At 67.7% G+C, this 55727-nt stretch carries 56 protein-coding genes and 1 tRNA gene (2 of these 57 running past the window's edge); 23 read left to right on the forward strand and 34 right to left on the reverse strand.

Annotated features, from left to right (window positions below; translation table 11 throughout):
* The 4 genes in view from dnaE to ACLHG5_RS03445 are tightly spaced (at most 47 nt apart) and all read left to right on the forward strand, a layout consistent with a single transcriptional unit that may run on beyond the window.
* On the forward strand, positions 1-448 hold the final stretch of the coding sequence (dnaE, locus tag ACLHG5_RS03430) for a DNA polymerase III subunit alpha (RefSeq protein WP_411316317.1). The gene continues 3014 nt to the left of window position 1, outside the view; only the last 448 of its 3462 coding nucleotides appear in the window; its start codon lies off the left edge, out of view; it ends in the stop codon at positions 446-448.
* Positions 449-492: 44 nt separating this feature from the next.
* Complete coding sequence (hisD, locus tag ACLHG5_RS03435; RefSeq protein WP_411315594.1) at positions 493-1803, forward strand: histidinol dehydrogenase; 1311 nt, start codon at positions 493-495, stop codon at positions 1801-1803.
* Between the two features lie 47 nt (positions 1804-1850).
* Complete coding sequence (nrdR, locus tag ACLHG5_RS03440) at positions 1851-2318, forward strand: transcriptional regulator NrdR (RefSeq protein ID WP_411317866.1); 468 nt, start codon at positions 1851-1853, stop codon at positions 2316-2318.
* A gap of 7 nt (positions 2319-2325) precedes the next feature.
* Positions 2326-3369: a quinone-dependent dihydroorotate dehydrogenase gene (locus ACLHG5_RS03445; protein WP_411317867.1), complete on the forward strand. Its 1044-nt coding sequence runs from the start codon at positions 2326-2328 to the stop codon at positions 3367-3369.
* Here the strand turns inward: ACLHG5_RS03445 and ACLHG5_RS03450 are convergent.
* A complete protein-coding gene (locus tag ACLHG5_RS03450; RefSeq protein ID WP_411317868.1) occupies positions 3344-3922 on the reverse strand; it encodes a DUF3043 domain-containing protein in 579 nt (192 codons plus the stop codon). The two genes, ACLHG5_RS03445 and ACLHG5_RS03450, sit on opposite strands and share 26 nt — an antisense overlap.
* A 40-nt stretch (positions 3923-3962) precedes the next feature.
* Here ACLHG5_RS03450 and ACLHG5_RS03455 point away from each other — a divergent pair, with 40 nt between their 5' ends.
* The 5 genes from ACLHG5_RS03455 to ACLHG5_RS03475 all read left to right on the forward strand — a co-directional run bounded on the left by ACLHG5_RS03455 (position 3963) and on the right by ACLHG5_RS03475 (position 9152).
* Positions 3963-5366 carry a dipeptidase gene (locus ACLHG5_RS03455; protein ID WP_411317869.1) on the forward strand — a complete coding sequence of 468 codons (1404 nt, stop codon included), beginning with the start codon at positions 3963-3965 and terminating at the stop codon, positions 5364-5366.
* 92 nt (positions 5367-5458) lie between these two features.
* Complete coding sequence (gene erpA / locus ACLHG5_RS03460; RefSeq protein ID WP_411315589.1) at positions 5459-5854, forward strand: iron-sulfur cluster insertion protein ErpA; 396 nt, start codon at positions 5459-5461, stop codon at positions 5852-5854.
* A 217-nt stretch (positions 5855-6071) separates the two neighbouring features.
* A complete protein-coding gene (gene coxB, locus ACLHG5_RS03465; protein ID WP_411315588.1) occupies positions 6072-6944 on the forward strand; it encodes a cytochrome c oxidase subunit II in 873 nt (290 codons plus the stop codon).
* An 11-nt stretch (positions 6945-6955) separates the two neighbouring features.
* Complete coding sequence (ctaD, locus tag ACLHG5_RS03470) at positions 6956-8701, forward strand: cytochrome c oxidase subunit I (RefSeq protein WP_411315587.1); 1746 nt, start codon at positions 6956-6958, stop codon at positions 8699-8701.
* A gap of 4 nt (positions 8702-8705) precedes the next feature.
* Entirely contained in the window at positions 8706-9152 is a 447-nt protein-coding gene (locus ACLHG5_RS03475) for a cytochrome c oxidase subunit 4 (RefSeq protein ID WP_411315586.1), read from the forward strand.
* Positions 9153-9700: 548 nt separating this feature from the next.
* Here ACLHG5_RS03475 and ACLHG5_RS03480 read toward each other — a convergent pair.
* Genes ACLHG5_RS03480 through ACLHG5_RS03495 form a run of 4 tightly spaced genes read right to left on the reverse strand, consistent with a single transcriptional unit; the run spans position 9701 to position 14021 of the window.
* On the reverse strand, positions 9701-11389 hold the full coding sequence (locus ACLHG5_RS03480) for a cytochrome b (RefSeq protein WP_411317870.1): 1689 nt from the start codon (positions 11387-11389) through the stop codon (positions 9701-9703).
* Positions 11386-12453 carry a ubiquinol-cytochrome c reductase iron-sulfur subunit gene (locus tag ACLHG5_RS03485; protein ID WP_411317871.1) on the reverse strand — a complete coding sequence of 356 codons (1068 nt, stop codon included), beginning with the start codon at positions 12451-12453 and terminating at the stop codon, positions 11386-11388. The genes ACLHG5_RS03480 and ACLHG5_RS03485 overlap by 4 nt, the downstream gene beginning before the upstream one ends.
* Positions 12454-12511: 58 nt before the next feature.
* The gene (locus ACLHG5_RS03490) at positions 12512-13318 is read right to left on the reverse strand and encodes a c-type cytochrome (protein WP_411315583.1); all 807 of its coding nucleotides are present in this window, start codon (positions 13316-13318) and stop codon (positions 12512-12514) included.
* Between the two features lie 34 nt (positions 13319-13352).
* Positions 13353-14021, reverse strand: coding sequence for a heme-copper oxidase subunit III (locus ACLHG5_RS03495; RefSeq protein ID WP_411315582.1), 669 nt, complete (start codon positions 14019-14021; stop codon positions 13353-13355).
* A gap of 39 nt (positions 14022-14060) precedes the next feature.
* Between ACLHG5_RS03495 and trpD the strand changes: the two genes are divergently transcribed.
* A complete protein-coding gene (gene trpD, locus ACLHG5_RS03500) occupies positions 14061-15119 on the forward strand; it encodes an anthranilate phosphoribosyltransferase (protein WP_411317872.1) in 1059 nt (352 codons plus the stop codon).
* 102 nt (positions 15120-15221) lie between these two features.
* On the opposite strand, the gene glpK is transcribed toward trpD, so the two are convergent.
* Both glpK and ACLHG5_RS03510 read right to left on the reverse strand, forming a co-directional pair.
* Positions 15222-16736, reverse strand: coding sequence for a glycerol kinase GlpK (gene glpK, locus ACLHG5_RS03505; protein WP_411317873.1), 1515 nt, complete (start codon positions 16734-16736; stop codon positions 15222-15224).
* 85 nt (positions 16737-16821) lie between these two features.
* Positions 16822-17580, reverse strand: a complete 759-nt coding sequence (locus tag ACLHG5_RS03510; RefSeq protein ID WP_411315579.1) for an MIP/aquaporin family protein — start codon at positions 17578-17580, stop codon at positions 16822-16824.
* Between the two features lie 229 nt (positions 17581-17809).
* Here ACLHG5_RS03510 and dhaK point away from each other — a divergent pair, with 229 nt between their 5' ends.
* Genes dhaK through dhaM form a run of 3 tightly spaced genes read left to right on the forward strand, consistent with a single transcriptional unit; the run spans position 17810 to position 20189 of the window.
* Positions 17810-18811, forward strand: a complete 1002-nt coding sequence (gene dhaK / locus ACLHG5_RS03515; RefSeq protein ID WP_411315578.1) for a dihydroxyacetone kinase subunit DhaK — start codon at positions 17810-17812, stop codon at positions 18809-18811.
* Between the two features lie 5 nt (positions 18812-18816).
* A complete protein-coding gene (gene dhaL, locus ACLHG5_RS03520; RefSeq protein ID WP_411315577.1) occupies positions 18817-19488 on the forward strand; it encodes a dihydroxyacetone kinase subunit DhaL in 672 nt (223 codons plus the stop codon).
* The gene (gene dhaM / locus ACLHG5_RS03525; protein ID WP_411317874.1) at positions 19485-20189 is read left to right on the forward strand and encodes a dihydroxyacetone kinase phosphoryl donor subunit DhaM; all 705 of its coding nucleotides are present in this window, start codon (positions 19485-19487) and stop codon (positions 20187-20189) included. The genes dhaL and dhaM overlap by 4 nt, the downstream gene beginning before the upstream one ends.
* Before the next feature lie 87 nt (positions 20190-20276).
* Here dhaM and ACLHG5_RS03530 read toward each other — a convergent pair whose 3' ends face one another.
* The 3 genes from ACLHG5_RS03530 to hxlB all read right to left on the reverse strand — a co-directional run bounded on the left by ACLHG5_RS03530 (position 20277) and on the right by hxlB (position 22000).
* Positions 20277-20585: a hypothetical protein gene (locus ACLHG5_RS03530; RefSeq protein WP_411317875.1), complete on the reverse strand. Its 309-nt coding sequence runs from the start codon at positions 20583-20585 to the stop codon at positions 20277-20279.
* Positions 20586-20685: 100 nt separating this feature from the next.
* Positions 20686-21309 carry a 3-hexulose-6-phosphate synthase gene (gene hxlA / locus ACLHG5_RS03535; RefSeq protein ID WP_411317876.1) on the reverse strand — a complete coding sequence of 208 codons (624 nt, stop codon included), beginning with the start codon at positions 21307-21309 and terminating at the stop codon, positions 20686-20688.
* Between the two features lie 88 nt (positions 21310-21397).
* The gene (gene hxlB, locus ACLHG5_RS03540) at positions 21398-22000 is read right to left on the reverse strand and encodes a 6-phospho-3-hexuloisomerase (protein WP_411317877.1); all 603 of its coding nucleotides are present in this window, start codon (positions 21998-22000) and stop codon (positions 21398-21400) included.
* A 102-nt stretch (positions 22001-22102) separates the two neighbouring features.
* Here hxlB and ACLHG5_RS03545 point away from each other — a divergent pair, with 102 nt between their 5' ends.
* The 3 genes from ACLHG5_RS03545 to ACLHG5_RS03555 all read left to right on the forward strand — a co-directional run bounded on the left by ACLHG5_RS03545 (position 22103) and on the right by ACLHG5_RS03555 (position 26172).
* The gene (locus tag ACLHG5_RS03545; RefSeq protein WP_411317878.1) at positions 22103-23395 is read left to right on the forward strand and encodes a LuxR C-terminal-related transcriptional regulator; all 1293 of its coding nucleotides are present in this window, start codon (positions 22103-22105) and stop codon (positions 23393-23395) included.
* 210 nt (positions 23396-23605) lie between these two features.
* On the forward strand, positions 23606-25129 hold the full coding sequence (locus ACLHG5_RS03550; protein ID WP_411317879.1) for a hemolysin family protein: 1524 nt from the start codon (positions 23606-23608) through the stop codon (positions 25127-25129).
* Positions 25126-26172 (forward strand): hemolysin family protein, encoded by a 1047-nt coding sequence (locus tag ACLHG5_RS03555; RefSeq protein WP_411315570.1) that lies wholly within the window; start codon positions 25126-25128, stop codon positions 26170-26172. The genes ACLHG5_RS03550 and ACLHG5_RS03555 overlap by 4 nt, the downstream gene beginning before the upstream one ends.
* 167 nt (positions 26173-26339) lie before the next feature.
* Here the strand turns inward: ACLHG5_RS03555 and ACLHG5_RS03560 are convergent, their stop codons facing one another.
* From ACLHG5_RS03560 to ACLHG5_RS03570, 3 genes are all read right to left on the reverse strand, one after another.
* A complete protein-coding gene (locus ACLHG5_RS03560; protein ID WP_411317880.1) occupies positions 26340-27971 on the reverse strand; it encodes a catalase in 1632 nt (543 codons plus the stop codon).
* 72 nt (positions 27972-28043) lie between these two features.
* The gene (locus tag ACLHG5_RS03565) at positions 28044-28463 is read right to left on the reverse strand and encodes a Fur family transcriptional regulator (protein ID WP_411317881.1); all 420 of its coding nucleotides are present in this window, start codon (positions 28461-28463) and stop codon (positions 28044-28046) included.
* Between the two features lie 107 nt (positions 28464-28570).
* Positions 28571-29122 (reverse strand): YbhB/YbcL family Raf kinase inhibitor-like protein, encoded by a 552-nt coding sequence (locus tag ACLHG5_RS03570; RefSeq protein WP_411317882.1) that lies wholly within the window; start codon positions 29120-29122, stop codon positions 28571-28573.
* 173 nt (positions 29123-29295) lie between these two features.
* Here ACLHG5_RS03570 and ACLHG5_RS03575 point away from each other — a divergent pair, with 173 nt between their 5' ends.
* On the forward strand, positions 29296-29928 hold the full coding sequence (locus tag ACLHG5_RS03575; protein WP_411317883.1) for a dihydrofolate reductase family protein: 633 nt from the start codon (positions 29296-29298) through the stop codon (positions 29926-29928).
* A 9-nt stretch (positions 29929-29937) separates the two neighbouring features.
* Entirely contained in the window at positions 29938-30642 is a 705-nt protein-coding gene (locus tag ACLHG5_RS03580) for a DUF899 family protein (protein ID WP_411317884.1), read from the forward strand.
* A gap of 76 nt (positions 30643-30718) precedes the next feature.
* Here the strand turns inward: ACLHG5_RS03580 and ACLHG5_RS03585 are convergent, their stop codons facing one another.
* The 5 genes from ACLHG5_RS03585 to ACLHG5_RS03605 all read right to left on the reverse strand — a co-directional run bounded on the left by ACLHG5_RS03585 (position 30719) and on the right by ACLHG5_RS03605 (position 35011).
* Positions 30719-31099 carry a DUF3253 domain-containing protein gene (locus ACLHG5_RS03585; RefSeq protein ID WP_411315564.1) on the reverse strand — a complete coding sequence of 127 codons (381 nt, stop codon included), beginning with the start codon at positions 31097-31099 and terminating at the stop codon, positions 30719-30721.
* Between the two features lie 78 nt (positions 31100-31177).
* Positions 31178-31651 (reverse strand): heme-degrading domain-containing protein, encoded by a 474-nt coding sequence (locus tag ACLHG5_RS03590; RefSeq protein WP_411315563.1) that lies wholly within the window; start codon positions 31649-31651, stop codon positions 31178-31180.
* Positions 31644-32171, reverse strand: coding sequence for an NUDIX hydrolase (locus ACLHG5_RS03595; RefSeq protein WP_411317885.1), 528 nt, complete (start codon positions 32169-32171; stop codon positions 31644-31646). Before ACLHG5_RS03595 ends, ACLHG5_RS03590 begins: the two co-directional genes overlap by 8 nt.
* A complete protein-coding gene (locus ACLHG5_RS03600; protein ID WP_411317886.1) occupies positions 32141-34198 on the reverse strand; it encodes a prolyl oligopeptidase family serine peptidase in 2058 nt (685 codons plus the stop codon). The genes ACLHG5_RS03595 and ACLHG5_RS03600 overlap by 31 nt, the downstream gene beginning before the upstream one ends.
* A 39-nt stretch (positions 34199-34237) precedes the next feature.
* On the reverse strand, positions 34238-35011 hold the full coding sequence (locus ACLHG5_RS03605; RefSeq protein ID WP_411315560.1) for an SDR family oxidoreductase: 774 nt from the start codon (positions 35009-35011) through the stop codon (positions 34238-34240).
* A gap of 46 nt (positions 35012-35057) precedes the next feature.
* Between ACLHG5_RS03605 and ACLHG5_RS03610 the strand changes: the two genes are divergently transcribed.
* Complete coding sequence (locus ACLHG5_RS03610; protein WP_411317887.1) at positions 35058-35840, forward strand: glycerophosphodiester phosphodiesterase family protein; 783 nt, start codon at positions 35058-35060, stop codon at positions 35838-35840.
* Positions 35841-36005: 165 nt separating this feature from the next.
* The gene (locus tag ACLHG5_RS03615) at positions 36006-36371 is read left to right on the forward strand and encodes an RNA polymerase-binding protein RbpA (protein ID WP_411315558.1); all 366 of its coding nucleotides are present in this window, start codon (positions 36006-36008) and stop codon (positions 36369-36371) included.
* 26 nt (positions 36372-36397) lie between these two features.
* On the opposite strand, the gene ACLHG5_RS03620 is transcribed toward ACLHG5_RS03615, so the two are convergent.
* From ACLHG5_RS03620 to ACLHG5_RS03665, 10 genes are all read right to left on the reverse strand, one after another.
* Positions 36398-37174 carry a polyprenol monophosphomannose synthase gene (locus ACLHG5_RS03620; protein ID WP_411315557.1) on the reverse strand — a complete coding sequence of 259 codons (777 nt, stop codon included), beginning with the start codon at positions 37172-37174 and terminating at the stop codon, positions 36398-36400.
* Positions 37167-38744 (reverse strand): apolipoprotein N-acyltransferase, encoded by a 1578-nt coding sequence (gene lnt, locus ACLHG5_RS03625; RefSeq protein WP_411317888.1) that lies wholly within the window; start codon positions 38742-38744, stop codon positions 37167-37169. The genes ACLHG5_RS03620 and lnt overlap by 8 nt, the downstream gene beginning before the upstream one ends.
* A 55-nt stretch (positions 38745-38799) precedes the next feature.
* Positions 38800-41283 (reverse strand): DEAD/DEAH box helicase, encoded by a 2484-nt coding sequence (locus tag ACLHG5_RS03630; RefSeq protein WP_411317889.1) that lies wholly within the window; start codon positions 41281-41283, stop codon positions 38800-38802.
* The gene (tatC, locus tag ACLHG5_RS03635; protein WP_411315554.1) at positions 41280-42023 is read right to left on the reverse strand and encodes a twin-arginine translocase subunit TatC; all 744 of its coding nucleotides are present in this window, start codon (positions 42021-42023) and stop codon (positions 41280-41282) included. The genes ACLHG5_RS03630 and tatC overlap by 4 nt, the downstream gene beginning before the upstream one ends.
* Before the next feature lie 47 nt (positions 42024-42070).
* Positions 42071-42319 (reverse strand): twin-arginine translocase TatA/TatE family subunit, encoded by a 249-nt coding sequence (tatA, locus tag ACLHG5_RS03640; protein WP_411315553.1) that lies wholly within the window; start codon positions 42317-42319, stop codon positions 42071-42073.
* A gap of 86 nt (positions 42320-42405) precedes the next feature.
* Positions 42406-43383: a helix-turn-helix transcriptional regulator gene (locus tag ACLHG5_RS03645; RefSeq protein ID WP_411317890.1), complete on the reverse strand. Its 978-nt coding sequence runs from the start codon at positions 43381-43383 to the stop codon at positions 42406-42408.
* On the reverse strand, positions 43376-44404 hold the full coding sequence (locus tag ACLHG5_RS03650; protein ID WP_411317891.1) for a helix-turn-helix transcriptional regulator: 1029 nt from the start codon (positions 44402-44404) through the stop codon (positions 43376-43378). Before ACLHG5_RS03650 ends, ACLHG5_RS03645 begins: the two co-directional genes overlap by 8 nt.
* A gap of 18 nt (positions 44405-44422) precedes the next feature.
* The gene (locus tag ACLHG5_RS03655) at positions 44423-45325 is read right to left on the reverse strand and encodes an FKBP-type peptidyl-prolyl cis-trans isomerase (protein ID WP_411317892.1); all 903 of its coding nucleotides are present in this window, start codon (positions 45323-45325) and stop codon (positions 44423-44425) included.
* 59 nt (positions 45326-45384) lie between these two features.
* Entirely contained in the window at positions 45385-46428 is a 1044-nt protein-coding gene (locus ACLHG5_RS03660; protein WP_411316316.1) for a tRNA (adenine-N1)-methyltransferase, read from the reverse strand.
* A gap of 38 nt (positions 46429-46466) precedes the next feature.
* Positions 46467-47177, reverse strand: coding sequence for an HAD family hydrolase (locus tag ACLHG5_RS03665; RefSeq protein ID WP_411317893.1), 711 nt, complete (start codon positions 47175-47177; stop codon positions 46467-46469).
* A 123-nt stretch (positions 47178-47300) separates the two neighbouring features.
* On the opposite strand from ACLHG5_RS03665, the gene ACLHG5_RS03670 reads away from it, so the two are divergent.
* Complete coding sequence (locus ACLHG5_RS03670) at positions 47301-48365, forward strand: proteasome assembly chaperone family protein (protein WP_411315548.1); 1065 nt, start codon at positions 47301-47303, stop codon at positions 48363-48365.
* A 48-nt stretch (positions 48366-48413) separates the two neighbouring features.
* Here ACLHG5_RS03670 and mshC read toward each other — a convergent pair whose 3' ends face one another.
* The 5 genes from mshC to ACLHG5_RS03695 form a co-directional block, all read right to left on the reverse strand.
* Positions 48414-49685, reverse strand: coding sequence for a cysteine--1-D-myo-inosityl 2-amino-2-deoxy-alpha-D-glucopyranoside ligase (mshC, locus tag ACLHG5_RS03675; protein ID WP_411317894.1), 1272 nt, complete (start codon positions 49683-49685; stop codon positions 48414-48416).
* An 86-nt stretch (positions 49686-49771) separates the two neighbouring features.
* Complete coding sequence (locus ACLHG5_RS03680) at positions 49772-50494, reverse strand: ANTAR domain-containing protein (RefSeq protein ID WP_411316315.1); 723 nt, start codon at positions 50492-50494, stop codon at positions 49772-49774.
* Between the two features lie 76 nt (positions 50495-50570).
* Positions 50571-51290 carry a GAF and ANTAR domain-containing protein gene (locus ACLHG5_RS03685; protein WP_411315546.1) on the reverse strand — a complete coding sequence of 240 codons (720 nt, stop codon included), beginning with the start codon at positions 51288-51290 and terminating at the stop codon, positions 50571-50573.
* A 190-nt stretch (positions 51291-51480) separates the two neighbouring features.
* Positions 51481-52344, reverse strand: a complete 864-nt coding sequence (locus ACLHG5_RS03690) for an undecaprenyl-diphosphate phosphatase (RefSeq protein ID WP_411315545.1) — start codon at positions 52342-52344, stop codon at positions 51481-51483.
* Positions 52345-52400: 56 nt separating this feature from the next.
* A complete protein-coding gene (locus tag ACLHG5_RS03695) occupies positions 52401-53744 on the reverse strand; it encodes a M20/M25/M40 family metallo-hydrolase (RefSeq protein ID WP_411315544.1) in 1344 nt (447 codons plus the stop codon).
* A 201-nt stretch (positions 53745-53945) separates the two neighbouring features.
* Here ACLHG5_RS03695 and ACLHG5_RS03700 point away from each other — a divergent pair.
* Positions 53946-54031, forward strand: a tRNA-Leu gene (locus ACLHG5_RS03700).
* Between the two features lie 310 nt (positions 54032-54341).
* A complete protein-coding gene (locus tag ACLHG5_RS03705; RefSeq protein ID WP_411317895.1) occupies positions 54342-55568 on the forward strand; it encodes an FUSC family protein in 1227 nt (408 codons plus the stop codon).
* A gap of 21 nt (positions 55569-55589) precedes the next feature.
* On the opposite strand, the gene ACLHG5_RS03710 is transcribed toward ACLHG5_RS03705, so the two are convergent.
* A protein-coding gene (locus tag ACLHG5_RS03710) for a DUF222 domain-containing protein (RefSeq protein WP_411317896.1) crosses the window boundary here: on the reverse strand, positions 55590-55727 show its 3' portion. Its footprint extends 1272 nt past the window's final position; the window shows 138 of its 1410 coding nt (coding positions 1273-1410); the start codon falls outside the window, past its right edge; its stop codon occupies positions 55590-55592.

Below are 55727 nucleotides of genomic sequence, written 5' to 3' on the forward strand. Positions count from 1 at the left end.
GCACCGCACCGCGCGCAACTCGGGCAACCAGTACGGCCTCGTGCAGATCGAAGACTTTGGGGGCGAGATCACGGTCATGTTCCTCGGCAAGACCTACCAGGAGTTCTCGCCCGCCCTCGCGAACGACCAGGTGGTCGTGATCCGCGGCCGCGTGAGCATGCGCGACGACGGCATGAACCTCCACGCCCAGAACATGTTCTCTCCCGACCTGGGTCAGAGCCTCGGATCGGGGCCGCTCGTCATCTCCATGCCCGAGCATCGCGCGACGACACAGGTCGTGAGCGACCTCGGCGACGCGCTCATCAGGCACGTGGGCGACACCGAGGTGCGCCTCAAGCTCATCAAGGGCGACTCGGCGAGACTCTTCGAAATCCCGTATCCGGTCACCGTCTCGCCCGACCTCTTCGGCGAATTGAAGTCGCTTCTCGGACCCAACTGCCTGCAGTGATCGCGCGGTTCGCGCGCATCCTCACGCCCTACTGTTAAGACGCCATGATCCAGACCATCGACCTCCGCGGCCGCAGGCCCACTCGAGCCGAACTCCTCGCGGCCGTTCCCCGATCCCTCACCGACGTCTCCGAGGCATCGGATGCCGCCGCGGCGCTCATCGCCGACGTGCGGGCTCGAGGCACGGTCGCGCTCACCGAGCAGGCCGTGCGATTCGACGGCGCCGCCCCCGCGCACACGAGGGTGCCTGGCGAGTCGATCGCCCGGGCCGTCGACTCGCTCGACGCCGCCGTGCGCGACGCCCTCGAACTCGCGATCGACCGTGTCGCGACGGTCTCCCGCTCGCAGGTCCCCGCCCCCGTCACGACGACGCTCCTCGACGGGGGCACCGTGACCCAGAGGTGGAGTCCCATCGATCGCGTCGGGCTCTACGTCCCGGGAGGAAAAGCGGTCTACCCCTCGAGCGTCGTGATGAACGTCGTTCCGGCGCAAGCCGCGGGCGTGCCGTCGATCGCGCTCGCGTCGCCGCCCCAGAAGGCGTTCGGTGGCGAGGTGCACCCGACGATCCTCGCCGCCGCGGGCCTCCTCGGCATCGACGAGGTCTACGCGATGGGCGGTGCCGGCGCGATCGGCGCCTTCGCCTACGGCGTCGACGACCTCGGCCTCGACCCCGTCGACCTCGTGACCGGTCCGGGCAACATCTACGTCGCCGCGGCGAAACGCCTCGTGCGCGGAGTCATCGGCATCGACTCCGAGGCCGGTCCGACCGAGATCGTCGTCATCGCGGATGCGGGCGCCGACGCGCGACTCGTCGCCGCGGACCTCGTGAGCCAAGCCGAGCACGATGAGATCGCCGCCGCGGTGCTCGTGACCGACTCCGTCGACCTCGCCGAGCGGGTGCGACACGAACTCGACGACCTCGTGCCGAACGCTCACCACGCGGCTCGCGTGCGCACGGCACTCGGGGGAGTGCAGTCGGCGATCGTGCTCGTCGACGACATGGGCGAGGCCGCGCGGTTCAGCAACGTCTACGGTCCCGAGCACCTCGAGCTGCAGACATCCGACACCCCGGGGTTGCTCGCGCTCATCACGAACGCGGGCGCGGTCTTCGAGGGCGAGCACTCGCCCGTGAGCCTCGGGGACTACCTCGCGGGGTCGAACCACGTGTTGCCCACGGGCGGCCAATCGCGGTTCTCCTCAGGGCTCGGTGCCTACACGTTCTTGAGGCCGCAGCAAGTGATCCGATACAGCGCGACGGCTCTCGAGACGGTCGGTCGTCACGTCGTGGCCCTCTCCGAGGCCGAAGACCTGCCGGCCCACGGAGCCGCAGTGAGCGCGAGGCTCGAGCGCCCGTAGCGAGCCTGCGTCGGGGGAGCGGCTGCCGGGCCTATCCTGGGAGCACGATGTTCTGCCCCTTCTGCCGCCACCCCGACTCGCGTGTCGTCGACTCGAGGACGAGTGACGACGGCCTCTCGATCCGTCGTCGCCGGCAGTGCCCGGAGTGCGGCCGGCGCTTCACGACGACCGAGACCGCGAGCCTCAACGTCGTCAAGCGCAGCGGGGTCATCGAACCGTTCAGCCGGGACAAGATCGTCACGGGAGTGCGCAAAGCCTGCCAGGGTCGACCGGTCACCGACACCGATCTCGCGATCCTCGCGCAGAAGGTCGAAGAGGCCGTGCGCGCGACCGGTGCCTCGCAGATCGACGCCAATAACGTGGGACTCGCGATCCTCCCTCCGCTGCGAGAACTCGACGAGGTCGCCTACCTGCGCTTCGCGAGCGTCTACCAGGGCTTCGACTCGCTCGAGGACTTCGAGGCGGCCATCACGCAATTGCGCGTCGAGCACGGCACGCCGGCATCCGCCGACTGACGCCACCGTGTACCCCCTCCTCTTCCGCGTCGTCTTGCGCAGGCTCGACCCCGAGCGCGCCCACCACCTCGCCTTCGCCGTCATCCGCGCGATTCCGCGCACACCGTTCGCGCCTCTCGTCCGCCGGATGACCAGGCCCCACCCCGACCTCGCGATGGAGACCCTCGGGTTGCGATTCGACTCGCCGTTCGGTGTCGCCGCGGGTTTCGACAAGAACGCCGAGGGTGTCGTCGGGCTCGGAGTGCTCGGATTCGGTCACGTCGAGGTCGGAACGATCACCGCGATCGCGCAAGACGGCAATCCCCGCCCCCGACTCTTCAGGCTCGTCGACGATCGCGCCGTCATCAACCGGATGGGCTTCAACAATCGCGGGGCGCGCGACGCCGTCGACCGGCTGCGCCTCGTGCGATCACGGCGAGCACGGCCCGTCGTCGGCGTCAACATCGGCAAGTCCCGCATTGTCGACGTCGACGCGGCCGTCGACGACTACCTCGAGAGCGCGCGGCTCCTCGCGCCCCTCGCCGACTACCTCGCGGTCAACGTCAGTTCGCCGAACACCCCCGGGCTGCGCGGGCTCCAAGAGCTCGACAGACTCGCCCCCCTCCTCGGCGAGGTCAAGAGCGCGGCTCAGGCGACCCCGGTTCTCGTGAAGATCGCGCCCGACCTCGACGACGCGGAGGTGCGCCGCATCTCCGAGCTCGTCGTCGAACTCGGGCTCGACGGCATCATCGCGACCAACACGACCCTCTCGCGGAACCCACTGCGCGCGACCGACAGCGAGGTCGCCTCGATCGGCGCCGGCGGGCTCTCGGGAGCACCGCTCGCGGCCCGCTCGCTGCAGGTACTGCGGATCATCCGTTCCGTCGTTCCGGCCGACCTGTGTGTGATCTCCGTCGGGGGAGTCGAGACGGCCGAGGATGTCGCCGGGCGACTCGCCGAAGGCGCGACGCTCGTCCAGGGCTACACGGGGTTCCTCTACCGAGGACCCCTGTGGGCGAGACAGATCAACCGCGGTCTCGCTCGCCTCAGGCGGGAAACTTCCAGCGCTTGACCTGGGGCTTCGGAAGCCTCATCGGGCGCAACTGGATGGCGCGCATCGCGGCGTACCAGCGGGTGCCGCGCTGCACGCTGTCAGGCCCGAACTTCTTCTTGATCTTTCGCGTCACGATCGACCCGAGCAAGAAACTGTCGATGATCGTGAAGACGAAGAACGCCCACAGCGCGATGAACGAGTAGACCGCGGACTCCGGCAGGAACGTCGTGAGGATCACGAGGAACATGAGCGGGATGAGTGCCTCGCCCACGCTGAACCGCGCATCGACGTAGTCGCGCACGAAGCGACGCTGCTCACCCTTGTCGCGAGCCGGGAGATAACGCTCCTCGCCATTCGCCATGCCGATGCGCGCCTTGTCGCGCGCGGCAGCCATCTTGGTGCGAGCCTCCTTGTTGGCCGCGCGGCGGTCGGTGGGAACGAGCGGGCGCATGTTGGCAGCCTCGCGCTCACGTCTCGTGGGTGTCGCCCGACCCTTGCCTCGGGTCACACCGTCGGTGGTGAGCTCGTCGGCGACGACGTCGTCGCTCTTGCCTGCGGGGGTCTTGGCCATGGGAATCCTTGCCGATAGAAGTCCTCTTAAGATTACCCGCATGACCTCCGTGCCAGCCACACACCCCGATCTGCTCGCCTCCCTCACCCGATCCGTGACCGAGGGGATGCCCTCGACGATCGCCGAGCTCGCGACCCTCGTGCGCACGGCATCCGTATCGTGGGACGGCTTCGACCCCGAGACCGTCGTGCGCAGCGCCGACGCGGTCGCGGCACTCGCGACCGACCTCGGGGTGTTCGATTCGGTGCAGATCGCGCGCGCGCCCAAGGCGGGTACCGACGACCTCGGGCAGCCCGCGGTGCTCGCCACGCGCGCGGCGAAGAACGGCCGGCCCACGATCATGCTCTACGCCCACCACGACGTGCAGCCTCCCGGAGACGACTCCGGCTGGGAATCGCCGCCCTTCGAGCCGACCGTTCGCGGTGACCGCCTCTACGGCCGCGGTGCCGCAGACGACAAAGCGGGAGTCATGGCCCACATGGCCGCCATCCGCACGCTCGTCGAGGTCGCGGGATCCGACTTCGACCTCGGGCTCGTGCTCTTCATCGAAGGGGAGGAGGAATTCGGCTCGAAGTCGTTCGGCAACTTCCTCCAGCAGCACCGCGCCGAACTCGAAGCCGACGTCATCGTCGTCGCCGACTCCAACAACTGGACGACCGAGATCCCGGCGCTCACCGTGGGGCTCCGCGGCAACGTGACCTTCAAGCTCACCGTCGAGACCCTCGAGCACGCCTCGCACTCCGGGATGTTCGGCGGCGCCGTGCCCGACGCGATGCTCGCCGGCATCCGCCTTCTGTCGACCCTCCACGACGACGCGGGCTCGGTCGCCGTCGCGGGCCTGGTCGGTCGCGACACCGACACCCCGCCGTACGACGAGGCGCAGTTGCGTCTCGAGACGGGACTGCTCGACGGGGTCTCTCCGATCGGCACGGGGTCGATCCTCGACCGGATCTGGTCGAAACCCGCCATCACGGTCACGGGTATCGACGCCCCCACCGTGGTTGCGGCATCCAACACCCTCGCGCCCTCCGTGAGCGTCAAGGTGAGCGTGCGTGTCGCCCCCGGGCAGCCCGCGGAGGAGGCCCTCGCCGCGATCGAGGCGCACATCGCGACGCACACGCCCTTCGGCGCCCGAGTGACCATGAGCGACGTCGACCTCGGCGACCCGTTCCTCGTCGACACCGCCGGGTGGGGAGTCGCCGAAGCGAAGCGGGCGATGGCCGAAGCCTGGGATGCCGAACCCGTCGAGGCGGGCATCGGCGGATCGATTCCGTTCATCTCCGAGCTCACCGAGGTGTTCCCCGAGGCGCAGATCCTCGTGACGGGCGTCGAAGACCCCGACTCGCGCGCTCACAGCCCCAACGAATCGCTCCACCTCGGGGTCTTCCGCAAGGCCGTGCTAACCGAGGCCATCCTGCTCGTCCGGCTCAACGAGCGCGCCTGAGGGAACAAAAACCCAGCCCCGGTGTTTACACTGAGGCACACGATGTCCGGTGCGACCCGCGCGGACGATTGTAATTCTGGCAAGGAGTGGTCATGACCGACACGACACTGACTGGCACCTCGGCTCCCGAGGCGGACACCGAGATCCTCACCGAGGAGAGCGCTCACGGCGTCACACTCACGTCGACCGCCGCCGCCAAAGTGCGGAGCCTCTACGAGCAGGAAGCGCGCGACGACCTGCGCTTGCGCGTCGCCGTTCAGCCCGGCGGATGCTCCGGACTCATCTACCAGCTCTACTTCGACGAGCGTCTCCTCGACGGCGACGCGACCGTCGACTTCGATGGGGTCGAGGTCGTCGTCGACAAGATGAGCGTGCCGTACCTCGATGGCGCGAGCATCGACTTCGAAGACACCATCCAGAAGCAGGGCTTCACGATCGACAACCCCAATGCCGGCGGAAGTTGCGCGTGCGGAGACTCGTTCCACTGACATCCACCGTCGCGCGGTCCTCGTTATCGGGACTCGTGCACGAGCCGCGCGAAGTTCGCTGAGCAGGCTCACAGACAAGGGAATCGCCGACGGCGGTTCCCTTTTTTGTGCAGTGACTCCCCAGGAGTGGCGTCGCTCGGGGGGTTCAGCGACGGGTAGGCTGAACAGGTCAAACAGACTGATCTCGTATCAGCCCGCGTCATCCGAAAGGTTCCCGGTGCGCTCTAACCGCCGTCTTCGATGGGCATCCATTCCGGTCGCCGCGACTCTCGTCGTCGTGCTCGCCGGATGTACCCAGGCCCAACTCCGTGGGTACCTCCCGGGTGAACCCGGGATCACCAACCACACCGACCGAATCACCGGACTCTGGGTCAACTCGTGGCTCGTGCTCCTCGCCGTCGGAATCGTGACCTGGGGCCTCGTCATCTGGGCCGCTGTGGTGTACCGCCGTCGCAAGGGCCAGACCGGTCTCCCCGTGCAGTTGCGCTACAACCTCCCGATCGAGATCTTCTACACGATCGTGCCGCTCATCCTCGTGCTCGGGTTCTTCGCCTTCACCGCTCGCGACCAGGCCGCGATCGAAACCGCGACGCCCGACCCCGATGTATCGATCGAGGTCTACGGCAAGCGTTGGGCGTGGGACTTCAACTACCTCAATGAGGGCCCCGGCGAAGAAGGCGTCTTCTTCCAGGGCGTTCAGGCGCAAGAGACCGACGACGAAGACACCATCGACTACGACCAGCTGCCGGTGCTGTACCTGCCCGTCGACAACACGGTCGAGATCAAGCTCGAGACGCGCGACGTCAACCACTCCTTCTGGGTCGTCGACTTCCTCTACAAGAAGGACCTCGTCGCGGGCAAGTCGAACTACATGTACTTCACGCCCCTCGAGACCGGAACCTTCATCGGCAAGTGCGCCGAGCTGTGCGGTGAATACCACTCGCTCATGCTCTTCCAGGTCGAGGTCGTCGAACGCGACGTCTACGACGACTACATCGCGAGCCTCGCCGCTGCGGGTCAGACCGGCACGGTCGGCAGCGAAGCCAACGTGGTCTACAACGAATCTCCGACGAACCTTCCCGAAGACTGAGAGTCAGAACCATGAGCACAGCGACTCCGACCAGGCCGAGCGGGCCGACGAACCCGTCCACTCCGGTGGGCACCGTCAAGCCGCCGGCCACCAAGGGCAACATCATCGTCGACTGGATCACGTCCACCGACCATAAGAAGATCGGGTACCTCTACCTGATCACGTCGTTCATCTACTTCTGCATCGGCGGAGTGATGGCGCTCGTCATCCGTGCGCAACTCTTCGCACCGGGCCTCGAGGTCTTGCAGACCAAAGAGCAGTACAACCAGCTCTTCACGATGCACGGCACCATCATGCTGCTCATGTTCGCGACGCCACTCTTCGCGGGGTTCGCCAACGTGCTCATGCCCCTCCAGATCGGTGCTCCCGACGTCGCCTTCCCGCGACTCAACGCGTTCGCCTACTGGCTCTTCAACTTTGGCTCGCTCACCGCGGTCGCCGGGTTCCTCACCCCGCAGGGCGCGGCATCCTTTGGATGGTTCGCCTACACGCCACTCTCGACGACGACGTTCTCTCCGGGTGTCGGAGGAAACCTCTGGGTGTTCGGCCTCGCCATCAGCGGGTTCGGCACCATCCTCGGTGCCGTGAACTTCATCACGACCATCATCACCATGCGTGCGCCCGGCATGACGATGTTCCGCATGCCGATCTTCACGTGGAACACCCTCGTCACGTCGATCCTCGTCATCATGGCGTTCCCCGTGCTCGCCGCGGCGCTCTTCGCTCTCGGCTCCGATCGCGTCTTCGACTCGCAGATCTACAACCCCGAAGCCGGTGGCGCCATTCTCTGGCAGCACCTCTTCTGGTTCTTCGGTCACCCCGAGGTCTACATCATCGCGCTGCCGTTCTTCGGCATCATCTCCGAGGTGCTTCCGGTCTTCAGTCGTAAGCCGATCTTCGGATACAAGACCCTCGTCTACGCGACGATCGCCATCGCGGCGCTCTCGGTCACGGTGTGGGCTCACCACATGTACGTCACCGGATCCGTGCTGCTGCCGTTCTTCGCTCTCATGACGATGCTCATCGCCGTTCCGACCGGGGTGAAGATCTTCAACTGGGTCGGCACGATGTGGCGGGGCTCGGTGACCTTCGAGACACCCATGATGTGGGCGATCGGGTTCCTCATCACGTTCACCTTCGGTGGACTCACCGGCGTCATCCTCGCGTCGCCCCCGCTCGACTTCCACGTCTCCGACACCTACTTCGTCGTGGCGCACTTCCACTACGTGGTCTTCGGAACCGTCGTGTTCGCGATGTTCTCCGGTTTCTACTTCTGGTGGCCCAAGTTCACGGGCAAGATGCTCGACGAGCGCCTCGGAAAGATCCATTTCTGGTTGCTCTTCGTCGGCTTCCACGCCACGTTCCTCATCCAGCACTGGCTCGGGGTCATCGGTATGCCGCGTCGATACGCGACCTACCAGCCGGAGCCCGGCTACGAGTGGATGAACCAGCTGTCGACCGTCGGCGCCATGGTTCTCGGTGCCTCGATGCTTCCGTTCTTCTACAACGTGTGGATCACGGCGCGACGCGCTCCCAAGATCACGGTCAACGACCCGTGGGGCTACGGACGCTCGCTCGAGTGGGCCACCTCGTGCCCGCCTCCCCGCCACAACTTCACGTCGATCCCGCGCATCCGCTCGGAGTCCCCGGCGTTCGACCTCGCGCACCCCGAAGCGGGTATCCCGGTCGGTGTCGGTCCGCTCAAGGATGCCCCTGACGCTCCCGTCTACGACGCGTCCGACGAGAAGGTGAAGTAGTCCGATGGTCGCCAATATCCGCATCTTCTGGGTGCTCACGGTCTTCTTCCTCCTTCTCGGAGTCGTCTACTCGCTGTGGTCGTACCAGGATCACCTCGGTTCGCTCAGCGAGGTCGAGCGCGAGCAGCCCGTCGAGTGGGTGGGAACCATCGGCCTCTTCCTCGGAGCGATCCTTTCGGCGCTCATCGCGTTCTACCTGTCGCGCACCTACAAGGCGCAGGGTGGCGAGCTTCCCGAAGACCGCCTCAACGCCAACATCGACGACGGTGACGCCGAGCAGGGCTTCTTCAGCCCGTGGAGCTGGTGGCCCATCGTGCTCGCCGGTGGTCCCGCGCTCATGTTCGTGGGACTCGCTGTCGGATGGTGGATCGCCGCCATCGGTTTCGCCATCACCGCGATCGCGATCGTCGGGTGGACATTCGAGTACTACCGAGGCAACTTCGGTCGCTGACCTCACGTTCCATTACCTCTGCCCCGGGCCCTGTGCCCGGGGCAGAGGTGGTTAACGGGGGCGAACCGCCCGCGACGATGAGCGTCGCGCAGAAGGTTGGGGCATGGCCGTCGCAAACTGCTGCTCAAGGCGCGGAAGAGCAGCAGATTGTGACCGCGCGAGGGGATCTCTGCCGACGGCCGTGTGCCCCGGCCCGCCCCGTGGGCGGCCGGTGTGCCACCTCGGGCTCGTTCGACGGCTCTCGATCACGCGAACTCAACCACCGGCACTCAACCACCGGCTCTCAACCACCGGCACGCAATCACCGGCTCTCGACTACCGAGATTCAGCCCCTGGCGCTCGACCGCAGCCACTCCAGCACCGACGCCGCCCCGGCCGTGAACGTCCGCTTGCACCAGCACGAGACACACGCCGCGAGGGGACCGCCTGAGCATGCAACGCGGCGCCGTGCTGCGTGAGTGTCCAGTCAACGACGAAGCCCGCCCCGACGTGATGTCGGGGCGGGCTTCGGTGCGCTGTGCGCGGAGCTCGTCAGAGCGGGGGAGGGATCAGTGCGATCCGACCTTGTCGTGCTCGAGCTCCTTCGTGGTGGCCGGCGCGATGCGATCCTCGAAGAACCACGACGACATCCCGGCCCGCACCCGCTCGGCGACGGTGATGCGACCGCGCTTGTCGGGGCGCACCATGAGGGGCTTGTAGTCGAGGTAGCTCACGAGACGCCAGCGCTCGTAGTCGTCGAGCTGCTCGTGCACCTCGATGTACTCGCCGCCGGGGAGCCGCACGATGCGTCCCGATTCGTAGCCGTGGAGCGCGATCTCGCGGTCCTTGCGCTGCAAGCCGAGGCAGATGCGCTTCGTCACGAGGTAGGCGATGACCGGCCCGAGGAAGAGCAGTGCCTGCATCGTGTGGATGACGCCCTCGAGTGACACGAGGAAGTGCGTCGCGATGAGGTCCGAGCTCGCTGCGGCCCACATGACGGCGTAGAACGTGACACCCGCGGCACCGATGGCGGTGCGGGTCGGGGCGTTGCGAGGACGCTCGGCGATGTGGTGCTCGCGCTTGTCGCCCGTGATCCACGCTTCGACGAAGGGGTAGATCGCGACGAGGAGAAGGAACACCGGCAGAACGACGAGCGGCAACAGCACGTTGACCGGATACGTGTAGCCGAAGAGCACGAACTCGAGGTGCGGTGGCACGAGTCGGAGAGCACCGTCGGCGAAGCCGATGTACCAGTCCGGCTGGGTTCCCGCAGACACCGGCGAGGGGTCGTACGGCCCGTAGTTCCACACCGGGTTGATGGTGAAGAACGAGCCCATGAGCATGAGCACACCGAAGACGATGAAGAAGAATCCACCGGCCTTGGCGGCGAACACCGGCATGACGGGCACACCGACGACGTTGTCGTTGGTGCGGCCCGGGCCGGCGAACTGGGTGTGCTTGTTGATGATCATGAGGAGCAAGTGCGCCCCGAGAGCGAGGATGAGGATCGCCGGCAGCAACAGGATGTGCAACACGAACAGTCGCGGAATCACCGAGAGGCCAGGGAATTCCCCTCCGAACAGCAGCCACGAGATCCAGGTTCCGATGACCGGAACAGCCTTGACCATGCCGTCGATGATGCGGAGTCCGTTGCCCGAGAGCAGGTCGTCGGGGAGCGAGTATCCGGTGAAGCCCTCCGCCATCGCGAGGATGAAGAGCACGAAGCCGATGAACCAGTTGAGCTCGCGCGGCTTGCGGAACGCACCCGTGAAGAACACGCGCAGCATGTGCAGTCCGATGGAGGCGACGAAGAGGAGCGCGGCCCAGTGGTGGACCTGGCGCATGAGCAAGCCACCGCGGATGTCGAAGGAGATGTCGAGAGTCGAGGCCATGGCCGCCGACATCTCGAGTCCGCGCATCGGGATGTAGGAGCCCTCGTACTCGACCTCGGTCATCGACGGGTCGTAGAAGAACGTCAGGAACGTTCCCGTGAGCAGGATGACGACGAAGCTGTAGAGAGCGACCTCTCCGAGCATGAACGACCAGTGGTCGGGGAAGATCTTGCGCCCGAGCGCCTTCGTGATCCCCGAGACGCTCGTGCGCTCGTCGATGTAGTTGGCCGCCGCTCCGGTGAAGCGCTGTCCGCGCGTCGGCGCGGGTGCGGATACCGCGGTACCGGGGGCGCCGGAACCTGAGTTGCCCGATCCGGGGGCGTCGGCGCCGGGGGCGGGGGTGGATGATGTGGTCGTCGTGCTCATGAGCGTTCCCAATAGCTGGGGCCGACAGGCTCGAGGAAGTCCGATTGGGCAACCAGGTAGCCGTCTGCATCTACGGTGATGGGGAGTTGCGGGAGGGGCCGTGCGGCTGGCCCGAAGATGACCTCACAGTGGTTGGTCACGTCGAATGTCGACTGATGGCAGGGGCAGAGCAGGTGGTGCGTCTGCTGCTCGTAGAGCGCCACAGGGCACCCCACGTGCGTGCAGATCTTCGAGTACGCGACGATTCCGTTGTATGACCAGTCGGCACGTTCCGGAGACTCGATGAGGTCCTCGGGCTTCAAGCGCATGAGCAGCACGGCTGCCTTCGCTTTCTCTTCGAGGCGGTGCTCCGACTCGTTGAGGCCTTCGGGGATGATCTGGAAGACCGACCCGAGCGTGACGTCGGCGGCTCGGATGGGCACGCCCGTGGGGTCTTGTGCGAGACGGGTTCCCGCCTCCCACATCGTGACCGAGAGGGCTTCGGCGGGACTCGAGGTGGGTCCGAGGTCGCGGAACAGCACGATCGCGGGAATGGGCGTCGCGATGAGGGCACCGATGAGCGAGTTGCGGATGAGGGCGCGACGGCCGAAACCGGACTCCTCGTTTCCGAGCTTGAACACCTCGACCGCAGCGGCGCGCGTTTCGTCTGTTCCCCTCGTGGGGTGACGCATCTCGACGAGCTCGTCACCGCGCATGAGGGTCTTGGCCCAGTAGACCGCGCCGATTCCGATGCCGAGGAGGCCGAGTGAGAGGCCTGTGCCGATGAGTGCGGTGCTGAGACGCAGAGCCGACGGGTCGGAGGGGTCGAGCGGGATGCCCGCGTAGGCGGCGACAGCCAGCACGCTTCCGACGATCGAGACGTAGAAGAGGGTGTAGACGCGACGCTCGGCCTGCTTCGCCTTCTTCGGGTCGAGATCGGTGACGCGCGGTCGGTGCGGGGGGAGACCCGGATTCTCGAATGCGTCGGCTACTTCGACGGCGGTGCCTGCCGAAGGACCGGTCGTGCCGATCCTCTCGACGGAGGATCCGGCAGCGGCGCGATCGCCGGTGTCGTCCTGTGCCATGGTCTGCCCTTTCAATTACTGCGCTGTGTGACGGTGAGGGAGCGGGGTCCGCGAGCGATCAGCTCGCTTTCGCCGCGATCCAGATGGTGACTCCGACGAGAGCTCCGAGCCCGAAGATCCACACGAAGAGACCCTCGGACACGGGACCGAGGCTTCCGAGGTCGAATCCACCGGGCGACGGGTTCTCGTCGATGTAGGTCAGGTACGTGATGATGTCGGCCTTCTGCTCCGGCGTCAGGTTCAGGTCGCTGAAGACCGGCATGTTCTGCGGGCCGGTGACCATCGCTTCGTAGACGTGCACCGGGGCGACACCGTCGAGAGCCGGGGCATACTTGCCCTCGGTGAGAGCGCCACCGGCACCGGCGACGTTGTGACACATGGCGCAGTTGATGCGGAAGAGCTCGGCACCCTCGGTCGCGTCGCCGTCACCCTGGAGGTACTCCTCGTCAGGGATGGCGGGTCCGGGGGCGAGTGACGACACGTACGCCGCCATCGCGAGGATCTGCTCCTCGTTGAACTGGACGGGCTTGACCTCGGCCTGGGGGCCGTTGGCCGCCATCGGCATGCGGCCGGTGCCGACCTGGAAGTGCACGGATGCCGCACCGACTCCGTAGAGGCTCGGCCCTGCATCCGATCCGGAGGCCGCGAGGCCGTGGCACGAGGCGCAGTTGGCGGCGAAGAGCTTCTCGCCCTCGTCGACCATCGACTGGGTGACCTCGGTGGTCTCCGCCGACGCCGTCGAGCTGAACAGGGCGTACATTCCGCCCGTGGTCAGAAGACCGATCACGAGCAGCGCGACGGTCGCGAGGGGATGACGCCGACCCGTCGCCTGACGGCTGCGGGTGTTCGTAGAGCTCTTTCGCATGCTGTGCGGTCTTTCCGGTTCGGTGCGGGGGTGCTTATTTGAGGACGTAGATGACGAGGAAGAGTCCGATCCAGACGACGTCGACGAAGTGCCAGTAGTACGACACGACGATGGCGCGAGTGGCTTCCCGGTGACCGAAGTTGCGCACGCCGTACGCGCTTCCGATGACGAGGAGGAAGGCGATGAGCCCCCCGGTCACGTGCAGGCCGTGGAAGCCCGTCGTGAGGTAGAAAGCCGAGCCGTAGGAGCTCGAGGCGAGACTGACGCCCTCGCTCGTGAGGAGGGCGTACTCGAAGATCTGGCCGCAGATGAAAATGGCGCCCATGGCGTAGGTGAGGAAGAACCACTCGACCATGCCCCAGTCTTTGGGCTTCCAGCTCGTGCGGCGAGGCTGGAGGCGCTCTGCGGCGAAGACGCCGAACTGGCACGTGACCGACGACAGCACGAGGATCGTGGTGTTGACGGCCGCGAACGGGACGTTGAGGAGACCGGCCTCTTCGCTCCAGAGCTCGGGAGAGGTGGAGCGGAGGGTGAAGTAGATCGCGAACATCCCAGCGAAGAACATCACCTCGCTGCCGAGCCACACGATGGTGCCCACGGCGACGACGCTCGGTCGGTTTACGACGGGGGCTCCGACTGAACGAGAGAGAGAGGCTGTAGACACCTGTCCATTATGTCCGATAGCGCATGACACTTTTGTCATTCGGGCTGAGCACTTGCGGGGAAAGCTAGGATCGTCGCCATGTCTTTCGCCCCGTCGTGGCCCGGTATTCTCAGCTCGCTGTTGGACGGCGAGGACCTGTCGATCAGCGAAGCATCATGGTCCATGCAGCAAGTGATGAGCGGCGATGCATCTCCCGCGCGGCTGGCTGCTTTTCTCGTCGCCCTGCGCGCCAAGGGGGAGACCGTCGACGAGATCGTGGGCTTCCGCGACGCCGTGCTCGAGAACGCTGTTCCCCTCGAGGTCGACCCTCTCGCTCTCGACATCGTCGGCACCGGGGGCGATCGCTTCGGCACCGTCAATGTGTCGACGATGGCCTCGATCGTCGTCGCGGCGACGGGCGTTCCCGTCGTCAAGCACGGCAATCGCGCGGCGAGCAGCGCCTCGGGGTCGTCCGACGTGCTCTCCGCGCTCGGCATCGACCTCGACCTGTCGCCCGACGGTGTCGCTCGCGTGCTCCGCGAGACGGGGATCACCTTCGCCTACGCGGCGCTCTTCCACCCGGGTTTCCGCCACGCGGGCCCCACGAGGGCCGAACTCGGCATCCCGACGGTGTTCAACTTCCTCGGTCCGCTGTGCAACCCGGCGCGGCCCGAAGCATCCGCTGTGGGTGTCGCCCACCTCGACAAGGTGCCGCTCTTCGTGGGCGTCTTCCAGACGCGCGGCGCGACCGCGCTCGTGTTCCGCGGCGACGACGGACTCGACGAGCTCACGACGACCGGGCACAGCCACATCTGGGAGGTCACGCGCGGTGCGGTGACGGAGCACGACCTCGACCCTCGGGACCTCGGAATCCCGCGCGCGTCGATCGACGACCTCGTCGGGGGAGACCCCGACCACAACGCGCGCATCGCGCGAGACACGCTCGCGGGGCGGCACGGTGCCGTTCGCGACATCGTCGTGCTCAACGCTGCGGCGGGGATCGTGTCGTTCGAACTCGCGACAGACCACTCGCGGCTCGACGTGCCGCTTCTCGACCGCTTCCGTGCGGCTATGGATGTCGCGAGCGAGGCCATCGACTCCGGTCGCGCGACGGCCCGGCTCGACGACTGGGTCGCCGCGACGCAGCGCGCACGCTAGACCCGCGCACACGGCGAAGGCCGGGGCTCGCGCCCCGGCCTTCCGTGCTGTTTGTCACACCGTGTGGTTGTCACACCGTGTGGTTGTCACACCGTGTGGTGGTCACACCACGTCGTCGTCGACCCAGTCGAACGTCTTCGTCACGGCCTTCTTCCAGTTGCGCAGCAAGCGCTCGCGCTCCGCCTCGTCGAGGTTCGGCTCCCAGCGGGCGTCTTCCTGCCAGTTGGACCGGAGTTCGCCGAGGTCGCTCCAGAAGCCGACCGCGAGCCCCGCGGCATACGCGGCACCGAGGGCGGTCGTCTCTGCGACGACGGGGCGGATGACCGGCACGTTGAGGATGTCGGCCTGAAACTGCATGAGCTCGTTGTTGGCGACCATTCCGCCGTCGACCTTGAGTTCGGTGAGGTCCACACCCGAGTCGGCGTTGACGGCGTCGAGCACCTCGCGGGTCTGGAACGCGGTCGCCTCGAGCGCGGCTCGAGCGATGTGCCCCTTGTTGGCGAACCGCGTGAGCCCCACGAGGGCACCGCGCGCGTCGGGACGCCAGTACGGCGCGAACAGACCGCTGAAGGCGGGCACGAAGTAGACGCCTCCGTTGTCGTCGACGGTCTTCGCGAGCGCTTCGATCTCGGGGGCCGAATTGATGAGCCCGAGGTTGTCGCGCAACCACTGGATGAGCGACCCCGTGACGGCGATCGACCCTTCGAGCGCGTAGTGCGGCGCGTCGTCTCCGAGCTTGTACCCGAGGGTCGTGAGCAGCCCGTTCTCCGAGCGCACGATCTCGGTGCCGGTGTTGAAGATCAGGAAGTTTCCGGTGCCGTAGGTGTTCTTCGACTCTCCCGTGTCGAACGCCGCCTGACCGAACGTGGCCGCCTGCTGGTCGCCGAGGATGCCGGAGATCGGCACTTCGCGCAGGAGGCTCGACTCGGAGACGTGGCCGTAGACCTCCGACGAACTCTTGATCTCGGGGAGCATCGACTTCGGCACTCCGAAGACCTCGAGGATGTCGTCATCCCACTGGAGTGTCTCGAGGTCCATGAAGAGGGTGCGCGACGCGTTCGTGACGTCGGTTATGTGGACGCCGCCGTTCACCCCGCCCGTGAGGTTCCAGACGACCCAGCTGTCGGTCGTGCCGAAGAGAAGGTCGCCGGCTTCGGCCTTCTCGCGAGCGCCCTCGACGTTCTCGAGGATCCAGACGATCTTGGTGCCCGAGAAGTAGGTCGCGAGAGGCAGACCGACCTTGGCCTTGAAGCGGTCCGTTCCGCCGTCTTCGGCGAGGCGGTCCACGATCTTCTGCGTGCGGGTGTCTTGCCACACGATCGCGTTGTAGATGGGCTTGCCCGTCGTCTTGTCCCACACGACCGCGGTCTCCCGCTGATTCGTGATGCCGACGGCCTTGATGTTGTGCCGCGTGATGTTTGCCTTCGACAGCGCCTGGCCGATGACCTCGCGCGTGTTGTTCCAGATCTCGGTCGGGTCGTGTTCGACCCACCCCGCCTTGGGGAAGATCTGCTCGTGCTCGAGCTGACCGCTCGCGATGATGCTTCCGGAGTGGTCGAAGATGATGGCGCGCGTGCTCGTCGTGCCCTGGTCAATCGACAGGATGTAGTCGGTCATGATGCTCCTCGTGTTGGTTCGGTCGTCGAGTGGGTTGGGGGCGTCGAGCGGTGCACCTCGTCGTCGAGCCGCACCGCCCGACGATCTAGCTGAGGATCGGCAGGAGCGGGATCGAGAGGGCACCCGCGAGGGCACCTCCGACCACGGGTCCGACGATGGGCACCCAGGAGTACGCCCAGTCGGATGACCCCTTGCCCTTGATCGGCAGGATGAAGTGCGCGATGCGCGGCCCGAGGTCGCGCGCAGGGTTGATGGCGTATCCCGTGGGTCCACCGAGCGACGCGCCGATACCGACGACGAGCAGGGCGACGGGGAGGGCGCCGAGAGCCGCGAGCCCGCCCCCCGGCTCCTGACGGGAGAAGCCGATGACCACGAAGACGAGAACGAACGTGCCGATGACCTCGGTCACGAGGTTCCAGCCGTACGAGCGGATGGCGGGACCGGTCGAGAAGACGCCGAGCTTGTTCGCGGCCTCGGGCTCCTCGTCGAAGTGCTGCTTGTAGGCGAGCCAGACGACGATGGCTCCGATGATCGCTCCGAGCACTTGAGCGCCGATGTAGGCGATCACCGAGACGAAATTGACCGGAACGCCCGAGCCGAACTCCTCGGCGCCGCTCGTCACGAGGCCGATCGTCACGGCGGGGTTGAGGTGCGCTCCCGAGTTGTAGGAGACGATGACACCGGCGAAGACCGCGAGGCCCCATCCGAAGTTCACCATCAGGAAGCCGCCGCCGAGCCCCTTGTTCTTCGCGAGGGCGACGTTCGCCACCACACCGCAACCGAGTAGTACGAGGAGACCCGTACCGAGCACTTCCGAGAGGAAGACCACTCCGAGATTGTCCACACTGACCTTCTTTCGTGTCTTCGAGGGTGGCTCACTCCATTGGGGCCACCCTCGTAATGGCTACAGCGTAGCGCTCGGTATCGCACCCTCGAGGAAGATTTTCGCGAGTCGGACAACCGTTCCCTGGCGGCCATCCGGGGAGTAGGTTGGCATCGGATCGCGAGATCGCACGGCGGTCCGTCCACGTGCTGACGCGGGAGATCCGCGGGCGAGGGATAAAGGAATTTCAATGAAGAAACTCATCAATGATCCGAAGAACGTCGTCGACGAATCGGTCGCGGGGTTCGGCGCAGCCCACGGCGATGTCGTCACCGTGTCGACCGACCCGCTCTACATCGCTCGCGTGGGCGGCCCGGTCGCCGGCAAGGTCGCGATCGTGAGCGGAGGCGGGAGCGGACACGAACCATTGCACGGCGGTTTCGTCGGCTTCGGGATGCTCGACGCTGCCGTGCCGGGACCCGTGTTCACGTCGCCGACGCCCGATCCGATTCTCGCGGCGACACGCGCCGTCGACGGGGGAGCGGGGGTGCTCCACATCGTGAAGAACTACACGGGCGACGTCTTGAACTTCGAGACCGCCGCGGAACTCGCCGAGATCGAGGGGCTCACGGTCGCCTCCGTGATCATCGACGACGACGTCGCCGTCAAGGACTCGCTCTACACGGCGGGCCGACGCGGCGTCGCCGGCACCGTGCTCGTCGAGAAGATCGCGGGCGCCGCGGCCGAGCGCGGCGACGACCTCGCCGCCGTCACCGCGGTCGCGCAGAAGGTCAACGACAGCGTGCGCTCGATGGGTGTCGCACTCACGCCGTGCACGGTGCCCCACGCGGGCGAGCCGAGCTTCACCCTCGGAGACGACGAGATCGAGATCGGTATCGGAATCCACGGCGAGCCCGGTCGGGAGCGCATCGCGCTCGAGCCCGCCGACGCGATCGTCGACCGCATCCTCGATCCGATCCTCGAGGATCTCCCGTTCTCGAGCGACGACTCGGTTCTCCTGTTCGTCAACGGGATGGGCGGCACTCCGTCGGTCGAGCTCTACGTCGTCTACCGTCGCGCGGCGGAATTGCTCGCCGAGAGGGGGATCACGGTCTCCCGCTCCCTCGTCGGCAATTTCGTCACGTCTCTCGAGATGCAGGGCGTGTCGATCACCGTGCTCAAGCTCGACGACGAACTGGTCGAACTGTGGGATGCCCCGGTGCAGACCGTCGCGCTCCGGTGGGGGCGGTAGGCACCGTGGCGCTCGGAACATCGTGGGCCACCGACTGGGTCGCTCGAAGCGCCGAGGTCATCGCGTCGAACCGCGTCGAACTGATCACCCTCGACAGGACGATCGGCGACGGCGACCACGGTGAGAACCTCGATCGCGGGTTCTCCGCCGTCGCGGGCAAGCTCGCTGACATCGCGTCGGACGCCGTGCCGGGCGACGTGCTCAAGGTCGTCGCGACCACGCTGATCTCGACGGTCGGGGGAGCCTCCGGTCCGCTCTTCGGCACCGCCTACCTCAAAGCGGCGGGAGCGGTCGCGGGCCGGGAGTCGCTCGACGGGGAGGCGGTCGTCGCTCTCCTCACGGCGGCACGCGACGGGATCGTGCTGCGTGGAAAGGCCGAGCCGGGAGACAAGACCATGATCGACGCGTGGACTCCGGCCGTCGATGCCGCCGTCGCCGCGCTCGGGCGGGGGGAGACCGAGGCGGCGATTCTCACCGCCGCGGCCGACGCGGCGGAGGAGGGTGCGGCCCTGACCGAACCCCTCGTGGCTCGCAAAGGCCGTGCGAGCTACCTCGGGGAGAGGGCGATCGGACACCGCGACCCCGGGGCCCAGTCGTCTGCGCTGCTCTTGCGCGCTGCCGCGGAAGCGGCGGTCGCCGCGGGCCGATCCGCACCCTCATCTCCGGGATCGTCGTGACGGTCGGCCTCGTCGTCGTCTCGCACAGCGCGCTCATCGCGGAGGGCATCCGCGACCTCGCGAGCCAGATGGCCTCGACGACGAGGATCGTCCCCGCGGGCGGAACCGACGACGGCGGCATCGGCACGAGCTTCGACGCCGTGTCTGCGGCGATGACCGACGCCGACGACGGTGACGGCGTCGTCGTGCTGTGCGACCTCGGATCGGCGATCCTCACAGCCGAGACCGCCCTCGACTTCCTCGACGACGATGTTCGCGCTCGAGTCCGCATCGCCGACGCCCCCGTCGTGGAGGGCGCCGTCGCTGCCGCTGTCGCGGCCGAGACCGGACAGACCCTCGACGAGGTCGTCGCCGCCGCGGAGTCGGCGAACCGCCGCGCGCCCGAGGCCGAGCTCGAGTCGGCAGCCCGCGCTGACCCCCGACCCGAGGTCGACGACGCTGCCGCCGCCGTGTCGCACACGGTGACCCTGCGCAATCGCGACGGCCTGCACGCGAGGCCGGCAGCGGAGTTCGTCAAGCTCGCGAGTCGATTCGATGCGGATGTCGAGGTCAACGGTGTCGACGCGAAGAGCCTCTTGCGCATCATGTCGCTCGGTCTCGCAGCCGGACGCGAGGCGACGATCGTCGCTCGCGGTCCCGCGGCACGCGACGCGGTGGACGCCCTCGTCGACCTCGTCGAGAGCGCGTTCGGCGAGCCCTGACCCGAGTCGCGAGCGGCGCGAGCGACGCCGATGTCGCGCGGCGGTGTGGCCCGAGCGCCCGGCTGCGCGTGTCTCCCCGGGAGACGCTCAGCGGGTGGCGTTCGCCACGACGGTGACCGAGACGAGCGAGACGGCGGCGATCACGAGGAGCCCGGCGGCGAGCAGTCGAAGCCGGAGCGGACGACGGGCGACGGTGATCCGCACGACGATCATCGCGACGTAGACCACGGAGATCGTGATCGCGGCGGTGATCGCGACGCCCGGCGGATCGAACCGTGCGAGGGGGATGAGTACCGCGAGCGCGGTCGCCGTGAACGCCGCGCCCATGACGAGCCAGATACGGCCCGTCGACGTCGTGAGGGCGGGCTGGTTGCGCATGCGAGTCGGGTCACTCATGGCGTCATTCTCCTTCGCGAGGATCGGGGAGTCGTGAGAAGCACGATGGCTCGCGGCCGACAGTGTCGGTCGCGAGCCATCGAGCGTCGTGCGTCGTACCTCAGGCGATTGCGGCACGCAGCTCGGCCGCGGCGGCGGCGGGGTCGTCCGCCCCGTAGATCGCTCCGCCGGCGACGGCGACGCGCGCTCCCGCGTTCTGGACGTCGGCGATCGTCTTCGTCGAGACGCCGCCCGCGACGGAGAACGCGACATCCGCTTCGGCTCCGTCGTCGAGGAGCGTCTGGAAGGTGAAGCCCTCTTCGGCCTGCTCGTCGAGACCCGCGTGCATCTCGACGAACTCGGCACCGAGCTCGGTGACCTCGCGAGCACGGGTCACCTTGTCTTTCACGCCGATGAGGTCGACGACGACTCCCTTGCCGTGGGCACGAGCCGCCTTGACGGCTCCTGCGATCGTGCTGTCTCCTGCGGTGCCGAGGACCGTGACGAGGTCGGCTCCCGCCGAGAACGCGATGTCGGCTTCGAGCTCGCCGGCATCCATCGTCTTGAGGTCGGCGAACACGATCTTGTCGGGGTGCGCGTCTTTGATGGCGCGGACGGCGCGGAGCCCCTCGGCCTTGATGAGCGGCGTGCCGAGCTCGATGATGTCGACGTGGGGCGCGACTTTGCCGGCGAGTTCGAGGGCGGCGTCGGTCGTGAGAACGTCCATGGCTACTTGCAGTTGCATGAGGTGATCCTTTTCTTGTGGGGAAGGAGAGCGGTCGAAAGGGGATTGCGGGAGGTCGCGCGTCGCCGGTGCGCGACCCGCGGCACGCTCACTCGAGGTTCGCGTGGCGCGGCCACAGCTCGTCGGCGGGCACTCCCGAGCGACGCCACAGCGCGTCGAAGATGCCGTCGCCGATGATGACGATCGCGTGCTCGAAGAGTCCGCCCGCGTATTGCCGCGAGAGCGATCCCGAGTGGTCCTGCTTCTGTGCGGCGGGAACGATGACGCACTCGCTCGCGAGGTCGGCGAGGGGGGACTCGGCGTCCGTCGTGAGCGCGACGACGTGCGCACCGGAGTCGCGCGCGGTCGTCGCTGCCGAGACGATCGCCGACGTCGTCCCCGATCCGCTCGCGGTCAGAAGCACGTCGTCTGTCGTGATCGCCGGCGTGGTCGTCTCGCCGACGACGTGCACGGTGAGGCCGAAGTGCATGAGGCGCATGGCCGTCATCCGCAGCGCGAGCCCGGATCGGCCCGCACCGAAGACGAAGACGCGCGATGCCGCGGCGATGCGCTCGGCCACGCGGTCGAGGTCGATCGTCGCGTCGCTCGCGAGCATCGTGCTCACGAGTTCGGAGAGTTCACCGTCGATGAGGGCGATCGACTCGGCGACCGTCGGGGTCGGGGTCGGGGTGGAGGGTGCGGCGTCGGGCATGCATCCATGCTCGTCGCGCGGTCTCCGGCGTGCCGCCCGCCGACCGGACGGACTCGCCTACCCGGCCGGGTAGTTCCCACCCACCGCGGGTAGGGTCGGCGGATGTCGTCGCCCACCCCCGCTCACACCGACATGCTCGACGACCTGCGGGCCGTTCTCGAGAGCCCGCTGCTCGATATCGCCCGAGCTCTCTCCGAGATGCTCGCTCCGACGGTCGCCCACTCGGCCCTCGTGATCTTCACCGAGGACTGCACCGGGCGACCGCGCAAGCGGGCCGGCGCCGCCGAGATCATCGATCACGTGACGATCGCCGAGCTCGACGCCATCCGCGCCGACCGTGCGCTCGATCGGTCGAATGCGCCGCATGACGAGAACGGTTCGCCAGGGGCGGCCACGACCGTCGTCGTCGCCGGTCGGGAGCGCGACGCTCTCGTCTGGGTCGCCGACACCGGATCGCTCCTGGTCGTGACCGACCCGGTGCTCGGGCCGCACACGGATGCCGGGAGACTGCACTCCGAGGTGGCACGCGTGTGGGAGATCGTGGCTCTGAGCATCCGGCAGCAGGTCGCCGCGGCCGCGCCGACCTACCTCATCGATTCGCGAGCGGCATCCCGGGAGCGCTCGCGCATCGTCGCCGAACTCAGCGACGAGCACGCCACGACCCTCGAGGCCCTCCTCGGCGTGCTGCGTTCCCCGCGATCGACCGACGACGCCGCGCGCAGCACCGCCGCGAACATCGCCGCGAGTGCGATGGTCAGGCTCCGCTCGGTCACCGATCGGGAGAGGTCGATCGCCGAAGAGCCCGTCGCGAAAGCCTTCGCGCGGTTGAAAGACGACCTGCTGCCCCTCGTGCGCTTCGGCGGGTTCGACATGGAGTACGTCGACCCTCCCGTGCACGGCCGCCCCGTTCCGGGGGAGGTCGCTCACGCGGGTCGCGCGATCGTGCGCGGCGCCGTGCTCGCCCTCGTCGAGCAGCACGGGGTCGGTCGGGTTCGCGTGCAGTGGGACTGCGACGGCCACAACCTGCTCGTCAACATCCGCGACGACGGACCCGGCGACCTCACGATCGAGAGCGCGAGCGTGCGCCCCCTCGCGGCACGGGTCGCTGCCCTCGACGGGGAGTTCCGTGTCGAGGCGACGCCCGGGTGGGGGTCGGATATCGCGGTCCGGATGCCGCTCGACGCCCCCGCCGCGCCACCGGCGTCGGCGACCGAGTGGGCGCTGAGCTCGAGGGAAGCCCAAGTGCTCGAACTCGTCGCCGCGGGGGAGCGCAACCGGGCCATCGCTCGCGACCTCTCGATCAGCGAGAACACGGTGAAGTTCCACGTCGCCAACCTCTTGCGCAAGGCCGGGGCCGCCAATCGGGTCGAACTCGCGGCCCTCGTGCGCGGCTGACGAGACGCGGGCTCCGCGGAAGTCTGAGGAGTCGTCGCGGTCAGGGGAGTCTCAGAGTGATGACCCGGTACTCTTGGTCCACTTGTCAAACAACCTCAGAAAGGCGTTGAGAGCGCACATGCCCTCCACCTTCCTCTCCTCCGGTGCCATGGACACCGACCCGCACCAACCCGGCTCGAGGGCATCCACGCCCTCGATGGAGGTGATCACATGGTGATCGAGGCCCTCCTGCTCCTTCTCGTCGGCATCGTCGTCACTCTCGTGATCATCGCCGCGAACGGCTATTTCGTCGCGCAAGAGTTCGCCTACATGTCGGTCGATCGCAACAAGCTCGGCGCTCAAGCCGCGGCTGGCGACGCCTCCGCCGCGCGGGCGCTCACCGTGACGAAGCGCACCTCCTTCATGCTCTCGGGGGCTCAGCTCGGCATCACGATCACCGGACTCCTCGTCGGATTCGTCGCCGAGCCGCTCATCGGCCAGTCGATCGGCGCTCTGCTCGGCGGTGTAGGTATACCCGCTGCGGTGAGCATCACCCTCGGAACCGTGCTCGCCCTCGCGCTCGCGACGATCGTGCAGATGATCTTCGGTGAGCTCTACCCGAAGAACCTCGCGATCGCGAACCCCGAGCCGCTCGCTCGGGGACTCGCGCGATCGACGTCGTTCTATCTGCTGGCCTTCGGATGGCTCATCACCGTCTTCGATCACGCGGCGAACGCGCTCTTGCGTCTCCTGCGCATCGAGCCCGTGCACGACGTCGACTCGAGCGCCACGGCGCGCGACCTCGAGCGCATCGTCGCCGACTCGCGTGACAGCGGCGACCTCCCCGCCGAGCTGTCGTTCATGATCGACCGCATCCTCGAGTTTCCCGAGCAAGACGTCGAGCACGCGATGATCCCGCGCTCGCTCGTCGACACCGTGCGACCCGAGACCACGATCGGCGAACTGCGCGAGCTCATGGCACGCGCACACACGCGATACCCCGTCGTCGACGATGAGAGCCAGCCCCTCGGGGTCGTGCAGCTCGTCGACGTTCTCGGAACCACGCTCTCGCCCGACGCCTCGGTGACCGAGCTCATGCGACCGAGCGCGGTCGTGCCGACCCTCATGAAGCTGCCCAACGCGCTCGCGGAGATCGTGCGGTCGAAGAATCAGCTCGCGTGCGTCATCGACGAGTACGGCGGATTCGCGGGAGTGCTCACGCTTGAAGACCTCGCCGAAGAAGTGGTCGGCGAGATCACCGACGAACACGACGAGGAGGCCGGACCGTCGATCCAGCCCGACGGCGACGGGGTCTGGCTCATGGATGGCGACGTTCACGTCGACGAGATCCAGCGGGCTCTCGACGTCGAACTGCCCGAGGGTGACTTCGAGACCCTCGCCGGTTTCGTGATCGCCGAGCGCGGCGGTCTTCCTGCCGAGGGTGAAACCCTTCACATCGAGATCCCGGATGATCCGGGCGATCTGATCTTCGACGACGAGGTGCACCGATCCCTCACGGTCCAGGTGCTCGAAGTCGACAGGCACGTGCCGAGTCGCGTTCGCGTGACCCTCGTGCGCCGGTCGAACTCCGACGACGAGCCCGATGAGAAGCCCGACGAGGTTGCCGGAACTGCCGAGACGAGCGAATCCCCGGAGGCCGGCGATACCGCCGAGACCCCCGAACCGAGCGTGCTCGAGGTCAGGGACACCGTGACCGCGACCGACGGCGACACCGCGAAGGAGGTCGACCGATGACCGACACCATCATCGTCATCCTCGTCACGGTGGCCCTCATCGCGCTCAGCGCGTTCTTCGTCATCATCGAGTTCGCACTGCTCGGGGCTCGCCGTCACCGTCTCGAAGAGACCGCCGCGACCGACCGGTCCGCGAGGGCCGCCCTCAAGGGCGTCAACGAGCTGACCCTCATGCTCGCGGGTGCCCAACTGGGAATCACCGCGTGTACCTTCGCCCTCGGAGCGATCACCAAGCCGGCGCTCGACTACTGGCTCGGCCCGATCTTCGAAATGTGGGGCATGCCGGACTGGGTCGCGGGAACCCTCGCGTTCGCGCTCTCCCTCTTCGTCGTGACCTTCCTCCACCTCGTCGTCGGTGAGATGGCACCCAAGTCATGGGCGATCGCCCACCCCGAGACGGCGGCGAAAGTCATCGGAATCCCGTCTCGCGTCTACATCTGGCCGTTCCGTCCGCTCCTGGGCTGGGTCAACAGCATCGCGAACCGTCTCGTGAAGGCGTCTGGGGTCGAGCCAGTGGAGAGCGCGGCGGTCGGCGGGCACAACACGCAGACCATCGGCCACCTCGTCGAGCTCTCCGCGCAAGCGGGAACCCTCGAGAAGTCGTTCGAGACCCAGCTCTCCGGAGCGCTCGAGCTGCAGACCCTGCGGCTCGACGAGCTCGTCAACCGTTCGGCCACGCCGACGGCGGTCGGGCACGGGGCGACGGTCGGAGACATCCAGCGTGCCGCCGTCGACTCGGGTCACTTGCGCATTCTGCTCGGCACGGTCGGAGACGACGTCACCGGAATGGTGCACGTTCGCGACACGATGCTCGAGTCGGTCGACGCCCCGGCGGCGCCTTTCGCGCGCGAGGTTCTCGTGCTCGAAGGCAAGACGCCGGCGTACGAGACGCTCGCGCGCATGCGGGCGACGAGCCAGCAGCTCGCCGTGGTCGTCGACGACGAGAAGTTCATCGGCGTCGTGACGCTCTCGGACGTCTTGCTGCGGGTGCTCCCGCAACTCGACGAGGTGTCGAGCCCGTCGGTGTCGCCCACGACGCGGTAGTCGGTCTCCGCGGAGAACGCTTTCTGCAGAGAATGCCAGACCGAGAGCGGTCGACCTCCGGGTCGGCCGCTCTCGTCGTTGTCGCGCCGGCACAACGCCGAAGCGGCGCACCCCCGAGGGGATGCGCCGCTTCGCGAGTCGCCGGGTGGCCCGGCGTCAGGGTCGGATCAGACGAGCACGACGCGCTCGTTGGGCACACAGTGCGTCATCACGAGACCGCTGACGTCGCGCGGACCGTTGGCACCGAGGTTGGCGAGACGGGCGAGCTCGTCGTCGTCGAGCGTCTGCGTCGCGAGGGGTTCGAGGTGCTTGACCTCGTCGACGGTGATGCCGATGCCCTCGCCGAGGCGGAGGCCGAGTTCGTCGTCGACCAGGAGCATGTGCCAGACCATGCGCTCCTGAACGGGGCGAGCAGCCTGACCGATGAGACCCGTGAGGTTGGCGACGAGGTCGTCTTTCTCCCACTGCTCGAGCAGCTGGTAGCGCTGACCCGCCTGCGTGTAGTCGTTCGTGCGGGGCAGACGAGCGCGAGTCAGGCGTCCCTCGTAGACCGGACCCTGCTCGGTGTGAGCGGGCTTCGGAGCCTCCTGCAGTCCGCCCGTGATCGACGGCTCGTAGTTGACATGAGGGTTCTGGCCGGTCTGGTCGACGTGGTACGACATCTGGCCGTCACGCTGGTTCGTGGCGACGGGGACCTTCGGGCTGTTGACCGGCAACTGCAGGTAGTTGGGGCCCACGCGGTAGCGCTGCGTGTCGCTGTAGGAGAACGTGCGACCCACGAGCATCTTGTCGTCGGAGAAGTCGAGACCGTCGACGAGCACTCCGGTGCCGAAGGCGAGCTGCTCGTTCTCGGCGAAGTGGTTGGAGACGTTGCGGTTGAGCACCATGGTGCCGACGGTCTTCGGCGGGAAGACGTTCTCGGGCCAGACCTTGGTGTCGTCGAGCGGGTCGAAGTCGAGTTCGGGGTGCTCGTCGTCGCTCATCATCTGCACGCGGAGCTCCCACTCGGGGAAGTCTCCCGCCTCGATCGAGTCGTAGAGGTCCTTCGAGGCGTGACCGAGGTCGCCGCCCTGGATGACCGCGGCATCCGCTTCGGTGAGGCTCTTGACTCCGGCTTTCGGAATCCAGTGGTACTTCACGAGAACGCTCTCGCCGGCCTCGTTGACCCACTTGTAGGTGTTGACCCCGAAGCCCTGCTGGGTGCGGTAGTTGGCGGGGATTCCGCGGGGGCTGAAGAGGTTGACGAGCATGTGCATCGACTCGGGGGTCTGCGACATGAAGTCGAAGATGCGCGATGCCTCCTGGCGGAAGGTCACGGGGTCGGGCTTGAGGGAGTGGATGACGTCGGGGAACTTGATGGCGTCACGGATGAAGAACACGCCCATGTTGTTGCCGACGAGGTCCCAGTTGCCGTCTTCGGTGTAGAACTTGACGGCGAAACCGCGGGGGTCGCGGGCCGCTTCGCTCGAGTCGCGCCCGCCGATGACGGTCGAGAACCGGATGGCGATGTCGGTGCGCTTGCCCGCCTCTTGGAAGAGCTTCGCGCGAGTGAACGTGGAGATCGGCTCGTCACCCCAGTTGCCGGTCGCTTCGAAGTAGCCGAAGGCGACGGCTCCACGGGCGTGGACGACGCGCTCGGGGACCCGTTCGCGGTCGAAGTGGGAGACCTTCTCGAGGAAGTGGTAGTTCTCGAGGGTCGCGGGGCCGCGGGCTCCAACGGTGCGCTGGTTCTGGTTGTCGTAGACAGGGTGCCCCTGTCGTGTGGTCAGGTTCGTCGGTTCGGTGGTGTCGTCCGTCATGAACGTGCCTTTCTCTCGTGGCGTTCCCGGGCTGTCCGGGAGGGAGGAAGTGGGGGAGGGGAGGGGAGGCGGTCAGGCCGGAGCGCACTCGGCGCACAGACCCCAGAAGGTGATCTCGGCCTGGTCGATGCGGAAACCGGCGGTCTCCGACGGGGTCAGGCACGGCGCCTCGCCGTGGACGCAGGGGATGTCGCTCGTCTTGCCGCACGACCGGCACACGACGTGATGGTGGTTGTCGCCGACGCGTGACTCGAAGTGGGCGGGGAGTCCCGCGGGTTGGATGCGCCGCACGAGCCCCGCGTGCTCGAGAGCGTCGAGCGAGTCGTAGACCGCTTGAACCGACACGGCTCCGATTCGCGCGCGCACGAGTTCGACGAGCGCGGCCGCGCTCAAGTGCTCGTGGGGCTCGGTGCCGTCGAGCACATCGAGCACGGCTGCGCGCGGCGCCGTGGCCCGGAGGCCGGCGTCGCGGAGTCGCTCGGTGGTCTGCATACGTCCCTCTTGCTTATTTGGATTGATTCCAAACTAGCGCGCGATGGGCGGTGGCGTCGAATCCGCCGCGGGAGTGTCGGACATCGCCCAGGGGGAGTGGTGCGAGATCACTCCGCCGCGGGCTCGGCGGGCGTCTCCGCGGTTGCGACGATCGTCGCGCGGGCGAGGATGTGCGATGCCATCGTGAAACCGAGGAAGGCCGGGGTGCAGTCGTCCGGAACCCCGATGTCGTCGACGTCGAGAGCGTGAACGGTGATGACGTAGCGGTGCGCGCCGTGCCCCGCGGGGGGAGCTGCGCCGACGAATCGCGGTGCGCGCACCTCGTTGGGCACCGTGATTGCGCCCTCGGGGAGGAGCGCGAGGTCGGGGTCGCCCGCTCCGGCGGGGAGGGACGAGGTGTCGGCGGGGAGGTTGGCGACAGCCCAGTGCCAGAATCCCGACATCGTCGGAGCGTCGGGGTCGTACACGGTGACGGCGAAGCTGCGGGTCTCCGCGGGCGCACCCGTCCAGGAGAGCTGCGGTGATTCGTCGCGGCCCCCGGGGAGCCCGAACATCCCGGACAGCTGAGCCGGAGCGAACGGGCTGCCGTCGGTGACGTCGTCGCTCGTGAGGGTGAAGCTCGGAACCTCGGGGAGTCGCGCGAAAGGATCGTTGGCCATGGTGGCTTCTTTCTGTCGGAGTGGCGGGACGGAGACTGGATCTCTTTCAACATATGCCCCTTCGCCCGCGACGGGATGTGAGAGTCGCCGTCGTGGCGGCCCCGGTGCTCGAGCGGTACCGTGGTCCGGTGATCGCCCCGACGAGGGGGGCGGGCTCGAAGGGGAGTGGGAGCATGAGCGCCACACTGACGGTCGATTTCTTCTGCAGTCTCGACGGCTACGGTTCTGCCGAGGGGTGGCCGGGCTACTGGGGGAAGGAGGGCCTCGAGCTCGTGGCTGACCGGGTGAAGACGTTCGCGCACGACCAGGTGCTCGTGTTCGGTGCGACGACGTTCCGTGAGTTCAGCGAGTTCGTGACGGAGTTCGACGAACCGTATTTCGACAGGTTGACCGAGCTGCCCAAGATCGTGTTCTCGAGCACGCTCGACGAACGCTCGCCCGGATGGCATAACTCGACGGTCATCGCCGAGGATGCCGTCGGTGCGATCGAGCGCCTCAAGCGCACGACCGATGTGCCGATGCGATCCCACGGCAGCATCACGCTCAATCGGGCTCTGCTCGCCGCCGGCCTCGTCGACCGACTCGAAGTGATCCTGTTCCCCGCGGTGACCGGGCGAGCGGGGTACGCGTCGCTGTTCCACGGCGGGGCGGAGTTCGACCTCGACCTCATCGAGTCGTCGGTCTTCGACGCGCGCACGATCAAGCTCGTGTACGCGCCGACCCTCCACGGCGCCATTCCGGAGGGTGTCGGGCCGCAGCCGAGAGACCGGGGGAGTGCCCTCGACGGCGCCCCGAGCGTTGGCTAGCCTCTCACCATGGTCATCGCACAGCCGCCCATCGTCGACGATGCGGAGTGGCGGCGTCAGGTCGCCACGCTAGCGGCGCAAGAGAGCGCCGTCGCTGCCGAACTCGACCGCCTCGCCGCGGCACGCAAGAGGATGCCGATGGTGCGAGTCGATCGTGACTATCTGTTCGAGGGGCCGAGCGGCGAGGTCTCGCTGCTCGACCTCTTCGAGGGCAGGTGCCAACTGATCCTCTACCGGTTCTTCTTCGAAGAGGGAGTGGATGGCTGGCCTGATGCCGGATGCGTCGGGTGCAGCTCGTGGGCGGACGGGGTGGCTCAGCTCGGCCTCCTGCACGCGCGGGACATCACTTTCGCGATGGCGTCGCCCGCGCCGCAGCCGACCATCCGGGCGTACGCGGAGCGGATGGGATGGACGGACAAGCCCTGGTACACGATTCGCACCGAGGCGTTCACCGACGACTTCGGAGCCACCGAGTGGTTCGCGATCAACGTGTTCCTCCGTGTGGACGACGACATCTACCGCACCTACTTCCTCCAGGACGGTGCGATGGTCAGCAGCATCGGCAGTGTCACGTCTCTTGCCGCACTCACGCCCTACGGCGGCCAGATCGAGGGGGAGGATGTGCCGGAGGGGTGGCCTCAAGCACCCATGGCGCACTGGATGCGCCGTCACGACGAATTCGAAGGACTGACACCTCCATCCCGCCTCACTTGACATAATGTGCATTATCGGCGCAAAGCTCCGCGCGGGTCAGCGCCCGAGGATAAGACGGTAGCCGCGGCCGCAGGCGTTACGCGCGGCGGATGCGGATGGGCCCTTTGGCCGTCGACGGATCGACGACGCTGCCGCGCTGCGTGATCTCGACATCGCCGCTGTCGACGAGTCGTCGTGCGGCTCGCCTGGCCGGCTCCATGAGGTCTCGCCAGTCGTCACCGCCGACGGCTCGAGCCGCCTCCGACGGGCAGATCGTCGCCGACGCCGCTCGGGTGCTCAGGAGAGACAGGATCGACTTCTCCAAGTCTCGATCGGTGGGTGAGACTTTGCGGCTGCGGCAGGAGGAACTGCAGTATGCGACATCCGCCCAGTTCTTCTCCCACTTCTTGCGCCACTCGATCGTGCGCCCGCATGAACGGCACGTCTTCGATTGCCTGTCGGTGGCGTGTGACATCATGCCCTCACTGTGCCTCACGCGTGTGACAGTGGGCTGTGTCGGTGGGCCGCGTCAGCGAGCTGTGTCCGTGACACCCGGTCACTGCGAGGCGAGCAACGAGCGGATGCCCTCGACGGCCAGGTCGTGGTCGTCGCGCTGCGGCAACCCCGACACCGTGACGGTGCCCACGACTCCGACGTCGCGCACCGCGATCGGGAACGCGCCGCCGTGACCCGCGTAGACGAGCGGATCGATCCACGGCGCCTCCTCGAAGGCGTTGCCGTTGACGGCGGCGCGGAGGCCGGCGAGGTGCGAGCTGATGCCGAATTCGCGCACGGTGTTGACCTTGCGGGTGACCCAGCGGTCGTTGTGCGCCGCGGTGCCGTCGAGGGCGGCGTGGAACAACTGCTGCTCCCCCCGCGTGATGTCGATCGTCACGGGCAAGCCGCGGTCGCGCGCGAGGCCCACGAGAGTGCTCCCGAGCTGCCAGGCGTCGTCGTTCGTGAATCTCGCGAGCACGAGGTCGCGTTCCTGGGCTTCGACCTCGGCGATGCGAGCGGCGATGTCAGTCATGGCTGCGGTCCTTTCGGTGATCCTGTGGCGTTGCGCTGAGTGGCGTTGGTGTGGCGTGCTGAGCGATGAGGTCGAGGAGCATGGGCGGCTCCCACGATTCGGTCGTCTCGCGGAGCTCGTCGAGTGACCACCAGTGGTGCGCGAGAACGTCGATGCGCTCGTCGTCGGTCCAGTGCGTATCGGAGGGCACGAATCGGTCGGTGTGGAGAACGTAGAACTCGGCGTGCCCCGTGTCGTGGTCTCCCCCGGTGTAGTCGACGTCGAAATCGAACGCGAACACCGGTTCACCGAGGTCGTCGACGGCGAGCCCGGTCTCCTCGAACAGTTCGCGCACGGCGGCCTCGTGGTGGGACTCCCCCGGGTCGACGCCGCCACCGGGGGTGAGCCACCGCGTCGGTTGTGCCGGAACGGAACCGAGCGTGTAGAACATGAGGATTCGCCCGCTCGGGTCGACGACGAGGATCCGCGACGTCGCGCGGTGCCGGGCGATCATGCCGACACCGGCAGGTGGCGCGCCCACCACTCGAGGGTGGCCTCGAGCCTCTGCACGCGGTGACGCGGGCTCCCGGTGCGCGGCAGATCGTGGCTCTCGCCGGCGAAGAGCAGCAGCTCGGTGTCGACCCCGCGCCTCTTCAGAGCGAAATAGAACCTCTCCGCCTGGTCGGAGGGATTGCGGCGGTCATGCTCCGCGTGGATCACGAGGGTCGGAATGTCGATGCCGTCGATCCGGTCGTGGATGCTCAGGGCGGCGAGTCGGGCGCGGTCGGAGCCGGGGTAGTCGTCGGCGAAATACACGCTGATGTTGGATGCGCCGACGTACGTCGACGGATCGAGATACGGGCGTTCGATGATCGCCGCGGAGAAGAGGTTCTCGTCTGCCGTGAGCCACGCCGCGAGCCACGCGCCGTACGACGCTCCCGCGACGCCGATCCGCGTGCTGTCGATGCTCGGCGTGCGCTCGAGAACCCCGGCGAGGAAGTCGAGGATGTCTGCACGATCCGGAGCGCCGAGGTCGTGCCTCGTGGCGCGAGCGTGCGACTCGCCGAAGTCTGCGGCGCGACGCAGATCGGACATGATGACGGCGTACCCCGCCGTCGCGTAGACCTGCGCCTCGTCGAACAGCGAGATCGAGAACGACGCGTACGGTCCCTCCGGCGCAAGGACTATCGCGGGATGCGGACCCACCCCGGGAGGCTCGACGACCCAGCCGTGAAGCCCGTGGCCGTCGCGGGCGGTGACCGTGACCTCGGTCGGCACGAGGATGTCGAGGTGCGAGACATCCGCCGGGCTGAACAGAGCGCGCTCTCCCCCGGGGTCGACGACGACGAGGGTCGCGGGGTGGGCCGCCGTCGACGTGCTCGCGACCACGACACCGTCGCGCTCGTCGAAGCCCGTGACCTCGAGGTCGCCCGACAGGATGACGTGGGTCCTGCCCTTGCCCGCTCCGTGCACCTCGACGAGGTCGAGGCGTCCGTCCCACCGGTTCGGCACGATCACGCCCGTCTCGGTGGCGACCATCGCCAGATCGAGCTCGCGGAAGTCTCTCGCGAGGTGGATGAGCCCGGTCGGGATGGTCCACCTCGGGTTCGTCGTGTCGACCGACATGAGCGCGGTCGCGTCGACGTTGCGCCTCGGTTGCGGTTCCGTGCCCGTCTGATCGGTCATGGTGAAATAGAGCTCGCCGTACCGACCCATCGCGAGAGCCCCCATCGTCGTCGCCGCGATCTTCGCCGGAGTGTTTCCGGGGGTGTAGACATGATCTCTCGGGTAGGCGGCGTCGAAGGTGATCTCGAGGATCGAGGTCGTGAGTGTCGACCTGATCGACGACAGCCCGGTCCAGACGGCGAAGACCGATCCGCCCGAGGGCGCGAAGACGATGCTCGTGTGGGTGCCCGCCTGAGTCGAGATCTGGCACGCGATCGCCGAGTCGACGGGGCCCACCTGTGCGGGTCGCGTGACGTCGAGGAGAAAAACGTGCGACTCGCGGTCCCGATCGAAATCATCATCGAACCCGGCACCATCGGAGCGGTACTTGAGAGTCGTGATCCTGCGCGGGTCGTCGGGAGCGGATGCGTCACGGGCGAAACGGTCGGGGTCGAGCACGCCCGCGATGAACGCGATGCGCGTCGAATCGGGTGACCAGACGAAAGAGGCGACGCCGAGGGGCGCCGCGGTGGCGATGACCGGCGTGACCGGGGCATCCGGAGCGGCGCCCGCGCCGGTCGTCGATGCCGGGACCAGGGCGATCTGGCGTCGCCCGTCGACCTCGGTCTGGTAGGCGAGCCACTCACCGTTTGGCGAGAATGCGGGCGCCGAGTCGAGAGGGCCCCGAGTGAAGCGCGTCGGCGCTCCCCCGGTCACTTCTCGTCCGGTCGCTTCTCGCCCGGTCGGCGTGTCGACCCGGCCGAGAGAAACCGTCCAGAGCTCGCCGACGTACCGGTTCGCATCGACGTCGGCGCGACGGGTGGCGACGACCGCTCGCGAACCGTCGGGGTGGATCGTCGGCGTGCCGAGAGTGACGAGCGCGGAGATGTCGGAGGGTTTCATCGAGGCCCATCGTACGGAGGTGCGGTGGAGCCGAGACCCCTAGCTGCGGAAGTCGCTCACGTCGCCCACGTAGCGCGTGTTGCCCGACGGCACCGGCTCGACGACCGCGAGGGCCACCTCGGCGGCGAACTCGCCGACGTTGTAGAGGCGCCCCGCGGCATCCTTGCGCGCACTGATCGCCCCGGGGTTCGCCCGCTCGAGCAGGGTCGCCGTGATGGTCCCCTCGATCATGTCGCCCGACACGACGACGAACTCGACCTGCTTCTCGGCGAGGGTCGGAATGAGCTCGCGGAGCGCGACCTCTCCCGCTCGCTTGCTGAGGGCGACGGGGAGGTATTCGGGCATCGTCTCGACCGTGTCGATGAAGTGGGCCTGGTGGCTCGTGACGAAGACGACGCGAGCGCCCGGAGCGAGCAGCGGCAGCGCCTCGGTGAGGAGGTCGACCTGGGCGTCGCGGTTGAGCGCCATCGCGTAGTCCTCGGCCATCCCCGACTCCATGCCGCCCGAGGCGTTCATGACGAGGATGTCGAGCGCGCCCCACTCGCTGCGGATCGTGTCGAACATCGCCGACCGTGATGCCCGGTCGGTGAGGTCGGCGCCGATGGCGATCGCCGCGCCGCCGCCGTCTTCGATCGCAGCGACGAGCTTGAGTGCCCGTGCCTCCTTGTTGCGGAAGTTGATGACGACGCTCGCGCCCGCCGCGGCGAGGTAGCGGGCCGTGTCGGCGCCGATCCCCCGAGACGAACCGGTGACGAGGGCGCGCTTGCCGTCGAGCGAGTGGGCGGGCAGAGTCGAGGCGTCGGTGCTGTTCACGGGTGTCGACCCTAGCAACTCCTCCGCTCGAAAGGACGCACGGCCCATGTTCGACGACCGCCCCCGCTCGCCCTTCTTCAGGGGCACTCCCCCGCGGGTCATCGCGCACCGGGGCCTCGCGCTCGAGGCGCCCGAGAACACCGTGCTCGCGTTCGCGGCGGCACTCGCCGCGGGTGCCGACATCCTCGAGACGGATGTGCACGTGAGCGCCGACGACATCGCCGTCGTCAGCCACGACCCCGACCTCCCGCGGCTCGCCGGGCGGGCGGGGGATGTCTCCCATTTCCCTCTCTCGCAACTGGCCACGATCGACCTCGGGTCGGGTCAGACTTTCTCGTCTCTCGCGGAGGTGCTCTCGGCGTTCCCCGACGCGCGGTTCAACGTCGACGTCAAGACGCCGGGGGCCATCGGCCCCACCGTCGCGGCGGTGCGCAGCGCGAAGGCCTCCGATCGCGTGCTCATCACCTCGTTCTCCGACTCCACTCGACGCGACGTCGTGCGGCGACTGCCCGGGGTCGCGACATCCGCGTCTCCCCGCATCGTCATGCTCGCGCTGCTCGCGATCCTCGCGCGCTCGACCCGGCTGCTCGGCTGGGTCACGAAGAGCGTCGACGCGATGCAGGTGCCCGAGCGTTACGGACCCGTGCGCGTCGTCACGGCTCGCACCGTCGCGTGCTTCCACGCCGTCGGCATGGAGGTGCACGTGTGGACGGTCAACGAGGCTCGCGACATGGATCGACTGCTCGACATCGGGGTCGACGGGCTCGTGACCGACCGCGCCGACCTCGCCCGGATCGTCATCGAAGCACGAAAGTCAAGGGGCATCTGAACCGGTCGTCCGCCCCCTAAAGTGGGGGTGCCTCGGCCCTGATCCCGACATGCCGGTCGCCCTCCAAAGCACTGGGAAACCTCTGTAAACGCTGGGTGCGGGAATGTTTCAGGCCATCCTCGGGGTTGTGCTCATCACGAAGTAATGCGAGAAAGGGGCCACACCATGGCAGATCGCAGTTTGCGCGGTATGCGACTCGGATCCCAGAGTCTGCAGAGCGAAGAAGGCGTCACCTTCTCACCGCGAATCACCAGTACCTACCAGTCGGCAGATGGAACGACCTTCGACGTGACATTCGCGTCGGACGCCGAGATTCCGCAGAGCTGGGAGTCACCGAAGTCGGGTCAAGAGGGAATCCTCATCGCCGCCGATGGCAAGCCCGTCGTCATCGAGCCCGTCGACACGAAGGTTCCGCGAACCCACTGGGACATGCTCCTCGAGCGTCGCACGCGCGGCGAACTCGAAGAACTGCTCAACGAGAGGCTCGACGTGCTCCGTGCGCGCAAGGGCCAGCAGAAGGTCGGCGCGTAACTCGAACATCGGACGTCCCCGTCGCATCACGCGCCGGGGACGTTTTTCGTTGCCGGTGCGGCCGTCGACGACCCGCGGATCGGGTCGACGCGGCGGAGCGCCCTCGTGAGCCCCCACCACGTGACGCGAGCGAGAGCCTCGACGACGATGGCCGTGCGCATCTTCGACACTCCGTGCACTCGCTCGATGAAGGTGATCGGATGTTCGACGACGCGGGCGCCTCCGCGCTCGAGCCGCCACGCCATCTCGACTTGGAAGCAGTACCCCTGCGATGACACGGTGGAGAGGTGCGCGTGCCGCAGGGCGGCCGTGCGCAGCACGCGGAAACCCGACGTGAGGTCGCGGATGGACGACCCGAGCACGAGTCGGGAGTAGGTGTTGCCGCCGCGCGAGATCACTTGGCGCAACCACGGCCAGTTCTCGACGCGACCGCCGGGCACCCAGCGCGACCCGATGACGAGATCGGCGCCCTTCCGTGCTGCCGCGATCATGGCGGGGAGCGTCGCAGGATTGTGCGAACCGTCGGCATCGATCTCGACGACGAACTCGTATCCCCCCTCGATGGCCCGATCGAACCCCGCGAGGTAGGCGGCGCCGAGTCCTCCCTTGGCCTCGCGGTGCAGAACCGAGATGCCGGCGTCGGTTGCGGCGAGATCGTCGGCTCGTCGCCCGGTGCCGTCGGGGCTCGCGTCGTCGACGATGAGGAGGTCGGCCGACGGCACGGATTGCCGGATGCGGCCGACCATGCTGTCGATGTTCTCGATCTCGTCGAAGGTCGGCAGCACGATGAGGGTGTCAGCCACGCGCCCTCCTCGAGCCGATACCGAGGGCGATGAGCCCCGCGAGTGAGAGCCAGGCGATCGCGAGCTCGAGTTCCCGACCGAAGACCGTCGAGGGTGTCGTCGTAGAACTGAGGGGCACGTCTTCGATCATCGATCCGGGTTCGAATGTCGGCAAGCGGTCGATTGTGCTGCCGTCGGGGGCGATAATCGCCGACGTTCCGACGGTCGAGATGTTGACGACGCTGCGGCCGGTCTCGAGAGCCCGCATGCGCGCGATCGCGAGCTGTTGCACGCTCTCGTCGCTGCGCCCGAAGTCGGCGTTGTTCGTGGGGGCGAGGATCACCTCGGCCCCGTCACCGATCATCTGACGCACGAGAGCGTCGTCGACGATGTCGAAGCAGATGGCGACGCCCGCGAGAACACCGTCGATGTCGAAGATGTTGTCGCGTTGACCGATCGAATAGTCCCGAGGGATGAGGGAGAGCAGGTCGGGGGCGAGCGGGTACCAGAAGTCGCGATCGGGCAGGTATTCGGCGAACGGCACCGGGTGGATCTTGTCGTAGATGTCTGTCGCGCCCTCGCCCTGCTCCCACAGCAGGAGGCTGTTGTAGACGTCGTCGCCGGGCGTCGTGATGGTTCCCGTGACGAGGGGCGCGTTCATCCGTTCGCTCACGAGGTCGAGGGCGGATGCCGCCTGGCTGATCTCGAGGGGGTCGAGATCGGAGGCGTTCTCGGGCCACACGACGACGTCGACGTCTTCGCCGTAGAGGGGCTCGGTCGCGGCGATGTGGTCGTCGAGGATCTCGCCGGCACGGTATTCGGCGAAGAGACCCGCGTCGGAGTCGCCCTGTACGGCGGCGACGCGCATGGTGCCGCTTTCGACGATCGGGAACGCGGGCATGAGCGCGAGGATGGCGATGAGTGCGACGGGGAGGAGGCCCGAGACGATGCGGCCGGAGGACCGCGTGTGGCGGTAGGCAGCGGCGATGAGAGCGGCGACGAGAGCGAGCAAGAACGAGAGCCCCGAGACGCCGACCCACGCGGCGAGGTCGCCGAAGACGCTCTCCGACTGGGAGAACGCGAGGCGTCCCCACGAGAAACCGCCGTACGGCCACGAACTCGTGACGAGTTCCCGACCCGTCCACAGAGCGGCGACGACGGCGGGGACGACGAGGATGCGCAACCACCACCGCCGCGAGAGTCGATCGCCGAACCTCCACGCGAGCGTGATGAGCACGGCCCCGATCGCGAAGAAGACCGTCTGCAGCCCCGCGAGGGCGAGCCACGGCACCGCCCCGAGGTAGATCGTGAGCCAGAAGATGTGGGTGCCCCAGAAGGCGAAACCGCCGACGAGCCCGACGAGGAGCGAGGTGAGCACCGAGCGCCCCGCGAGCGCGACGAGGATGAGGGGTGTTCCGACGAAGACGAGCGGCCACCACCCGAGACCGGGGAACGAGAGAGACAGCACCACTCCCCCGACGGCGGCGAGGAAGATCGCGAGGTAGAGGGGAACGGTGCGTCCGGCCGGAGTGGTGATGCTGCCCGTCGGGGTCAGGCCCCAGCGGTGCTGCTCAGGGGCGTGCGCGCTCATTCGACCCAGCCTAGGTGGCGACTCGGTGTGCGACCTGCGTGTGGATGCCGCCGGGTCACGCGACGCTGCTGTAGGCGACGATTCCGCGCCTGATGAGGTCGAGCGCCGTGCGCGCTTTCGGGCCGACGGGGGCATCGGCGACCATCGAGAGCTGGTCGAGGAGGTCGATCGTCTGCTTCGAGAGTCTCACGAAGTCGCCCGCCGCGAGTTCGGCATCCTTGAGGACCGAGTTGAGACTCGCACCCTGAGCCCACCGGTTCATCGCGAGTGAGAGGCCCGTCGAGATGGGGGCGCTGCCCGGGAGCTTGTGCTTCGACTCGAGGTCGTCGAGCCGACTCCAGATGTCGGTCGTCGCGTCGAGGGCGGGGCGGAAGGCCCCCTTCGGCAGGTAGCGGTCACTCAGCTGGCCCTCGTCGCGCCGCGGCTCGTAGATGAGGGCTGCCGCCATCGCCGCGAGCCCCGCGGGGTCGAGGTCGTTCCACACTCCGCGCCGCAGACACTCGGCGACGAGGAGGTCGCGGTCGCCGTATATGCGCTTGAGCATGCGCCCCGAGGGGGCGAGCTGCACGGCACCGTGCTCGTTGCGATCGAGGTAGTCGAGCTCCATGAGCACGTCGGTCACCCGGTCGAAGACGCGGGCCACGGCCCCCGTGCGCGACCGGATCTGCCGCGTGAGGTCGTCCGACTGTTTTTTGAGCTTGAACCAGCGCTCGGACCAGCGCGCGTGGGCTTCGCGGTCGTTGCACGCGTGGCACGGGTGCTGCTTCATCCGTCGGCGCAGGGCCTGCAACTGGTGCTGACGCTTGTCGCGTTCGGCCCGGCTCTGCAGGTCGCCGCGCACGGCCCCCTTGCGCTCGAGGTCGGTGAGTTCGCGTCGGATGCCGGCGTACTCGGTGAAATCGCCCAGGTGGCACTGCATCGCCTGGGCGTAGCCGTCGAGGGATTCCTGCTGGCTGCGAACCTTGCGTGCGAGGTCGACGACCGCGCGGTCCGCCTGGAACTGCGCGAACGACGACTCGAGCACCTCGCGAGTGCGCTGACGCCCGAACTGCTCGATGAGGTTTACAGCCATGTTGTAGGTCGGCCGGAAGCTCGAGTTGAGGGGGTAGGTGCGCCGGGAGGCGAGGGACGCGACGGCTTGGGGGTCGAGCCCGTCTTGCCACTGGATGACGCTGTGCCCCTCGACGTCGATGCCGCGACGACCGGCGCGACCGGTCAACTGGGTGTACTCCCCCGGTGTGATCGGCACGCGGGCTTCGCCGTTGAACTTCTCGAGCTTCTCGAGAACGACCGTGCGAGCGGGCATGTTGATGCCGAGCGCGAGGGTCTCCGTCGCGAAGACCACCTTGACGAGCTTGCGGCGGTAGAGCTCCTCGACGACCTCCTTGAACGCGGGGAGCATGCCGGCGTGGTGGGCGGCGACCCCGCGCTCGAGCCCCTCGAGCCACTCCCAGTATCCGAGCACGGCGAGATCCTCGTCGAGGAGCGTACGGCAGCGTTCCTCCACGATCTCGCGGATCTCGTCGCGTTCGTCGGTCGTCGTGAGTCGTGCGCCGGCGCGGAGCACCTGGGAGACGGCCTGGTCGCATCCGACCCTGCTGAAGATGAAGAAGATCGCGGGAAGCAGGTTGTGGCCGTCGAGCAGGGAGATGACCCCCGCGCGGTTCATGCGGGCATCGTCGGGTCGAGCGCCCGAATGGTAGCCGCCGCGCGAGCCGCCCGAGCCGCGGGATCCCCCCGATCGGCCCTGGCGAGCAGACGAGGCGCGGGCGCCGCCCCGAGACATCTGCACGAGTTCGGGGTTCACTCGCGTGATCGCCGCGAGCCCGGCCGGGTCGAGGGCACTCCGATCGCTCGAAGCGAAGAGGTCGACGAGCTTCGTGCGCATGAGGATGTGCTGGTCGAGAGGCACGGGGCGCTCCTCTGACACGATGACCTCGTTGTCGCCGCGCACGGCCTGGAGCCAGTCGCCGAACTCCTCGGCGTTGGAGACCGTCGCGCTCAGCGAGACGAGGCGCACCTCGCGCGGGAGATGGATGATGACCTCCTCCCACACGGCACCGCGGAACCTGTCGGCGAGATAGTGCACTTCGTCCATCACGACGAAGGACAGGTCGCTGAGTAGGTCGGAATCCGCGTAGAGCATGTTGCGGAGAACCTCTGTCGTCATGACGACGATGCGGGCGCTCGAGTTGATGTTGGTGTCGCCCGTGAGCAACCCCACCTCGCTCGCGCCGTACTCCGCGACGAACTCCTGGAACTTCTGGTTGCTGAGCGCCTTCATGGGCGCGGTGTAGAAGACCTTCGCGTGGGGTTCGCGCATGGCGAGGTAGACCGCGAACTCGGCGACGATCGTCTTTCCTGCGCCGGTCGGGGCGGCCACGAGCACCCCGCTCCCCCGCTCGAGGGCGGCGCACGCCGCGATCTGGAACGGGTCGAGGTCGAACTTCAACCGGCTGCGGAACGCGTCGAGCCTCGGCAGCCCGCGCCGCGATTTCGATGCGGCGAACCGCTCCGCCGGCGAGAGTTGGTCGGTCACAGCGGGGCTCCCTCGGTGACGAGTCGGGCTCGGCGGCGCGCCACGACGCGATCCCGCATCCACGCGATGCCCACGGCCGCGAAGTAGAGGCCGATCATGGGGATGGCGAGGAGGAACATCGAGAACACGTCGGCGGCGGGCGTAGCGAACGCGCAGAAGACCGTGATGGAGAGGATGGCCCAGCGCCACCCCGTGAGGATCGCCTTGGCCGAGATCACACCCATGAAGTTGAGGAGCACGACGAAAACGGGGAGCACGAACGCGACACCGACGGCGAGGATGAGCTTGAGGGCGAAATCGACGTAGTACTTCGACAGCAGGATCGTCGAGTCTTCGGGTGGCGCGAACCGTGCGAGCACCGAGACGATCTCGGGGAAGATGAAGAAACCGGCGGCGCACCCGACGAGGAAGAGCGGCACCGCGGAGAAGAAGAAACCGAAGGTGTAGCGCTTTTCGGTGCGCGTGAGGGCCGGTGTGACGTAGGCGAAGATCTGGTAGAGCCAGACAGGGCTCGCGAGCACGATGCCGACGGTGATGGCGATCTGCACGCGGAGGTCGAACGGTCCGGTGAGGCTGTCGTAGTTGAGTTGTGCTTCACCCGCGAGCTGGGTGATGGGTTCGCGCAGCAGTGCGAGAACGAACGGCGCGACGATGAAGCCGACGATCGCGGCGACGAGCACCGCGAGGGCCGAACGGAACAGTCGCTTGCGCAGTTCGAGGAGGTGCTGGGCCAGCGACATCCGACCTTCGCCGTTCGCGCGTCTCTGGGAACGCGCGGCCATCGTGACTATGGCTTCGGCGGGTAATCATTCGAGGTCGACGGAGTCGACCCCGGTGCCGAGGTGTTGCGCACGGGCTGAGCATCCGGAGTCTGATCGACGTCGTCGTCGCGTCCGCTCTTGATCTCGTTCTTGAAGATCTTCATCGACTGACCGACACTCTTCGCGAGAGCGGGGAGCTTGGCGGCACCGAACAGCAGGATGATGACGGCCAGGATGATGATCGCGTGTACCCCGGTGAGATTTTGCCACGGCATGATTCGGTCCTCAGATCTCGCGTAGGAAGTGGTGCTGTCGCATCATTTTACGCACTCGAGGGTAGGAATCGTCTGCACGTCGCCCCTCAGCGGGCGTAACGCGCGGCGGCATCCGTCGCCCACTGCTCGACGATCGCGCGTGCCTCGGCGGGCTCGACGACGGTCACGAGCCCGGGCAGCCCCGCGATGAGGCGCTTGAGCCCGTGATAGTGGGTGACCCTGATGGTCGTGCGCTCGCGATCGCCGACGGTCGTCGTGACCGAATCGTCGGCGAGGTAGTCGGCGATGAGCGAGCTTGCGCCCTTCGCCATCTCGATCGTCACGGGGAGGTCGTCGCTCGACCCCTCGAAGAGTTTCTCGGGAAGGGGCACGTCGCTCGCGGTGCGTCGCAGCGGTTCCGTCGTCGCTCGCAAATGCGAGATGCGGTCGAGGCGGAACGTGCGCACGGCCTCGCGCGAGTGGTCCCAGCCGCGCAGATACCAGTCGGTGTCGACGGACTCGATGCGCAGAGGGTCGACGAGTCGCTGCTCGTGCTCGCCGCGCGCGTTGATGTAGTCGAACCCGACCGCGACCCCCGCGCGCACGGCGTCGCGAATGGTCGCGAGAGCCGAATCGGCGGCCGACGACTCGACGGCCACGAGGCTCGGTGCCGACGACGACCCTCGGGCGAGTTTCGAGAGCAGCGAGTCGATCGCGGCGCGGTCGGCGTTCTCGGGGAGCGCCGAGAGATACTGCAGCCCCGCGATGAGCGCCGCTGCCTCCCGCCCCGAGAATCGCGGTGAGTCGTCGATCGCGACGAGGTTGGTGATGACGATCTCGTCGTGCTCCTCGAAGCGGTCCCAGGCGATGTCGAAGAGGTCGCCGTGCTGGTACTGGCTCGTCTCCCCCGGTACACCCGACACGGCGATGAGTCGCACCGACGCGCGGATCTGCGCTTCGGGAACGCCGAAGTGCGCGGCGGCGTCGGCGACCGACACCTGGTCGTGGTCCATGAGCCAGGGGATGAGCGAGAGAAGGAACGCGAGTTTGTCGGTCGCGAGCTGCGCCGGAACACGGTCAGCCACGAGGCACCTCCCGGTCGGCGTCTGTTGCAAGCGGCGCGTGGTCGGCTGCGAGGCGGTCGAGCCTCTCGATGACCGCCGCGCGCAGACCCTCGGGTGAGAGCACGAAGACCTCGGGGCCGAACGACGCGAGCTCGTCGGCGAGGATGTTCGCGTCGCTGTAGTGGAGCTCGAGGGAGCCGTCGGGCCGCACCGACGTGCCGCGGCGCTTCGACAGGCGGGCCCGGGCATCCGACTCCGGTCGCACCTCGACGACGGCCGAATTCGATGCCCACACCGCTTCGAGTTCGCGCAGGGCCTCGGCGGGATGATCGCCCTCGCGGGGTTCGAAGGTGCGGCCGGTCGCGACCACGCCGCTCACGATCCGACTGAGCAGGAAGGTGCGTCGAGCTCCGGTCTCGGCCTCCTCGGCGCTCACGTGCCAGCGGCCCTGGTGCTGGATGAGCGCGAGGGGAACTATCGTGCGGACCCTCGCATCCGTCTCGCCGGGCTTGAGGTAGGAGAAGCGCACGATCTGGTGTTTCTCGAGCGCCGAGTCGATCGGGTCGAAGGCGGCGTCGCGCACGCGCACGCGCGGGGCGTAGCCGAGCACCGGAACGTCGGCCGAACCGCCGAGCGAACGCAGTTTGAGCAGGGCGCGGCGTGACTCGGCTGAGAGCGACCCCTCACGCCACACCATCGTCGCGAGACCCAGAAGCGTGAGCTCCTCGGGCGAGAAGACGACGTCCGACGGCAACTCGTAGCTCCCGCGCGGGATGCGGTAGCGCAGACTCTGGTTGTTTCCGGCCTGCCCGGGCGAATCGATCGTCTCGAGAGGCACCCCGAGGTCGCGGATGTCGTCTTTGTCGCGCTCGAACTGCCGCTCGAGGTTGGCGTTGTCGCCGGAACGGTCGAAGCGCTGGCGGTACCCCTGCACCGTCGAGAGGATCTCGTTCTTGGTCAGTCCGGTCTCTGTGGAGAGCAGAGCGAGCACGAGGCTGAAGAGTCGCTCCTCGACGGGCACCCGGGGTGCTTTAGCGGACACGGAGACCCACGATCGGATTCAGCCGACCGTGCCGAGGATGTCGACGACGTAGACGAGGGTGCCTGCCGCGGGGGCGCCACCGACGCCCGCGAGGTCGGGGGGAATGACCGCGAGCACTTGCGAACCGACCGTCTGGCCCGCGATCGCGCGGCTCAGACCCTCGCTCACCTGGCCACCCCCGAGCTGGAGGAACGCGGCGCTCCCCGACGTCCAGCTCGACTCGGCGACCGTGTCGGTGTCCCAGTTGATGGCCGTGTACTTGACGATCACGGCGTCGGTCTCACCGACCTCCTCGCCGTCACCCTGCTTGAGAACCGACGTGCGGTAGTCGCTCGGAGCCTCGGAGTTCGGGATCGTGATGCCGGGGGTGCCGTCGGGAGCCGTGACGACCGCGGGCATGCCCGCGACGGGCAACTGGTCGACACCGTCGGCACGCGACTCGAAGGCCTCGATGACGTCGACGACGAAGACGATCGGTTCGGAGGAGCTGCCCTCCGCCGCCTCGTCGGGGGCCACGATGGCCACGCGCGACCCGACCTCGGCGCACTCGAGGCCCTCACCGAGGGCCGCGAGACCGTCGCTTCCGACCGTGAAGAGGCTTCCGCCCGCGGGGTCGTACGCCGTGGTCTGCAGAGGGGTTCCGTCGGTTCCACTCAGAATCGTGGCCTCGATGATGACGGGCTGACCGTCGTGGAGCACGGTGCCGTCACCCGGGATGAGCACCGAACTCTCGACACCCGTGCTGATGAGCGGCTGCGGAAAACTGACCTGCGGAGCGGTGCCGAAGTCGCCGGTCGCGGTGATGAGGCTCGAGGTCTCCCCCTCGGTGACCGAGCAATCGGATGTCGACGGCGCCGTGCTGCACGCGGACAGGGCGACGAGCATGCTCGACGCGACGATGAGCGCGGGGAGTTTGCGCACGACGGCCTTCTTTCGGTGTTCGGGAGTCGACCGGTCAAGTCTAGGTGTCGATGCGAGGCTCACTGATTCGGCGGCGTCTCGGGCTCGGGCGTGGGCTCGGCTGCGGTCGCGGAGCCCGTCGTCGCTGCCGCCTCGGCCGCGATGGCGAGATCGGCGGCGGTCTGCGCCGCCCGTGCCGCCTTGCGCAACCTCTTGTCTGTCGCGCTCCGCTCGCCGAGCGCCCCGGGTGTCCACGCCTCGACATCCTCGTCGGAGAAATCGGTCTTCGAGGCACGCCTCTTGAGCTGCGGGAGCACCGCGCCCGGCGCGAGACGCCGCGCACTCAGGAGGAACCCCGTGTGGGCGACCATGCGATGGTCGGGGCGGACCGCGAGGCCCTCGACGTGCCATCCGCGGATCATCGTCTCCGACGAGTCGGGGTCGGTGAAGAGGCCCGTGCGACGGATCGCCTCGGCGACGCGAGACAACTGGGTCACCGTCGCGATGTAGCAGACGAGCACACCGCCGGGCGTGAGGGCGTCGGCGACATCGTCGATGCACTCCCACGGGGCCAGCATGTCGAGCACGACACGGTCGACCGACGCGGGTTCGACGGTGGACGGCAGTTCTTCGACGAGATCGCCGACCGTGACCGACCAGTTCGTCGGTGTCGCCCCGAGAAAGCTCGTGACGTTGCCACGCGCGATATCGGCGAACTCCTCGCGGCGCTCGAACGAGTGCAGGCGACCGGTCGGCCCGATCGCGCGGAGGAGCCACAGGCTGAGGGCACCCGACCCGACACCCGCCTCGACGACGGTCGCGCCCGGGAAGATGTCACCGAACGCGACGATCGCCGCGGCGTCCTTCGGGTAGATGATGGCGGCGCCGCGCGGCATCGACATGACGAAGTCGTTGAGCAGCGGACGCAGAGCGAGGTACTCCTCGCCCGTCGTGCCGAGAACGACCGAGCCGTCGGGCTTGCCGATGACGTCGTCGTGGTTCACTCCGCCGCGGTGGGTGTGGAAGATCTCGCCGGGCTCGAGGGAGATGGTGTTGAGCCTGCCCTTGGGGCCCGTGAGCTGAACGCGGTCGCCGGGGAGGAAGGGGCCGCTCTGGCGGCGCATCGCCGCGGGGGTCTCGGCGGTGTCGGGGGTCTCGTCGGTCACGCGATCGCCGCCGCGGTGTGGGCGGAGAACACGGCGGCGATGTCGCTCGTCGACCGACCCGCGAGAGTCGTCCACTGCGTGTGGGTGCCGTCGTCGGGGAGCGCGGCGTGCAGCGGGATCGCGATCGTCGCGGCACCCGAGGCCACGGCCGAGGCAAGCCCGGGAGCGGAGTCCTCGATCGCGACGCACCGCTCGATCGGCACGCCGAGGAGGGCTGCGGCATGGAGGTAGGGAGCCGGATGGGGTTTCGGCAGCTCCACGTCGTCGCCGCCGACCACGACGTCGAACGCCTCGAACCCGATCGCCTCGACGATCTGAACAGCCATGCGGTGCACCGACATCGTGACGAGGGCAGTGCGCACGCCGTGCTCACGGAGGTCGGCGAGGAGCTCGCGAGCACCCGGCCGCCACGGAACCTCGACGGCCACTTGCTCGAGAACGCGGGTCGTCATCCACTGGATGATGTCGTCGACCGCGAGCGTCACCCCGCGCGACTGGAAGATCGTCGCGGCGTCGCGGAGGCCCATGCCGACGACGGTGAGGCCGTCGTCGTGGGTCCACGTGCCGCCGTAGGACTCGATGAGCTCGGTCTCGGCGCGCATCCAGTAGGGCTCGGTGTCGACGATCGTGCCGTCCATGTCCCAGAGCACCGCCTCGGGGAGGGTCGCCGTGGACGAGGAGGGGGTGGTCGGGGTCGAATCAGTCACGGTGACTCATAGTACCGGCGGCCCGGTGTCGGGCCTCGCGCACGAGCGTGGGGTGCGCAAGCGGGCAACTAGTGTTGTCAGACGGTGTACACGGGCCGTCGAGCCCGTCGATGGAGGATCTTCGTGACTGATGGCTCGGGACTGCTGAGCGGGCGACTGCTCGTCGTCGCATTCGAGGGGTGGAACGACGCGGGTGAGGCGGCGAGCAACGCGGTCCGCACTCTCAAAGACCTCCTCGACCTCTCCCCCATCATCGAGGTCGAGTCGGAAGACTACTTCGACTACCAGTTCAACCGTCCCCTCGTGACGGCGGATGACGACGGCGAACGGTTGCTCGTCTGGCCGAGCGTGACGGTCTTCGGGCCCACCGGGCCGACCGGGTCGTCGGATGTCGCTGGTGCCGGCGCTCCTGACGCGGGCGCCGGGTCAGTCGATGACGACCCCTCAGCACTCGGTACCCCCGCGCTCGAGGAGGACGACGGCGACATGACGGTCGGCACGGCCGATCGGTCGAACATCTACCTCCTGCTCGGCACGGAGCCGTCACGCGGGTGGAAGAGCTTCACGCGGGAGATCCTCGAGACGGTGAAAGACGCCGGCGTCACCGGGATCGTGATGCTCGGCGCGATGCTCGCCGACGTGCCCCACACGAGACCCATCTCGGTCTTCGTGACGTCGGAGAACGCGACGGTGCGTGCGGAGCTCGGGGTCGAACGCAGCTCGTACGAGGGGCCCGTCGGCATCCTCTCGGTGCTCGGGGAGGCGGCCGAGAAGTCGGGGGTTCCGACCCTGTCGATCTGGGCGTCGGTGCCGCATTACGTGCACAACGCACCCTCTCCGAAAGCGACGCTCGCGCTCATCGACAAGCTCGAGGAGATTCTGGATGTCGTCATCCCGCGCGGTGACCTCGTGGACGAGGCGGCGACGTGGGAGAGCGGGATCGACGCCCTCGCGAGCGAAGACGAAGACATGTCGAACTACATCGAGCAGCTCGAGCAAGCGCGCGACACTGTGGACTCCCCCGAGGCGAGCGGCGAAGCGATCGCGCAGGAGTTCGAGAAGTACTTGCGTGGCAAAGGCGACGGCAAGGGTGACGGCCGAGGCGACGGCAAGGGTGAGGACAAGCCCGACGGTGGTGCTCCCGGCGGCTCGCCGAGCGGAACCCCGCCCTGGCGCCCCAAGGACTGACACGTGACGCTCGGCCCCGGCGCTGGGCCGTGATGCTAGGCCGTGTCGCTAGGCCGTGAGGTCGACGCCGAGAAGGGCGTGGATCGCGGTGACGGACATCCGCGTCGCGGGAGCCCCCGAGTCGACGGCCGAGTCCACCGCGCGGAGGGCCGCGGGCGTGTCGAGGTCGTCGGCGAGGGCTGCGCGGATGCCCGCGACGAGGTCGTCTGTGACAAGGTCGTCCGGCTCCGACGCTGTCGTCGCGTCGGCGGTGCTCGCCCACTCCCGCCACCGGTCGAGCCGGCCGGTGCCGCGCGCGAGAACGTCGTCCGTCCACTCGGCGTCGGCCCGGTAGTGGTGGTCGAGAAGGGCGAGGCGGATGGCGCGAGCGTCGACCCCCGCGGCGGTCAGGCGCGAGACGAGCACGAGGTTGCCGAGCGACTTGCTCATCTTCTCGCCGTCGAAGCCGACCATGCCGGCATGCGAGAAGATGCGAGCGAACGTCGCGCCGCTCAGCGCGGTCGCGTGTGCCGCCGAGAACTCGTGGTGCGGAAAGACGAGGTCGGAGCCTCCGCCCTGCACGGTGATCGTGTCACCGAGGTGGCGCGTCGCGATGACCGAGCACTCGATGTGCCAGCCGGGGCGACCGGCGCCGAGCGCGGTCGACCACTGCGGTTCGCCCTCGCGAGCGGCACGCCAGAGAAGAGGGTCGAGCCGGTCGCGTTTGCCCGCGCGGTCGGGGTCTCCCCCGCGTTCGGCGGAGAGGGTGAGCATCGTCTCTCGGTCGAGTCGGCTCTCGGCGCCCCACGACCACGCGGTGTCGGCGTCGGCGGCCGCGCTGTCGAAGTAGAGGTCGGGCACGGCGCCGAGGGAATCGGATGCGGGGACCTCGTAGGCGAACCCGCGCGAGACGAGTTCGGCGACGGCATCCGCTATCTCGTCGACCATCTCGGTGACGGCGACGAAATGGTCGGGCGGGATGATCGAGAGCGCGGCCATGTCGCCGCGGAACAGGTCGGTCTGCGACGCCGCGAGCTCACGCCAGTCGACACCGGTCGCGGTCGCACGCTCGAGGAGCGGGTCGTCGACATCCGTCGTGTTCTGGGCGTAGACGACGGGGATGTCGGCATCGAGCCACGTGCGCACGAGGGTGTCGAAGGCGAGGTACGTGGCGGCGTGCCCGAGATGGGTCGCGTCGTACGGCGTGATGCCGCACACGTAGAGGGTGGCCGTCGGAGTGCCGGGAGCGGAGACGAGAGATCCGGTCGCGGTGTCGAAGAGCGTCGGAACGGGGCCGGTTCCGGGCACGCGGGGAACCTGGGGTCGGTTCCACGAGTGCATCCGTTCAGCCTAAGCGAGCGGCGGGAGCGCGCCGACCACGAGGAGTGAAGCGCCGCGCGTCGCGAGTCGCGGGCGCGCGTCGTGCCTTACAGGCGCAGCGAGCGCTCCACGATCGCGTCGGCGACCGACCGCAACGAGAGGCTGTTGTTTCTCGCGTACGTGCGTAGTTTCACGAACGCCGCGTCCATGTCGAGGTCGTGGCGGTAGGCGAGAACACCCTTCGCCTGTTCGATCACCACGCGGCTCTCGAGCGCACTCTGCAGTTGCTCGGCGGTGGCCTCGCTTCGGTTGTGTCGGCGCTCCTGCAGGATGCCGATGGTCGCGACATCCGCGAGCCCCTGGGCCGCCGCGATGTCGGCCTCCCCGAGCTCGCCCGTGACCGTGCGGAACAGATTGAGGGCACCGATGACGGTGTCGCGCAGACGCAGCGGCACAGCGTGAACGGCGCGAATGCCTTGAGCGGCGGCGGCGGTGTGAAACGCCGGCCAGCGGTCGGCGACCTCCGAGATGTCGGCGACATCCACGGGGCGACCCGTGACGAAACACTCGACACACGGACCGGCCCCGGCTTCGAGCTGCATGATCTCGATCAGATGGCTGCGTTCGCTCGTCGACGCGACGACCGACAGCGTTCCCGAAGCGTCGGCAAGCAGCAGTCCGGCCTCCTGAGCGTCGAGCACATCGGCCGACGTGTGCACGAGCGTGTCGAGGAGGTCGAACACGTCGTAGTCGTCGACGAGAGTGTCGGCGAGGGTCACGAACGCTGAGGTGAGGCGTCGCTCCCGTGACGGTGGAGCGTCGGCCGTGATGTCGCGGGTGCCTTCGGGGGTGGTCTCGCGGGTGCGCGGGCGGAGGGAGCGGAGTTCGTGCTCGCGGCCGGTCGCGTCACTCACGATTCGTCCTGAAGTCGATTCGTCGAGCGATGACGTCGCGGGCGACATCCCGAACGGGGCGTCCGGTCGCGAAAGAGTGCGCGCGCAACAAAAGTGCGGCGTCGTCGGGGGTGATCTCGAGTTGCGCGAGGATCATCCCCGTGGCCTGGTGCATCTCGCGCTGAGCGAGGTGGGCGCCGAAGTCGTCGACGTCGTCGTCGAGCAGACGGCGGATGACCTGCCACGCGGCGAGGTCGGCGAGTTCCCGAGCGTGCCTGACCTCCGTGTCGGTGAGGCAGTGAGGAGTGCTCGAGTAGAAGTCGATGGCGCCGATGCCGAGTCGGCCGACGATGAGCGGGAACGCGAACATCGACGCGACCCCGCGGGTGGCGGGTTCGGTGCGTGCCGCTTTCTGGAAGACCGGCCAGGCGCTGTGACCCGCCGTGGCGGAATCCTTCGAGCCGTCGTCGTCCAACTGGTGCACCAGAACGGGTGTGCGAGTCGAGAGAGACACCCAGCTCGGCCCCTCGCCGAGGTCGATCTGCAACTGGTCGAGCCTCAGCACGGTGTCGTCGCTCGCGCACACGGTCGACTGTGAAGCGTCACCGAGCACGGTGACGGATGCTCCCGTCACGTTGATGACCGACAGTAGGGGTTCGCACAGGTCTTCGTGTGCTCTGCTCTCGTCACGCAGGTGGCGTTTGGCGGCCTCGAACGCGCGGGTCTCGGTCAACAGCGGCGTTCCCCTCGTGTGTGGTGGATCGGTTCGACCTCGGTCGAGACGGGCCGGAGCGCCTCGACACGGGCGGAACGGGTCGGAACGGATCGAGCGTGACTATCGGCCGTGCCCAGATTAGGGCATCGGGGGCACGGCCGGCATCGCGGGCACCGTGGGCGCCGGTCGCGGTCGGTGCGGGCTCGGGTCAGAGGGGGTCGAGGACTCCGGTGGCGAGCAGCACGAGGAGGGTGCCGCCGAGGGCGATGCGGTAGATCACGAAGGGCATGAACGAGCGGGTCTTGATGTAGTTCATGAGGAAGGCGATGACCGCGAGGCCGACACCGAACGCGACGATCGTGGCGACACCGGTCTCGAGGTAACCGAACGGACTGCCGACATCCGGTTCGGTGATGCTGTTGTAGAGCTCATAGAACCCGCTGCCGAAGACGGCGGGAACGGCGAGCAGGAAGGCGTACTGCGCGGCGGCGGGGCGCTCGTAACCGAGAGCGCGGCCCATCGTCGTGGTCGCGCCAGACCGGGAGACGCCGGGGATGAGGGCGAGCATCTGGGCTCCGCCGTAGAGCAGGCCGTCGCGGTAGGTGAGGTCGGTGAGGTTCTTGGTGCGGCGACCGTAGAGGTCGGCGACGCCGAGGATGATTCCGAACACGATGAGCACGATCGCGACGAGCCATAGCGACCGGAAGCTCGACCGGATGGTCTCCTGCAGAAAGAAACCCGCGAGCACGATGGGAACGGTGCCGATGATGATGAGCCAGCCCATCCGCACGTCTGAGTCGCCGCGGGCGATGTGGCGCGGGTCCGAGGCGGGGAGTCGGCGCGCACCGAAGTGGCGGAACCACTTGCCGATGATGCGGGTGATGTCACCCCAGAAGTAGACGAGCACCGCGGCTTCGGTGCCCAACTGGGTGATCGCGGTGAAGGTCGCCCCCGGGTCGGTCGCCGACGGGAGGAACTCCCCCGCGATGCGCAAGTGTGCGCTCGACGACACCGGGAGGAACTCGGTGAGGCCCTGGAGGAGGCCGAGGATGATCGCTTCGAAGAATCCCACGCGGGTGCAGCCGTTCCTGTTGTCGCCGGTCGTGCTCGCGGGCTCGGGGTCGCGAGCTAGTAGTCGAGCAGCAGGTCGCCGAGAACCTGCCTGCCGAACACTAGTGCGTCGAGCGGCACGCGTTCGTCGACACCGTGGAACATCCCGGGGAAGTCGATCTCGGGGGGCAGTTTGAGTGGTGCGAAGCCGTAACCGGTGATGCCGAGGAGCGAGAGCGCCTTGTTGTCGGTTCCGCCGCTGAGCATGTAGGGCAGAACGCTCGCACCGGGGTCGCGGGCGAGGAGAGCGGATGTCATCGCGTCGACGAGGGGGCCCGATGTCGGGTTCTCGAGACCGACGTCCCTGTGCATCACGATGATCTCGATGTCGTCGCTGAGGAGTTCGCGCACTTCGGCGAGCACGGCGTCCTCCTGGCCGGGCAGGGTGCGGATGTCGATGAGGGCTTCGGCGGTGTCGGGGATGACGTTGTGCTTGTACCCGCCGCTCACGAGTGTGGGGTTGGTGGTCGTGCGGAGGGATGCGCGGATGAAGCTCGCCGCTGTTCCGGTGCGGATGGCGAGTTCGTCGGGGCCGACCACGTCGACGTCCTGGTCGAAGATGCGGGCGAGCTCGGAGACGAGTTCGGTGGTCGTGTCGGTCATGGTGATCGGCCAGTCGCGGCGACCGAGGGTGGCGACGGCTTCGGCCAGTTTGGTGACGGCGTTGTCGAACATCACGCGGGAGCCGTGGGAGGCGGTGCCGCGGGCGACGAGTTTGATCCAGACGAGGGCTTTCTCCGCCGTCTGCAGGAGGTAGGCGCGTTCGCCTTCGAGGGTGATCGAGTATCCGCCCACTTCGCTGATCGCTTCGGTCGCTCCGGCGAACAGGTCGGGGTGTTCGTTCACGAGGAAGTGGGAGCCGAGTTTGCCGCCGTCTTCTTCGTCGGCGAAATATCCGACGATGATGTCGCGGCGGGGCTGCTTGCCGCTGCCGAGGATGTCGCTCATCGCGGTGAGCATCATGGCGTCCATGTTCTTCATGTCGACGGCGCCGCGCCCCCACAGCAGACCGTCTTTGATGACGCCGCCGAACGGGTCGACGCTCCAGTTCGCGGGGTCGGCGGGGACGACGTCGGTGTGTCCGTGGAGCACGAGGGCGGGGAGCGAGCTGTCGCGTCCTTCGATGCGGGTCACGAGGGAGACGCGTCCGGGTTCCGATTCGAAGAGCCGGGGGGTGAGACCGAGGCCCTGCAGTTTGGCTTCGAGGTAGGCGGCGGCATCCGCTTCACCGTGGGAGCGGCCTTCGCCGTAGTTGGTGGTGTCGAAGCGGATGAGGTCGCGGGCGATGATCGCGGTCTCGTCGAGGGGGGTGCCGTGGTCGTCGAGCTCGGTGCCGGCAGGGGTCGAGGTGTCAGAAGGCATACGCCCCACGATAGCGACTGGGCCCGGGGTGCTCGACGGGTGCCGGTGGCTGCTGGGTGGGCGGTCGATGGCCGTTCGGCGGGTGCGCGGCGGGTGCCGGTGGGGGTCGTGGGGGTCGAGTTGTTTCGGGGTGCCGTGTGCGTGCTATTCTCGACCGTCGGCAGTTGAGGCGGAAGAGATTTCGCAGAATCTGCCGGATGCGCGCGGATGGCGGAAATGGCAGACGCGCTAGCTTGAGGTGCTAGTGCCCGTATTAGGGCGTGGGGGTTCAAGTCCCCCTTCGCGCACAGCGATGGTCCGGCCTGATGGCCGGGACCGATTCGGACACAGGGCCGCGACGATCAGAATCTGATCGTCGCGGCCCTGTGTTGTTTCGGCAGGCGGTCGGATCGGCACTGTTCGGTCGAAGTGCGGGGCCGTGGGTGTCGGCTTCGCTCGATTTGGAGCGGGTGTGTCAAGGGTCTCCGATCCCCGGCCTCGCAGGTGGGGTGCTCCTTAGACTCGTCGGATGTCTGCCGCCGTCGTGTGCCCTCCCCCGTTCGCGTGTCGTGACGTCGACCCGTGCGTCGCCCCGTGAGTCGTCAGGCGAGGCGCCCCGTGAGTCTGTGGCGCCGGGGTGCTTCGGAGGTGCGTGATGCGGTGCGGCCGTGGCGCCTCATCCTGGCGGCGAAGACGGCGCTCGCCGCAGGTCTCGCGTGGATCGTGGGCGGCCTTGTTCCCGGTGCGGTCGAGGACTACTCCTACTACGCTCCGCTCGGTGCACTCGTGAGCATGATGCCGACGATCGCGGGGTCGGTGCGCACGAGTGTGCAGACGGCGGTCGCTCTCGCGAGCGGTATCGGTCTCGCGTGGCTCATCATCGTGCTCGGTGGTCCGACGCCCTGGAGTGTGCCGATCGCTGTCGGGGTGGGTGTGCTTCTTTCGGGTGTGCGTGCGCTCGGCCCCGGACGGAGTTACGTTCCCATCACGGCCCTGTTCGTCCTCGTCGTCGGGGGAACCGATGCTGAGTCCTATTCGCTCGGCTACATCGTGCAGATGGCGATCGGGATGGCGGTCGGGCTCGCGGTGAACCTCCTGGTGGCTCCTCCGCTGTATTCGAGAATGTCGGCGGGACGTATCTCGGCTCTGCGGGTGCAGACGGCGTCGGGTCTGCGCGATATCGGCTCGCAGCTCGCTGACGACCGGCGCGCTGACGACTTGCGGTGGAAGCAGCACACCGATGCCCTCTATGAGGAGCTCGTGCAGGCTGACGATCTCGCCGTGCAAGCGCGGAAGAGCCGACGGTTGAACCTCCGGTCGCGGTGGAACCGTCACGATTCGCAGAAGGATTACGACGACCTTCAGACGCTGCGGTGGTTGCGGAGCAGGGTGGTCAACGTCGGGGAATCGCTCAGTGGTGACGTGTCACGGGTGGCGCCCACGTTGGGTTCCGAGTTGCGTGGTCCGCTTGCGGCGGTGCTCGAGGCATCGGCTGATCTGGTGTCGGAGTGGGATGACGAGCGCAGAGCGGATTCGGAGTCGGCTAGGTCGGTGCACACGACCGGGACGACCGGATCAGAGGGAACGGCGAGTTCGGTGCGTGCGACGCGGAATGTCGAGAATGCCATCCGTGAGCTCGAGGAGGCGTTCTCGCGGCGGCCCCGGCCGGCGACGATTCCCGATGAGGCGATCGGGTCGGTCATCTTCGATGTCCGGCGCATCAGTGCACTCGTGGGAGAGCGATTGCGTCAAGGCAGTGGCAGTGGCAGTGGCAGCGGCAGTGGCATTGGCAGTGCTGGCAAGGAGGACGGCGATGAACCGGCGTCGTCGAAACCGGTTGGCTGAGCAAGATTTCGCTGCCTCGATTCACACGGCGATCTCCTGGGTGACCGGGCTCCGGGACGGCATCGGAATGAACACCCGCCCCGGATCGACGTCCGGTGGTGGTCGTAGGAAGTAGTCGGCTCGGTCTCGGTGCACTTGCCACCGGTTGTCGTGAATCAG

The sequence above is a fragment of the Marisediminicola sp. LYQ85 genome, from assembly GCF_046600695.1.
Classification (GTDB): Bacteria; Actinomycetota; Actinomycetes; order Actinomycetales; family Microbacteriaceae; genus Marisediminicola.

Excerpts from the sequence above, each read along its gene's own strand:
- hisD (WP_411315594.1), top strand. The coding sequence starts at position 493 with ATGATCCAGACCATCGACCTCCGCGGCCGCAGGCCCACTCGAGCCGAA.
- nrdR (WP_411317866.1), top strand. The coding sequence starts at position 1,851 with ATGTTCTGCCCCTTCTGCCGCCACCCCGACTCGCGTGTCGTCGACTCG.
- ACLHG5_RS03450 (WP_411317868.1), bottom strand. The coding sequence starts at position 3,922 with ATGGCCAAGACCCCCGCAGGCAAGAGCGACGACGTCGTCGCCGACGAG.
- ACLHG5_RS03455 (WP_411317869.1), top strand. The coding sequence starts at position 3,963 with ATGACCTCCGTGCCAGCCACACACCCCGATCTGCTCGCCTCCCTCACC.
- erpA (WP_411315589.1), top strand. The coding sequence starts at position 5,459 with ATGACCGACACGACACTGACTGGCACCTCGGCTCCCGAGGCGGACACC.
- ctaD (WP_411315587.1), top strand. The coding sequence starts at position 6,956 with ATGAGCACAGCGACTCCGACCAGGCCGAGCGGGCCGACGAACCCGTCC.
- ACLHG5_RS03475 (WP_411315586.1), top strand. The coding sequence starts at position 8,706 with ATGGTCGCCAATATCCGCATCTTCTGGGTGCTCACGGTCTTCTTCCTC.
- ACLHG5_RS03480 (WP_411317870.1), bottom strand. The coding sequence starts at position 11,389 with ATGAGCACGACGACCACATCATCCACCCCCGCCCCCGGCGCCGACGCC.
- ACLHG5_RS03485 (WP_411317871.1), bottom strand. The coding sequence starts at position 12,453 with ATGGCACAGGACGACACCGGCGATCGCGCCGCTGCCGGATCCTCCGTC.
- ACLHG5_RS03490 (WP_411315583.1), bottom strand. The coding sequence starts at position 13,318 with ATGCGAAAGAGCTCTACGAACACCCGCAGCCGTCAGGCGACGGGTCGG.
- ACLHG5_RS03495 (WP_411315582.1), bottom strand. The coding sequence starts at position 14,021 with ATGACAAAAGTGTCATGCGCTATCGGACATAATGGACAGGTGTCTACA.
- trpD (WP_411317872.1), top strand. The coding sequence starts at position 14,061 with ATGTCTTTCGCCCCGTCGTGGCCCGGTATTCTCAGCTCGCTGTTGGAC.
- glpK (WP_411317873.1), bottom strand. The coding sequence starts at position 16,736 with ATGACCGACTACATCCTGTCGATTGACCAGGGCACGACGAGCACGCGC.
- dhaK (WP_411315578.1), top strand. The coding sequence starts at position 17,810 with ATGAAGAAACTCATCAATGATCCGAAGAACGTCGTCGACGAATCGGTC.
- ACLHG5_RS03530 (WP_411317875.1), bottom strand. The coding sequence starts at position 20,585 with ATGAGTGACCCGACTCGCATGCGCAACCAGCCCGCCCTCACGACGTCG.
- hxlA (WP_411317876.1), bottom strand. The coding sequence starts at position 21,309 with ATGCAACTGCAAGTAGCCATGGACGTTCTCACGACCGACGCCGCCCTC.
- hxlB (WP_411317877.1), bottom strand. The coding sequence starts at position 22,000 with ATGCCCGACGCCGCACCCTCCACCCCGACCCCGACCCCGACGGTCGCC.
- ACLHG5_RS03545 (WP_411317878.1), top strand. The coding sequence starts at position 22,103 with ATGTCGTCGCCCACCCCCGCTCACACCGACATGCTCGACGACCTGCGG.
- ACLHG5_RS03550 (WP_411317879.1), top strand. The coding sequence starts at position 23,606 with ATGGTGATCGAGGCCCTCCTGCTCCTTCTCGTCGGCATCGTCGTCACT.
- ACLHG5_RS03555 (WP_411315570.1), top strand. The coding sequence starts at position 25,126 with ATGACCGACACCATCATCGTCATCCTCGTCACGGTGGCCCTCATCGCG.
- ACLHG5_RS03560 (WP_411317880.1), bottom strand. The coding sequence starts at position 27,971 with ATGACGGACGACACCACCGAACCGACGAACCTGACCACACGACAGGGG.
- ACLHG5_RS03565 (WP_411317881.1), bottom strand. The coding sequence starts at position 28,463 with ATGCAGACCACCGAGCGACTCCGCGACGCCGGCCTCCGGGCCACGGCG.
- ACLHG5_RS03570 (WP_411317882.1), bottom strand. The coding sequence starts at position 29,122 with ATGGCCAACGATCCTTTCGCGCGACTCCCCGAGGTTCCGAGCTTCACC.
- ACLHG5_RS03575 (WP_411317883.1), top strand. The coding sequence starts at position 29,296 with ATGAGCGCCACACTGACGGTCGATTTCTTCTGCAGTCTCGACGGCTAC.
- ACLHG5_RS03580 (WP_411317884.1), top strand. The coding sequence starts at position 29,938 with ATGGTCATCGCACAGCCGCCCATCGTCGACGATGCGGAGTGGCGGCGT.
- ACLHG5_RS03585 (WP_411315564.1), bottom strand. The coding sequence starts at position 31,099 with ATGATGTCACACGCCACCGACAGGCAATCGAAGACGTGCCGTTCATGC.
- ACLHG5_RS03590 (WP_411315563.1), bottom strand. The coding sequence starts at position 31,651 with ATGACTGACATCGCCGCTCGCATCGCCGAGGTCGAAGCCCAGGAACGC.
- ACLHG5_RS03600 (WP_411317886.1), bottom strand. The coding sequence starts at position 34,198 with ATGAAACCCTCCGACATCTCCGCGCTCGTCACTCTCGGCACGCCGACG.
- ACLHG5_RS03610 (WP_411317887.1), top strand. The coding sequence starts at position 35,058 with ATGTTCGACGACCGCCCCCGCTCGCCCTTCTTCAGGGGCACTCCCCCG.
- ACLHG5_RS03615 (WP_411315558.1), top strand. The coding sequence starts at position 36,006 with ATGGCAGATCGCAGTTTGCGCGGTATGCGACTCGGATCCCAGAGTCTG.
- lnt (WP_411317888.1), bottom strand. The coding sequence starts at position 38,744 with ATGAGCGCGCACGCCCCTGAGCAGCACCGCTGGGGCCTGACCCCGACG.
- tatC (WP_411315554.1), bottom strand. The coding sequence starts at position 42,023 with ATGTCGCTGGCCCAGCACCTCCTCGAACTGCGCAAGCGACTGTTCCGT.
- tatA (WP_411315553.1), bottom strand. The coding sequence starts at position 42,319 with ATGCCGTGGCAAAATCTCACCGGGGTACACGCGATCATCATCCTGGCC.
- ACLHG5_RS03660 (WP_411316316.1), bottom strand. The coding sequence starts at position 46,428 with ATGCGCCGCCAGAGCGGCCCCTTCCTCCCCGGCGACCGCGTTCAGCTC.
- mshC (WP_411317894.1), bottom strand. The coding sequence starts at position 49,685 with ATGCACTCGTGGAACCGACCCCAGGTTCCCCGCGTGCCCGGAACCGGC.
- ACLHG5_RS03695 (WP_411315544.1), bottom strand. The coding sequence starts at position 53,744 with ATGCCTTCTGACACCTCGACCCCTGCCGGCACCGAGCTCGACGACCAC.